Origin of the sequence: Streptococcus sanguinis, from assembly GCF_019928825.1 — a bacterium.
GTDB lineage: Bacteria > Bacillota > Bacilli > Lactobacillales > Streptococcaceae > Streptococcus > Streptococcus sanguinis_L.
On record NZ_JAHZOP010000003.1, the window covers coordinates 115,343 to 173,013 of the forward strand.

Here is a 57,671-nt window from a genome sequence, read left to right on the forward strand (position 1 = left end):
TCAGTTTATCAACCTATCGGCTAATTTTCTGATTCCCAACTTCCTGGTCATAGAAAAAGACATTTCAACCGCTCAGGCAGGCTTTGCATTACTTCCAGGAACCATGCTTGGAGCCTTCCTCTCTCCTGTCTTTGGCAAACTCTATGATAGAAATGGTCCGAAACCAACCCTTTTTACAGGAAATTCACTTCTTTTCCTTGCTGTATTCTTGCTCCTTATCTTCACAAAAGAACTCACCTTAACAGCTGTTATTGCGATTTATATTTGCTTTACCTTGGGGAGAAACATGGCCTTCAATAACACACTAGCTCTAGCCACGACTCAAGTTGATAAAGGAAAGACTGCAGATACGACTGCGCTCTTTCAGCTGGCCCAGACCTTTGCGGGCGCTATAGGTACTGCAGTCACAGCTGTCATCGCCAATCAAGCTCCCAATATGACAAAAGGAACTCAAAACGTCTTCACCCTGCTATTAGGCCTGGTTATCTTCGTATTCTTATCTTATCTACTGCTTTTTAAAAGGATTGCCGCAAAGAAACTTTGACTTTTATCCTTAAGTGATAGACATCTAAAAAATACTGACTTATACTGCTCCTCCAATTAGAAATAGTGGGAATATATTAAAAAAGCCCGTCTAGATGCAAGACTTACTCAATTAGAAGTTGCTGAAAAGTTAGGTGTGGCTCAAGCCCAGTATGCTAGGTGGGAAAACGGAGGAAGAAATCCAAAAGATGAAACAGTAGAGAAACTAGCTAAAATATTTAATACTTCTTTTGAAACATTGAAAGGACGTGATGATGGACTAGAAGAAATTGTTAGTTTATTGAGGGAGTATGAACTGACAGAAAAGGAGAAAAAAGAAATTATTAGTGTTTTAAAGCAATTTTTGATGAATAAGAAACAAGCTCATAAGAATAATCTTATGAGCTTGTTTTATAAATAACTGTGTTATTCATTCTTAAAGTGTAACATATACCATATAAGCATTCCCAGAGATACTTTGCAATAAATCTTTGCCATTTACGGAAGTATATGTGTCCGGCTCTATTCTAATACGCTTTACATTATAGAGTGCGAACCAGTGCATGTTTTCCGGTTCTTTTTCCCAGATTGACGGAACTGTATAGCCATTGGGGATTGGTTTTTTTGTTCCTTTGCTTGTATCTTCTACATCTGCAATAATTGCATAACTACCGTCTTTTACAGTAAGAATGATTTTTTTAATCATGTGTCTATATTCTTTTCTTGGTCCTCTCTCCATGGTTAAAAGGACTTTCCAATCGTGTTCCTTGGCGTGAAGGGCATAAATATTTATTCCTTCCCTAGCGCTAAGTTCCCCATCAAATCTCTCACCAAATTTGTATACAAGTCCCAATCCATTTTCATATTGTTCTATATTTAACATGATAGAACCTCCTATTGTATATTCTAGTTCCCACTACTCTTAATCTAGCGGAAATCTAGTTACAATTAGTGTACCATGCTTTTGTGCTTCTGTCAATAGATTTAAAAAATTTTTTTCTGAGAGATTGCTGACAACTTGGGAAAAAAGACTAGACATTTTTGGTAGCTTTTGGTAGCTAAACAGACAAATTGTTTTATTATTCTCACAGTGAACATAAAAAATGTTGATTTATCAGCTTTCTTTTTCATTTCAAATCAATTCTAGGAAAGACATTTTGGGGGATTTTTTGCTATACTATTTCTATATATGACAAAAGGAGTAGACTATGGAACAAAAACATCGTTCTGAATTTCCGGAAAATGAACTCTGGGACCTAACAGCCCTTTACCAAGACCAGGAGGACTTCCTGCGAGCCATTGAGAAGGCCAGAGAAGACATCCAGAAATTCGTCCGTGATTACCAAGGCAAGCTTAGCACTTTCGAAGATTTTGAACAGGCATTTGCTGAGTTAGAGCAGATTTATATCCAAATCAGCCACATCGGCAACTACGGTTTTATGCCACAGACCACTGACTTTGGCGACGAGAGCTTTGCGCAGATTGCCCAAGCAGCCATGGAGTTTGAGACGGAAGCCAATGTCGCACTCAGCTTCTTTGACGACGCCCTAGTCGGTGCAGATGAAGCTGTCTTGGAGAAACTAGGCCAAGAGCCCCATCTGACCTCAGCCATCCGCCAGGCTAAAATCAAAAAAGCCCACTATCTGGGAGCAGATGTCGAAAAAGCCTTGACCAATCTAGGTGAAGTCTTTTACAGTCCACAGGATATTTACACCAAGATGCGGGCCGGCGACTTTGCTATGGCTGACTTCGAAGTAGACGGCAAAGTTTACAAAAACAGCTTTGTCACCTATGAGAATTTCTATCAAAACCATGAAAATGCAGAAATCCGCGAAAAAGCTTTCCGCTCTTTCTCTGAAGGGCTTCGTCAGCATCAAAACACTGCTGCTGCTGCCTATCTGGCTCAGGTCAAGTCTGAAAAACTACTGGCTGACATGAAGGGCTATGACTCTGTTTTTGACTACTTGCTAGCTGAGCAAGAAGTTGATCGCTCTATGTTTGACCGGCAGATTGACTTGATTATGAGCGAATTTGCCCCAGTAGCTCAGAAATACCTCAAGCATGTCGCTAAGGTAAACGGACTTGAAAAAATGACCTTTGCCGACTGGAAACTGGACTTGGACAGCGAGCTCAATCCCGAAGTCAGTATTGATGACGCCTACGATCTGGTTATGAAGTCAGTCGAGCCACTCGGACAAGAATACTGCCAAGAAGTTGCCCGCTATAAGGAAGAACGCTGGGTCGACTTTGCGGCCAATGCTGGAAAGGATTCTGGAGGCTATGCTGCTGATCCTTATCGGGTTCACCCTTATGTCCTCATGAGCTGGACTGGACGTATGAGTGATGTCTATACTCTGATTCACGAGATTGGCCACTCCGGTCAGTTTATCTTCTCTGACAATCACCAAAGCTATTTCAACGCCCACATGTCCACCTACTATGTGGAAGCACCGTCTACCTTTAATGAGCTCCTGCTCAGTGATTATCTGGAACGCCAGTTTGATAACCCTCGCCAGAAACGCTTTGCCCTGGCTCACCGTCTGACGGATACTTACTTCCACAACTTCATTACTCACTTGCTGGAAGCTGCCTTCCAACGCAAGGTCTATACTTTGATTGAAGAAGGCGGAACCTTCGGTGCAAGCAAACTCAACGCTATCATGAAAGAAGTCTTGACAGAATTCTGGGGCGATGCCGTTGAAATCGACGACGATGCTGCCTTAACTTGGATGCGCCAAGCCCACTACTACATGGGACTCTACAGCTATACTTACTCCGCAGGCTTGGTCATCTCTACCGCTGGCTACCTACACCTGAAAAATGACGAAAATGGTGCCCGTGACTGGCTTGAGCTGCTCAAATCTGGCGGCAGCAAGACTCCGCTTGAGTCAGCTATGATTATAGGAGCAGATATTTCGACAGACAAACCGCTCCGCGATACCATCCAATTCTTGTCCGACACAGTTGATCAGATTATTGCTTACAGCGAGGAGTTGGGGGAGTAAAGAATAAACAAAATCAGCTTGAAGATTTGCTTCAAGCTGATTTTTAAATAGTTTAATAAAAATAAAGCGACCCAAAAAAACGGAGATAAAGTAAAATATAGGCACTAAAACAAGCGATAAATATAAGCCATCTTGTCCAGTACTGTGATTTAGTATAATTCTTCATTCGCAACAGCCCGATGAAAAACCAGATCAGACTCCAAAACACTAGGCCTAATATCTGAGGGGCAAAATACGAAATTAAAAGCAAAACAGGGATCAAGAAAGCTAATACTAGTATGATTCTTTTTTGCGTGATCTGCTCTCTAGGAATCATCCAGCCAACAAAAAAACACAAAACCGCTGGAGCGATGAATGGTGTCAAAACCATGAAAGCAAAGAAAAAATTCGTTAATAATTGAATAATAACCTCTACCTCGTTCCCATTATGTTTTAAACAATGCGGCTCTATAGCGCGATCCCGTTGGAAAAAATTTACCTCTACTTATTATACCTTAAAATATGTATTTTCAAACAAAAATTTTAAATTGACTCATTATTGTTATAATCGAAATAAAAAAGACCGCTCCAAACAAGAACAGTCTCATTTTAAAACAGGCCAATATAACCGTAATCTTACCTTATCCCAACTCCGCCACAATGGCTTTAATCTGCTGGGCAGTATGAACACCCGCTACCTGCTTGACGACTTGACCGTCTTTTTTAAAGAGCAAGGTCGGGATAGACATAATGCCAAAGTCGCGTGCTGTAGCTGGATTTTCATCCACATCCATCTTGACAATCTTGAGCTCCTCTTCGGAAAGTTCCTCTGAGAGCTTGTCAAGGATTGGCCCCTGCATGCGACAAGGTCCGCACCAAGTGGCCCAAAAGTCAATGAGTACTAATCCATCTTTTGTTTCTTGCTCAAATGTTGCATCTGTAATTGCTTTTACCATTATTTTTCTCCTTTATTCTTAGTCAAACTTTGTCAAATCCTGCTTCATCAGGAAAAAGAAGACGTCGCCATAAGTACCCTGGTAGTTCAAATCATGACCTTTATAAGTCAGTTTTTTAACTGGGTAATAATCTGCCACTCCAATCAAGCAGGCCTGCTGGGACTGTTCAAACTCCTGATAAGACTCAAAGGTCATCTTGCGCTCCTGCTTGACAGCATCCAAATATGTGATTTCAATCATAACTTCTCCTTTTCAAAACTACTCTTGTAATTTTTATTTTATGATTACATTGTAATCTCTTTTGTTACATCTGTCAAATAAAACGACTTGGAGAAATCAATTCACTTTTTAAGCCACTCACTGATTGCCTGACAAACAAAAAAGCCTCCCACCGGAAGACCTTTCCATAGAAATAAGAAAAAACAGGTTCAATGCCCCTTGTGCTTTTCCAATCGTTTTTGCTGTTTGAGTTCGAATTTCCTTTGCTTAGCCAGTTCTTTCTGCTGCTTGCGCTTGACTTGAGCGATTTTCTTTTGCTCTTCAAATTGCAGCTTCAGCGCTTCCTGAGACTTTGAAGACCGTGAAGCCAGCTGCTCTTTTTTAGCCTGTCTCTGCAAGCGTTTAGGACTGACCGACTTAGTCTTCTCTTTCACCCTGATGCTAGGACTAAACTGCAACCGATGATAATAACGGTTTAGAAAATCCAACAATTCCTGCGTGCTAGGTTCTGCACCAAAGGTGACTCGGCAAACTCTATAAGATTGAGCATGTTCCTGCTCGAAAAGACCGTGCCAAAATCCCTCTTCAAAATAAACTGTCAGCGTCATTGAAATCTTATCCATGACAGCACCTCCTTTAAAAATCCCTAAGAATGGACAACCAAGGAGGAAGGTTACTGACAAAAAATCGATTTTTTGCGTCTGGACTACCAACCAGAACTGTGTTTTTATCTTAGTAGCTACAGTCTAGCAATATTTTCTAAAAAATTCAAGGCTATCTGAATCTCGCTTAGATAAATGAATTGGATTTTCTTGTATGAGATCCAGAAAAATCAAAAACAAGAAATCTCTCTTCTTGTAAAATACATTCATTTCCGCTATAATACTACAAATACTGAAAGGAGAGAACTATGAAGTATATTTGGGCTTTTTTAGCAGCCTTGAGCTTAGCTGGACTGGTTCTTTTCTTCTGGCACTCCCAAACCAAATCAAATCCTACTCCTCCTAAGCCAGAAACCACACAGACAGCTTCTAGCGAGAAAATGGACAATCAACCGACTCCGACAGAAGACATCGTGTCTGAAGAATACAGCGTTTCATACGATGACAAGCAGCTCTACGGAAAGATTACTGCTCCTTCTGACTACAAGAGTAAAAAATTGCCGACTATTGTTATCGCACATGGATTGAACAACACCCTTGAGCAATATGAAATGTACAGCCAGCTGTTGGCAAAGCAAGGTTATCTGGTTTACAGCTTTGATTTCTACGGCGGTAGCCGTCAGTCGAAGAGCGGTGGACAAGATATGCTGAATATGTCGGTCAAGACCGAACTCACAGACTTGACTCAAGTCATGGAAAAGCTTCGTTCCGAGGCCTTTGTAGATAAAAGCAAAATGAGCTTATTCGGTGCCAGTCAAGGCGGCGTTGTTGCCAGTCTTTATGCTGCTGCTTATCCGGACCGCGTGCACAAACTCCTGCTCATCTTTCCAGCTTTCGTTCTTTTCGATGATGCCAAAGAGACCTATCGTGAGCTAGGGAGTCCTGACTTCGACCAACTTCCTGATAGCTTGACACACCACAATGCTACTCTGGGCAAGATTTATCTAATTGATGCCTTAGACATTGACATCCAAGCAGAACAGACCAAAATCACAGCTCCGACCCTCATTATCCATGGTACCGATGATGCAGTCGTGCCCTACCAGTATGCTGTTCAAGCGAGTCAGACCATTCCAAATGCAAAGCTGGTCACTGTAGAAGGCGGGGAGCATCGTATTGACGAAAGATTTGCTATCACTGCCGCTCCTGCCATCCAAAAATTCTTGAAAGAGTAAAGTCGCTGATAGAAAAAGTTCTTCTAAAGAAATAGAAGGACTTTTTATTTGGAAAAATTAGAAATGTTGGCTGAAGATAGAAAAAAGCCCTCATATTTAAACCCGTTGAACTAGGCTAACAAAGCATCAAAGTATTTTAGAGAAAAGATTAACAAAAAACACCCCTAAAATAAAAAGGCTTGTTTTAGCTCAGGCTAAAATCCTAGTGAAAATAAAAAATCTCCCCGAAGGGAGAAGATCTGGTTTATTTTACCTTACAGTACTAGGAACCGTAACCGAAGATAATACTTGAGTATATCTAGGTAAGGTGACGGAACAGAAAAAAGCCCTCTGGAATCAGAGAGCCAATTTGAGCTCGGGCTAAAATCCGTATGAAAAAGATGAAACTCCTTGTGTTCATCGAACACGGTGTCGTTTCCCTATTTTCATACGGATTTTTGACGCCCTTAGCATCATGATTCTTGCTGGATAAAACGTTTATAAACTAGGCGACGAGGCGAAGATTGTACTAATGGTACATCGAGGCGAAGTCAACGAAGTATAGAAACGTTTTAGACGCAAGATTAGCGACGAAGTCCAAGAGAGTTGATTAACTCACGGTAACGGTTAACGTCGTTCTTACGAAGGTAAGCCAAGAGGTTACGACGGCGACCGATTTTCTTCATCAAACCACGGTAAGTAGCGTGGTCTTTTTTGTGTTGTTTGATGTGTTCGTTGAGGTGGTTGATTTCCCAAGTAAGGACAGCAACTTGTACCTCTACTGAACCAGTGTCACCTTCGTGACGTGCGTATTGTGCAATGATTTCATTTTTTTTCTCTTTTGAGATTGCCATGATATACTCCTTTTCTTTACGCTTCATCCGAGTGGCAGGTTTGGCATGGCCTGCAACCAAGAAGAAGTTATTTGTCATTACGACATTCTTATTCTACCAAGAAGGACTACCTTTGTCAAATGATTCTGTTTCAACTCTTTTGTATGAGGAATTCAGGCTTTTTCATTTACAATTCAACCCCAAAGATTTCTAAAGAAAGTATTTCTGCCTCGGTCAGCCTCCGCCATTCTCCGAGAGCTAGTGCAGGATCCAATTGTAGGGGTCCCATCGTGAGGCGCTGAAGATCCGTGACTTCTTTTCCGCAGGCAGCCACCATGCGCTTTACCTGGTGGAACTTGCCTTCAGCTAGGGTAATTTCTACGAGAGAAGCCTCTTTTTCTTCGTCCAGCTCTAAAATCTTGAGATGAGCTGGCTGACAGGTGAAGTCTTTCAGTTCTATTCCTGCAGCAAATCGCTCTACATCTGCTTGGTTCATTAGACCTGCCACTTGAGCTCGGTAGATTTTCTCTACGTGCTTTTTGGGTGACAGCATGGCATGGGCTAACTTGCCATTATTGGTCAGAAGGAGCAGGCCGTGGGTATCAATATCCAAACGGCCGACAGGAAAAACTTCTTTCTGACGGGCAGTCTCGTCCAGCAAGTCCAGAACTGTCTTATGATGGTCATCTTCTGTAGCCGAAATAACTCCCTGCGGCTTGTTGAGAAGGTAGTAGACGAATTTTTCATAGATCAGCCTTTGGCCAGAAACAACAATGTCATCTGCTGCCTCATCAATCTGGGTCTTAGGTGATTTCTCTGCTCTGCCATTGACCAAAACCAGCCCTTTCTTTAGGAGCTGCTTAACCTGGGCGCGTGAGCCCAGACCATTTTCTGCTAAAAATTTATCCAGACGCATGGTATAACCTCCTAGATTCTTGGAGCTAGTCCGCTCTTTTCTTTGCTAAATCGTAGAACAAAGAGAGAGGTCAGGATCATAGTCAGACCCAAAACGCTGAAGATAAAGGATGGAGCGTTAGAGAATCTCCCAATGAAGCTGAGGACAAATGTAGTGGCCGTTGCTCCGATACTGCAGCCTAAAATCACGATAGAAGTGGCTTGATTGAGGAGGTGGGAGGAAATGCGCTCGGACAGGGTGTAAAAAATGGTCGTCAGACCGACACTATAGACAAAACCGGCGCTAATAGTAGCCATGCTGAGTGACAAGAGATTTGGTGAGAAGCCAATAACAATCTGTGTCAGTCCAAAAACCAGACCAGAAAGCATCAGCAATTTATCTCTAAAAAGACGGGTCAAACTAGCAAAGCTGATACCCGCTGCAATCCCAATCAACTGCATCAAGGAAAGAATCACGCCTGCAGTTTGGGCTGTCCCCATGCCAGACTTCTCTACAATCCCCGGCACCCGCACATTGATGGCAATATAAGTCAGTACAATAACCCCCGCTACAAAGGCAAAAACCAAACTCAGTTGCCAATCCTGCTGGCTTAGCTTAGGAGTCAATTCAGACTGCTCTTGCTGCTTTTCAGAGACCTTGTCATAAGGGACAAAAAGCAGATAAAGCGCTAAAACCACCAGTCCAAAGGTATAGACGAGAAAGGCAGCCTGCCAGCCGAGAGGAAGAAGTAGACTGACGCCAAAAGTCAAGAAAGCTGTCCCGACTACTTCTGCTGATCCCCTCAGTCCTAAAAGCCGAACGCGTTCCTGTCCCTTGTAGCGCTCGCTAACAATCGAGATAGCCTTGGCATTGAGCAGACCGATTCCCATCCCAAATACAAGCCGAGAGGCAAACATAAGCCAGTAAGACTGACTAAGTAGAGGAAGAAGCCCGCAAAGTGAAAAAATCAGAAGCCCACTCACAATCATCTGACGCTCTGTCAGGTATTTCTCAATGACTCTATTAAACAGCAACATCAGCATAATCCCAGCCGAAGGCAAAGAAACCAGAAGTTCTACCCAACTTTCTGGAATCCCTTTATAAAAAGCAAACATGGCCGACTGGGCACTGGAAATCGAAAAAGCCGTAGTCAGAATCAAAGAAAGCGAGAGGATACTCACCTTTTCCATCAATTTTTTCATTCTATTTTCCTTTAAAATTCACACTACCTCTATCATACAGTTTTTTGGGCCAAGACGCAATTTCTTTGTCAGGAATATTATGGGTCGCTGTTGCTCCATTCAAAAGCAGGCACCCCCAGCCAGTCAAAACCGCTCCCGCCTTTATTTCTTGCAGGTTTTATGTTATGATGAAGGATAGAAAAAGGAGAGAATCATGTCTGTGAGTGAAAAAACATCTGTTATTGAACGATTAACCAAACCAGCCCATTTAATTGATATGAAGGACATTATCCGCGAGGGCAATCCGACCCTGCGCGCTATCGCTGAGGAAGTCAGCTTCCCTCTATCAGATCAAGAAATCATTCTGGGCGAGAAGATGATGCAATTTCTCAAGCATTCCCAAGACCCAGTCATGGCAGAAAAAATGGGGCTGCGCGGCGGTGTTGGTCTAGCTGCTCCCCAGCTGGATATTTCCAAACGGCTCATCGCTGTTTTAGTTCCCAACCCTGACGACGAAGAGGGCAATCCGCCTAAGGAAGCTTATAGCCTGCAAACGCTGATGTACAATCCTAAGATTGTAGCCCATTCCGTTCAGGATGCAGCCTTAGCTGATGGTGAAGGCTGCCTATCAGTCGATCGAGAAGTACCGGGCTACGTAGTTCGTCATGCACGAGTCACCGTGGATTACTTTGACAAGGTTGGTCAAAAGCATCGTATCAAACTCAAGGGCTATAACGCCATTGTCGTTCAGCATGAAATCGACCATATCAACGGCATCATGTTCTACGACCGCATCAACGAAAAAGACCCATTCGCAGTCAAGGACGGCATGTTGGTGATTGAGTAAATAACTTATATATCATTATCAAAAATGAGGCTGGGACAAAAGTCCTAGCCTCTCAATTGTCTTTGGATTGTCGAGCAAGACGCAGTGGTTGAGTGGGCTCTACTACGCTGATTTCATCAGCTTTTACAGCCCTACTCAACTGTGCGGAGGTGGGACGACGTAATCGAATTCTAACGAATTCCCGATTTCTGTCCCACTCTCATTTTTTCTATACTAACTATCCCGTCTCCAGAAAATAGCCAAGAGGATAACTGCTCCTAGCACTGATGGAACAATAGCTGTATCAGCAAGCATTGGCCCCCAATGGCCAAAGAGAAATTGACCTATCAAGGAACCAAACCAACCCAGAAGGATTTTCCCGATACAGCCCATGCGCTCCCCACGGCTGGTAATAGCCCCGGCGATAAGGCCGATGATAAAACCGACAAACATACTACCAATCATATATTCCCCTTCTTTCTATATTTCTAACAAGGCTTCTCAAGAAGCAAGTGGAAGCTGTCATTATGAAATGCGCCATTTAGGGCAGCTCAAAATCTTAAATTGCCCAGTCTCCATTTCGGAAGATGGCTACACGGCTGCCATCTTCACGGATACCGTCAATATCCATCTGGTTAGAGCCAATCATAAAGTCCACATGGACATCCGAACGGTTGAGACCCGCTGCTTCTAACTCTTCTTCGGAGAAATTTTCTCCGCCGACCACACTGGTCGCATAGGCCGCACCGATTGCCAAGTGATTAGAAGCATTTTCATCAAAAAGTGTATTGAAGAAGGTGATACCTGACTGAGAAATCGGGCTTGGATCTGGTACCAAGGCACATTCACCTAAAGCACGCGCACCAGCATTTTCAAAGACAAGATCCTTCATAACCTGGCCACCCTTTTCAGCAGTAATGTCCACAATCTGGCCATCCTTGAAGGTCACCTTGATGCCTTCGATGATGTTGCCATTGTAGCTAAGGGGCTTAGTGCTGGTCACATAACCTTCTGCCCGGCGGAAGTCCGGTGCTGTAAAGACCTCCTCTGTCGGCATATTGGCAATAAAATATTCACCCTGAGCATTAAGACTGCCTGCTGACTCCCAGTGATGGTTCTTGGGCAAGCCCAATGTCAAGTCAGTTCCCGGCGCTGTGTAGTGCAGAGCAGTGAATTGCTCCTCATTTAAAACCTTAGCTTTTGAGCTGAGTTTTTCTTCATGGGCCTGCCAAGCGGCTACTGGATCATCTTCATAGACACGGCAGGTTTTGAAAATCTGATCCCAAAGCAAGTCTACTGCTTCCTCATCGTTGGCTGCATTTGGAAAGACCTTCTTAGCCCACTCTGTACCAGCTGCTGCTGCGACTGTCCAGCTGACTTTATTAGATTGGGTTGCGATGCGCATTGGTTTCATAGCTAGTCCCAAGGCCTTAGCAGAAGCCGAAAGCTTCTCTGGCTCGACACCATTTAAGGCACCTGGATCAGACGAGCGCACACCTAAGCGACTTGCCTTGTGTTCCAAGAGGTAGTTCATCTCAGCAATCTTGTATTCGGGCACATTGTCCAAGCGATCCATCGGTGCATGGAGGAATTTTTCACGGGTAGTAAAATCATCTGCCCATTGGATGATCACTTCATGTGCCCCCAAGGCATAGGCTTCCTTCACGATCAAGTGGGCCAATTCTCTTTGCTCCACATCGATGTTCAAAGCCAAGGTATGGCCAGGTTGCACGTTGATGCCGTTTGCAACTAACAATTTAGCGTATTTTTCTAAGTTTTCTTTAAAATTTGGTAAAACCATGTTCAATCCTTTTCTATATTTATTTTTCTTTCAAAGCAGAAAATAATCCTGCCAAAGCAATTGCACCTGACAAGAGTGCTGTCGATAGAAGAATTGTCTGATCAGCAAGCTCTAACTGATATTCAAAAACCTTTTGAGCTGGCTTGTTTTCCGCAAAAATTTTAAGTTTCATCAAATGTCCTTTCTTATTCTTCGTACTCTCCTAGATAGAGATGTTGAGCCTCTGGGCTGTTAGTGAGGATATCTACATAAGTTTCATAGTCATCAAGCAAGGGCTTTCCCAAAGAGATATCTTGTTCTGGATTTATATTTTTCCCATAAAGATAGCAAAGGTAGAGACGCTCATTGAGTGTTGGAAAGACTTCGAGTGACATGAGCTCAGCCCGATCGACCCGCTCCCAATCTTGCTCTTGGATATCTGGTAGGATATAGGCTTGGAAGAGTCCCATCAGAGGATTGTCCTCTGGTTGGCCACTTTCCTTATCCGCCTGAACCAAGGAAAGCCGATGACCAAAACCAGCTACTTGACGCTCCCGTCCCTTCACCGAAACCGTAATCGGATGCCCTCCCATATGGCTATAAATCCATTCTTTAGGCAGCCGATAATCTAAGAGAGGCTCAAGATCTTTGACAATCGTTACAGGACTAGAGCGTAGAAACTGACGAGTGACTGCTTTACAAAAGAGAATATTCTCCTCTTTCAAGGTCACTCCCTTCCAGCTATTTTCCTCCTTAAAATGGTTAAAAAATACCAGATAGGGCTCCCGCACCATTTGTGCTAAGACATAAACACCATTTCGTAGGCGAATGGAAATGACTTTCCCTGACTTCCAGGGTGTTGCTCTTTTTTTCTTTTCTATCATTAACCAACCTCAAACCGAGCGAGGATCGTTGAATCCATTAAAACAAATCATCAAAGAGACTGAGCTGGTTGTCTTCTGGCATATTGCCAAGGATTCCCATCTCGTCCATCTTTTCTACCAAGGTTGAGGAGACGCCACCACGTTTGCGTAACTCTGTTTTAGAGAGGAATTCTCCTTCTTTGCGAGCTCGCACAATCTGCTTGGCTACGTTCTCTCCCAATCCATCCATGGCGACAAATGGCGGGATAAGGGTGTCCCCTTCGATGAGAAACTCGGTCGCATGGCTCTTGTAAAGATCTAGCTTTCCGAATTTGAAGCCTCGCTCCAGCATTTCATTGACGATTTCCAGAGTTGTATAAAGGTCAATTTCTACATTGGAAGCCTCGTTGTTCTTGCGCTTTTCAGCGATTTCGCTCATCCGGCGTTTGACGGCATCAAGTCCACCACTCATAGTCTTGATGTCAAAGGCTTTGGCCCGAATGGAGAAATAAGCACAGTAGTAATAAATCGGATGATGTACCTTGAAGTAGGCCACCCGCAGGGCCATCATAACATAGGCTGCCGCATGGGCCTTGGGGAACATGTACTTGATCTTTCCACAGGATTCGATGTACCATTCTGGCACATTGTTTTCCTTCATGGCTGCGATGTAGCCATTACGCTCTTCTTCAGAAATCTTCAGCCAGAGGCCCTTCCGCACGCGCTCCATGATCGTAAAGGCCATCTTAGGATCCAAGCCCTTGTGCATGAGGTAAACCATGATGTCGTCCCGACAGCCGATAACAGTGGACAGGTCAGCAATTCCTTGCTTGATCAAGTCCTGAGCATTTCCCAGCCATACGTCCGTACCATGAGAGAGACCAGATAGCTGTAAGAGCTCGGCAAAGGTGGTTGGATGGGTCTCATCAACCATACCCCGTACAAAGTTGGTCCCAAACTCCGGAATTCCCAGCATACCAGTCGGCGTGCCGATCTGCTCCTGAGTCACACCCAGAATGTCTGTTCCAGAAAAGAGGGCCATGACACCAGCGTCATCCATAGGAATGTCATTGGGATCAATGCCAGACAGGTCCTGAAGCTTCCGAATCATGGTTGGATCATCGTGTCCCAGAACGTCAAGCTTGAGGACATTTTCATCGATATCATGGAAGTTGAAGTGGGTGGTCTGCCACTCGGCCGTCACATCATCAGCTGGATATTGGACCGGTGTAAAGTCATAAACATCCATGTAGTTAGGGATAACAACGATTCCGCCCGGGTGTTGTCCAGTCGTCCGCTTGACTCCGGCAGCTCCCTGCGCCAGACGCTCAACTTCGGCGTCCCGGTAGAACTTCCCGTAGTCGCGCTCGTAGCCCTTGACAAATCCATAAGCCGTCTTAGCTGCAACGGTACCAACGGTACCAGCCCGAAAGGCATACTCCTCACCAAAGATGTCCCGCACGTCCAAGTGGGCGCTAGGCTGATCTTCTCCCGAGAAGTTCAAATCAATATCGGGTACCTTATCTCCGTCAAATCCAAGGAAGGTCTCAAACGGAATATCTTGCCCATTTTTGCTGAGTTTGTGGCCACACTCTGGACAGTCCTTATCCGGCATATCAAAACCAGAACCATAGGAGCCGTCCGTAATGAACTCGCTGTATTGGCATTTGCCACAGACATAGTGGGGCGACAAAGGATTAACCTCGGTAATTCCAATCATGGTCGCGACAAAGCTGGATCCGACAGACCCCCGCGAACCTACCAGATAGCCCCGCTCATTGGAGCGCTGCACCAGCATCTGCGAAGCCAGATAAATCACGGCAAAACCATTACCCAAGATGGAGGTCAACTCTTTTTCGATCCGCAAGTCCACGATATCTGGCAGCGGATTGCCATAAATCTCAAAGGCTTTTTGATAGGTCAGCTCAGCAACTGTCTCCTCAGCCTTGTCAATGAAAGGCGTATAGAGGTCGCCCTTGACCACCTTGACCGGCTCAAAGGTCTCCGCCAGCTGATTTGGATTGGTGATGACCAGCTTCTTAGCCAAGTCCTCGCCCAGAAAGGCAAATTCGTCCAGCATCTCATTGGTGGTTCGGAAGTGAGCCTTAGGAAGCGGAGCCGGCTGGGCATTTTCACCGTGACCAATGGTCCGGTTAATCATGGCTCCCTGACCGAGACTCCGGACGATAATCTCACGGTAAATCTCTTCTTCCGGTTCGATATAGTGAACGTTCCCCGTCGCAAGGACAGGCTTGCCCAAGCGATCGCCGACCTCAATCAGATTGCGAATAATGGTCTGCAGTTCTTCCTGGTCTTTGATCTGCTCCTTGGCAATCAGCGGCTCATAGATAGCCGGCGGCATGACCTCGATAAAGTCATAATACTTGGCTACTTCGACAGCCGCATCCACTCCCTGAGAGACAACGGCATCATAGACTTCGCCTTCTGAACAGGCTGAGCCCAGAATCAAGCCTTCACGATGGGCATCCAGCACGGTCCGTGGAATCCGCGGGACACCTTCAAAATATTTAGTATTGGACAGACTGACTAACTTGAAAATATTCTTGAGCCCCGTCTGATTTTTCACATAAATGGTCGCATGCTTGACACGTGCCTTCTTGTAAGAATTCTCATCGACCAGATCCGTATTCAAATCCTTGAGATTGGTCACACCATGCTTCTCAGCCACATCCTTGATAAAGATAAAGAGGAGACGGCCCGTCGCTTCCGCGTCATAGTTGGCCATGTGGTGGTGCTCCAGAGCAATCTGGAAACGCTTGGTCAAAGGCCCTAGGCCATGCCGCTTGTACTCTGGATAGAGGTTGCGGGCAAATTCCAGCGTGTCAATGACTGGCTGAGTGATTTTCGGCAGGCCATGACGCTCATAGTTGACATTCATAAAACCCACGTCAAAGGCGGCATTATGGGCAACGAGGACACTGTCCTGACAAAATTCCTGAAACTCTTTCAGCACCTGCTCCAGTGGCTTGGCATTGCGGACATGCTCATCAGTAATCCCGGTCAGATCCGTCGTAAAGGCCGACAGAGGATGGCCCGGATTGATAAACTCATCAAACTCAGCGATGATATTGCCCTTGTGCATCTTGCTGGCAGCGACCTGAATCAAGTCATTGTAGACTGCTGAAAGCCCTGTCGTTTCCACGTCAAAGACTACATAGGTCGCATCGCTCAGTTCCATGTCCACTTCATTGTAGACGATGGGCACCCGGTCTTCTACAATATTAGCCTCCATACCGTAAATCAACTGAATACCAGCCTTCTTGGCAGCCTTGTAGCCATGGGGAAAGCTCTGCACATTGCCATGGTCAGTAATGGCGACAGCTTTGTGGCCCCACTTGGCGGCCGTTGCCACGATTTCCTCCACCTCAGGCAAGGCATCCATAGTAGACATATTGGTATGGGCGTGAAACTCGACCCGCTTCTGCCCCTCAGGCATCAAGTCCTTGCGCTCATAGTGGGTGACGGCCTGCACATCCTGCACATTCATCGTCAGGTCGCGGGTGAAATTGTTCATCTCCACATTTCCACGCACGCGCAGCCAGGCACCTTTCTTAATCATGTCAAACTTCTTGGCTTCTTCTTCGTTTTTCATCCATTTCTGCAAGGAGAAGCTGGAAGTGTAGTCTGTCATCTTGAAATTGAGCAAGACCCGGCCGGTCCGAGTGACCTTTTGCTCCAGATCAAAGACCATTCCCTCGAAGACCAGACGGTTTTCCTCAGTCTGAACTTCAATCATAGGGGTAATCTCTGCCTTGTCCAGCTTTGGTTTAGCCGCAGCCTTGCGAGCTTGGAAGTCATAGACTGGCTTTTCCTCTGGCGGTGGTGCCATCTGCTGCAAGGATTCCATGGCTTTTAGCGCTTCTTCATTGGCCGCCTGAACAATCTTGTCATTCTCCGCCTGGAAATTCTCCGCTTGTTGCTGGGTCAGCTCATCGCTGTGCTGAACCTGACAGGTCAGCCGAGGAAAGCCGTACTTGACCAGATGCTGGCTGAGATTGGGCAGATGATTCTTGCGAAAATGCTCCGTATCAATGGTTGAAGCTCCCTCAATCAACAGCTTGTCCCCATCCAAATGAACCCGCAAATCCTGATACAGACTCTTGAAGCCATGACTGGCACATGGGCCTTCCTCAAAGGCTAGCTGGTAATAAGCCTGCAAGAGCTCGTCCGACACCTGAGGAGCCTGACAGTGAATTTCAAAAATAGCTTGATTGCCCGTCTTAGAAAACTCTTGAGCTAAGCGCTTCTGCAATTCCCGAAAAATCTCAATGGGCAGAATATTCGCAAAAGAAAAATGAAACTCCCAGACCCGACTGACCTTGTGGACCAGAACCTTCTCGATTTCTGCATTCAAAAAGGCCTCTGAATTTCTCATTTCCAGTGGCATATCCAGCTGATTCATTAAAATTTCAAACTTGTTTGACATGATATTTCCTCGTACAGTAGTGACCCTATTTTACCATAAATCAGCACTTTTTTCGACAGAAAAAGAGTAGGGCAAAGCGCGAGTCTTACACAATTATCAAGACATTCTTCCTGGAGCTAAGTTATGATATAATAGAACAAAACATTTATCAAAAGGAGTCTTAATTGTGAAGAAAATTCTCTTAGCCTGTGCTTGTCTATTGACCCTGACCGCTTGCAGTATGCCTAATCATAATCAGCAAGAAAACAAACCTAAGCAAAATCAGAGTCAAAGCAAAGCCAAAGAAGAAAAGGTGAAGTCGAAAACTTTTTCTAATAAAATTGATGAATATTATACTAATTCAGTCAAACTTTTCTATACTAAAGACAAGATCCTATCTTTCCAGCTCATTTCCAGCCAGGCCATCCCTGAAGAAAATCAAAAAATGAGCGTCGAAGAATTAACAAAAATCTATAGAGAAGATCTTAAGAAAAGTCCCATGATTGAAGATCAAGAAAAGCTAAAAGGGCTTGAAATCCACGTTGAGATTTCCGAAGACAAGAAAAAAGCTATAGCCATTTTTGACTTTGACCTCAGCAAAATAAATCAAGAACAGCTGATTCAATCAGCAAGTGACTCTGAAAGTAGTCAGACTTTCTTCAGGAAACTTCAAGATAAACCAGAAGTTGTCTTTGATTATTTGAAGGGGCAAGGACTTAAAGAAGAATAAAAAAGCATTCTGAGTGATTTAACTTTATAGTTAATACTCAGAAGGCTTTTCTGTTTATTTTTAAATCCCAAAGGGGCAATATGCTATCTTAAGACTGCTTCTGCCAAGGCTTTTTGGATAGCGATGACGCTGCGGTCGCTGGTAAATTGAAGGACTTCTGCTGGCTCTTGAGCGCTGGAAACCCAAATTTTCAGCTCGGCATCTAAGTCGAAATGGCCGGCTGTTTCCACTGAAAAACGACTGATAGAGCGATAAGGAAAGGACTTATAAGAAGTCTTTTTGCCAGTCATTCCCTGCTTGTCGACCAAGATTAAACGCTTATCTGTAAAGACAATCAAGTCGCGAATGAGGCTAAAAGCCAGTTCTACATTCTCTGTTGTTGTCAGAATATCCTCCAATTGTCTTTCTGTTTTTTCAATATCTTTCTGAGAGGCATTGCCTAATAAACCGCCGAATAATCCCATCAATCGGTCCTCCAATCTATTTTTTCCTACTATAGCATTTTCACCTCCAATAAGCAAAAGAAAACTGCCAGATAAAACTGGCAGTTTGTTTTATTTTGTCAAAATTGACAAGGTTTCTAGCAGATTATCAGCGTGGACTTCAATGGTATCGCCAGTAGCCTTAATCTTGACTTCGACAATGCCTTCTGCAGCTTTCTTACCAACTGTCACACGGATTGGAAGACCAATCAAATCACTGTCGCTGAACTTAACACCAGCTCGCTCATTGCGATCATCCACTAAGACCTCATAACCAGCACTTAGCAAGTTAGCCTCGATTTGGTCAGTTAGAGCCACGGCTTCCTCGTCCTTGACATTGACCGGAATCAAGTGCACATCAAATGGTGCCAGCTCTTTCGGGAAGTTGATGCCCCAAGCATAGCGGAATTCACCCTTAGGAGTTTTATTGACAAAGAGACGGGCATGCTGCTCCATAACAGCAGACAGGAGACGGCTGACACCGATACCGTAACACCCCATAATCATCGGTACTGCTCGGCCATTTTCGTCCAAGACATTAGCGTTCATGCTGTCAGAATAGCGAGTTCCCAACTTAAAGATATGTCCAATCTCAATACCGCGAGCAAACTTGAGGACACCTTGGCCGTCCGGCGAAATTTCACCCTCACGAACCTCACGGATATCCACATACTCAGCGGTAAAGTCACGGCCAGGATTGACACCGGTCAAGTGGTAACCATCTTCGTTAGCACCAACCACAGCGTTAGCTAGGTCTTGCACCTTACGGTCAGCAATGATTCTCACGCCTTCTGGCAGATTGACTGGCCCTAGTGAGCCAAAACCTGCTCCCAAGAGCTGACGGACTTGATCTTCACTCGCCACATCAAAGAAATCGGCTGCCAAATGATTTTTCAGCTTGACTTCATTAAGCTGGTCATTGCCGACCAAAAGTGCTACGACAGGAGACTCGTCAGCCATGTAAACCAAGGTCTTGATTGTCTGGCTTTCATCCAGCCCAAGGAAGGCAGCAACTTCGTCAATAGTCTTGCAGTCAGGCGTTGAAACGCGGGCTACTTCTTCCTCAGTCACGACACGTCCTGCAGGCTTGTATTCATCCGTTGCCATTTCAAGGTTGGCAGCGTAGCTGGACTCACTGGAGTAGGCAATGGTATCCTCACCAGATACCATCCAGCTGGTCAATTCTGTCCGAATAGCTTCCTGAACATCCTCAGGAATCTCATCAAAGCTGGCTACAGACTTGTCCAAGACAACCCAGCGGTTCACATCCGTCCGGTCTGGCGTAATGGCCATGAATTCCTGACTGTCCTTGCCCCCCATGGCACCACCATCACCGATAATGGCTTTGAAATCTAGCTCGCTGCGGGTAAAGATTTTCTCATAGGCAGACTTGTATTCATCATAAGCTACATCCAAGCTGTCATAGTTAGCGTGGAAACTGTATGCATCTTTCATGATAAACTCACGCGTCCGTAAGAGCCCGTTACGAGGACGCTTTTCATCGCGGTATTTAGGCTGAATCTGATAGAGATTAAGTGGCAGCTGTTTATAGGATTTAACCGAATCACGGACGATAGCCGTAAAGGTTTCCTCATGGGTTGGCCCTAGGATAAAGTCTGATTTCTCCCGATTTTTCAGCTTATAGAGGTCTTCACCGTAGGTCTCATAACGGCCAGACTCGCGCCAGAGGTCTGCACTGAGCAGGGCAGGCGCCAGCATCTCCACTGCACCAATCTTGTCAAACTCTTCTCGCATGATTTTTTTGGCTTTTTCAATCACGCGATTAGCCAGTGGCAGATAAGAATAGACCCCAGCTGAAACCTGACGGACATAGCCAGCCCGCAGCATCAGAGCGTGACTGATAACTTGAGCATCGCTAGGCATCTCACGCAGGGTTGGAATTAACATTTTACTTTGTTTCATAAAAACAAAACTCCTTGACTTTCATTGAATAGTTTCTTTTTCATGGCTCTATGAGCTTTGGGCTCTTAGAAGAATAATTTCATAATATCGTTCCAGGTAACGGCAATCATCAGGATGACCATAATAGCCACTCCAGACAGAGTGATATAGGTCTCCGTTTCTCTTTTCAGAGGTTTTCTGCGGATAGCCTCTAGAATATTGAGGACAATCTTTCCGCCGTCCAAGGCTGGAATAGGAATCAGATTGAAAATACCGATATTGAGTGACAGCATGGCCAAAAGACTGAGTACTGCTGGCAAACCTTGCTCTGCAGCCTGACTGCTGAAATTGTAAATAGCGACCGGACCGCCCAGCTTATTGATATTGAAATTGAAGATGATATCTTTCAGAGCTGACAAAATGCGCACCGTAGTAGACCAAGCTGCAGTAAAACCGCCAACTACCTTGTCCCAAAAGCCTGTCTTGACCGTTGGAGATACCCCTAGCAGATAACGATTGCCTTCTTTTTTAGGCTGTACGGTAATCTCTTTCGTTTCGCTGCCGTGTTTGTAGGTAACAGACAAGGCCGGCGCTTCCTTGCTCTTGCCTGTGATTTTCGCCAGAGCACTGGTTAGATCCGCCCAGTTGCTAATCTTATAGTCATTAATCTTAAGGATTTGGTCGTTATTTTGAACCCCAGCAGCTGCTATGGCACTACCATCCATGACTTGAAAATGATTGCTGTTTTCATCGCGAACGCCACCTTGAATAAAGGCCAGCAGCATAAATACCAACACGCTCAGGATGAAGTTATTCATAGGGCCAGCAAAGTTGGTGATAAGACGACCCCAGATACTAGCATTCTGATACTGAACATCCAGCGGTGCAATCCGCACCTCAGTGCCGTCTTCTTCAACAATCGTTGCATCATGATCTACTGCATAAGTCTTGAGCTCATCAAGAACAAGACCAGTGATTTCCAGCTTTTCCTCAAAGTCAAAGCCGGTCACATTCATGGGCAGAGCTGTCTGGTCAACCTTTTTGCCAGAGAGATTGATGCGAACTACCTTCCCCTCTGCATCCAAGGTCAGACTAGCCGGTGTCCCCACCTTAATGTCAGTGGAGTCTTCCCCCCAGCCGGCCATACGCACATAGCCCCCCAAGGGTAAAATCCGAATCGTATAGGCCGTCCCGTCTTTACCAATATGGGAAAAAATCTTGGGCCCCATACCGATAGCGAACTCTCTGACCAAAATGCCGGACTTCTTCGCAAAGTAGAAGTGTCCGAACTCATGGACCACCACAATGATCCCAAAAATAATAATAAAGGTTATAAACTGCATGGACTTCTATATTTTACCTTTCCTAGAAATCTTGTTTTTGCTTTTAAATCAAAGAAGGAGCAGAAAACGGCCAAATACCGAGCTTCCCGCCCCTGCATAGCTGACACTCTTGAAAATAGGGTAGAAGCTCCTCTCAAAATTTTGAGCTCCAAATCCCAGTTCCTTCTCAGATGTGCGTTCTTTGGACAAGCTTGCCATCCCTTGCTTTCAGCCATGCACGACTGTCTTAGAACAAGCCGAAGAAATGCATCAGCGGAAAGACGAAGAGAAGGCTGTCAAAGCGATCCAAGACACCGCCGTGGCCAGGAATGAATTTACCAGAATCCTTGACCCCGAAATGACGCTTGACTGAGCTTTCAACCAAATCACCCAACTGACATGCAATACTAAAGAGCACTGCCAGAATCAAAAAGACAAAGACATTGTAAGGAGTCGCCACTTGCGGTCGAACCAACATAAAAATCCCAGTCACTAGAACGGCTGATAGAATGCCGCCCAGGCTTCCTTCAATAGTCTTATTAGGAGAAACTCTCGGCGCCAGCTTTCTTTTACCGAAACGCACCCCAACCAAATAAGCTCCACTATCAGTAGCCCAGACGATAAAGAGAGCTAGCAGGACCTTGTCAATATTCATCAAGCGGGCATCAATCAAGGCATTAAAACCAAGACCGACATAAAAACTCGCTGCAATCGGATAAGCCGCATCTTCAAAAGTATAGTTGGAACCCAGAACAGTCGAAATCAACAGAAGGAAGACGACCAAGCCATAGGCCACGACATTACCATCCACTGGCAGAAACTTCAGATAGTTCTCCAAGGGCAGGGTTAGGACAAAGGCTGCCAGCATGGCTAAGACACCTTCGATGGTCGCTGTCGGCAGACCTTTCATTTGGAGAAATTCATGCACCGCAAGCATAGCCAGCAGCCCCACAAAAATCTGAAAGATGACGCCTCCTGTCAATACCAGAGGAATAAAAATAGCAAGAGCGATTCCCCCAAAGATTAGACGTTTTTGTAAATTTTTACTCATACTCTTTTACTTTCTCCCTTAAACACCGCCAAAGCGTCGATTCCGACGGCTGTATTCTGCAATTGCAGCCTTCAAAGCCTTCTCATCAAAGTCAGGCCAGAGAATGTCCGTGAAATACAGCTCACTGTAGGCTGACTGCCAAGGCAGAAAATTGCTGAGGCGCAGCTCTCCACTGGTCCGAATCACCAGATCCGGATCGCGCAGCATCTTGGGCAAGTTGCTGGTATAGAGGTAGTTGCCAATGACTTCCTCAGTAATGTCGCCGGGACTGAGTTTGGCATCCAGAACATCCTGAGCAATCAGTTTAACCGCCTGATTAATCTCATATCGGCCACCGTAGTTCAGGGCAAAATTGAGAATCAAACCTGTATTGAGCTTGGTTAGGCTTTCGGCCTTTTCCAAAGCTTCAAATGTCGCCTTAGGAAGCTTAGCCGTATCACCAATCATCTGGATTTTAACATTGTTCTTGTGCAACTCCGGCACATAGCGGTCGTAAAATTCAACCGGCAGATTCATGATAAAGGAAACTTCCTTTTCCGGCCGAGACCAATTTTCCGTTGAGAAGGCATAGACAGTCAAGACCTGAACACCCATTTCCTTGGCAGCAATCGTCACCTTTTGCAGGGTTTCCATGCCAGCTTTATGACCGAACACGCGCGGCTGCATCCTTTTTTTGGCCCAGCGGCCGTTACCGTCCATAATGACAGCAATGTGTTTAGGAACATTCAGCGGTGCGTTCAGCTTTTCTTTTTTCTTAAAACTAAACATACTTTTTATCCTATTTAAAGTTTTGTCAGTTCATTATATCATAAATCCTTGGAATGTGGGCAATTCATCCGCTTTTTCAAGCCTGAGAGCATAAAATAAAGACAGAATGTCAACCAGAGAATCCAAACTCACCCAGCCTGTCCAAACTGCGAGGCAGATAAAGTTGCAATCAAACACCTCCTAGCTACATGAACCAAAACAAAAAAACAGCCCGCAAGCTGTTTATTTCTTTACTCTTCAATCGCTGATTCTTCCTCAGGAACGTCAACGCTTCCTTCACCACCAGCAACAGCAGGAATCCCCTCAGTTAATGGCAGTACGGTCTTAATTGCTGTCAGTTCAAAGGTCAGGTAAACACCGTCCACATCCAGAACAACTGTTTTCTTGTCTGTGTCTACTTCATCTATCGTTCCATACAAACCGCCGATGGTAATAACTTCATAGCCCTTTTGCAGCTTGTTAAGACTTTCCATACGCTGCTGAGCCTGTTTCTTTTGAGCACGCATTTGGAAATAGGTCATCCCTACCAGTACAACCGCAAATACAATAAGCATAATTGGATTCATATCTTTTCTCCTTCGAATATCATATATGAACTACTATAGCAGATTTCCCTTATTTTTACAAGACGATTCTGACTTTTCAGGCAAAGTCCGTCTCAAGTCGGATGAAGCATAATTAGCCTAACCATATTTTTTAAAAAGCAAAAATCAGGATGAGCAACACCCTGATTTTATGTCTTTTTATTTAAGATTTTTAACAACTTCTGCTACATGTTCAATTGTAAAGCCGTATTCTTCCAGCACCTTACCTGCTGGAGCAGATGCACCAAACTGGTCGATTCCGATAACTGCACCGTCCAGACCGACATACTTGTACCAAGGCTGGCTAGCTGCCATCTCGATCGCTACACGGCGACGAACTGCATTTGGCAGAATTTCTTCTTTGTAGGCTGCATCTTGAGCATCAAAAAGCTCTGTTGACGGCACACTAACCACACGGATTTTAGCGCCATCTGCTGCAAGTGCTTTAGCAGCTGCAACAGCCAAATTAACCTCAGAACCAGAAGCCAGCAAGATGGTATCGAAATCTGCTCCTGTTTCGTAAACCACATAAGCACCTTTAGCTACCTTGTCAAAGTTTGTGCCTTCTTCGACTGTCAGATTTTGACGGGTCAAGACCAGAGCAGTCGGAGTGGATTGACTCTTAAGAGCCAGGTACCAAGCTGCCTGAGTTTCACGCGCATCTGCTGGGCGGAAAACAGTCAGGTTTGGAATAGCACGCAGACCAGCCAGATGCTCAATCGGTTCGTGAGTTGGACCGTCTTCACCAACTGCAATAGAATCATGCGTGAAAACATAAGTCACTGGTAAGCCTTGAAGGGCAGACAAACGGACAGCTGCCTTGACATAGTCTGAGAAGACGAAGAAGGTACCACCGTAAACGCGAAGACCACCATGAAGCGCCATACCGTTAAGAATTGTTCCCATAGCAAACTCGCGCACACCAAATTGGATGTTGCGGTTGAGACGGTGGACGTCGTCCTGCAGGCCATCTTCCTTGATATAGGTCATATTGGAATGAGCCAAGTCAGCAGAACCGCCGAGGAAAGTCGGAAGGACCTTAGCTGCCGCATTGAGGGCATCCTGACTAGAATTACGGGTCGCTTGAGAGAAGCCATTTTCAAGTACTGGGAAGTCTTCTGGTTTGATTTCTACTGGATCCTGACCAGCAATGATAGCTGTTACTTCAGCTGCTAATTCTGGATGGGCTTGCTTGTAGTCCTCTACTAGCTGCTTCCATGCATTATAAGCTGCTGCACCGCGCTCCGCTACATTTGTACGGTAGTCTGCATAGACTTCCTCAGGAATCTCAAATGGCGCATACTCCCAACCCAAGGCTTTACGAGTAGCTGCCGCTTCTTCTGCTCCCAGAGGCGCACCGTGCACTGCATTCGTTCCTTGCTTGTTTGGAGAACCGTAACCGATAACCGTCTTGACTTCAATCAAAGATGGTTTGCCGGAAGCTTTAGCTTCATTGATGGCTGCATCAATCGCTGCAAGGTCTGTTCCATCTTCTACCAAGGCAGTATGCCAACCATATGCTTCATAGCGGGCACGAACATCTTCTGTAAAGGAATCCTTAGTCTCTCCATCTAGGTTGATATCATTTGAATCATAGAGAACAACCAGCTTGTCCAGCTTTTGCAGCCCAGCATAAGAAGCAGCTTCAGCTGAAACCCCCTCCATCAAATCACCATCACCACAGATGACATAAGTGTAATGGTCGAAAATTGGATAGCCTTCACGATTATACTTAGCAGCTAAGAAACGTTCTGCCTGAGCAAATCCAGTAGCTGTAGAAATACCCTGTCCCAGTGGACCAGTAGTGGCATCGACACCAGCTGTGTGGCCAAACTCTGGGTGACCTGGTGTCTTAGAACCCCATTGGCGGAAGTTTTTGATTTCCTCCATGCTGACATCTTTAAAGCCAGACAGATGAAGCAAGGCATAAAGCAGCATAGAGCCATGTCCTGCAGATAGGACGAAGCGATCGCGGTTAATCCAGTTTGGCTCTTCTGGATTGATACGCAATTGTTTAGTAAACAAGTCATAAGCCATCGGTGCAGCACCCATGACTACGCCAGGGTGACCTGACTTAGACTTTTCAATCGCGTCAATCCCTAAAAAGCGAATGGCATTAACTGATAATTGTGACATTGGATTCTCCTTATTTTTACTAAAATCTGTCCTGACATCAGAACAGGATAAACAATGGTCGTAGAAACGATAAAAATTGTCTCATATCTATTATAAGAAAATTATCCCTATATCGCAAGATAGGGATAATCTCATCGGATACTTTCTGAAGCCTTTATCCATTTGAACTTTTGCTTCATCAAGTAGAAAAACATTTTATAATCAATGAAAATCTAAGGGTAAGGGCAAACTTGAAAGCTAGCCAAGGACTGAATTTGAAAACAGCATGGCAGGGCTGACAAGGTTTAAAGATTTTCAAAGAATATTAAAGGAGGGCTTTAAATTGAATATTGGACTCTTGCTCGAAACAGTCATCAAAGCCACGAGGATGGTGGTATTCGATTCTATCTTTGTCCAGAGGATAGGTATACTTGCCGCCCACTTCCCAGATGAATGGATGGAACTGATATTGAAGGCGCTCTTTGCGCATCTTCCACAAGGCTAAAATCTCATCCGTTGAAGCCATAAAGTTGGACCAGATATCATAGTGAACTGGGATGATGACCTTGGCCTGCAGGTTTTCAGCCATACGCAGTAAGTCGATAGACGTCATCTTGTCCTGAATACCGACAGGATTGTCACCATAGTTATTGATAGCTACATCAATCTGGAAGTCCTTACCGTGCTTGGCAAAGTAGTTAGAGAAGTGAGAGTCTGCACCGTGATAGATGGTTCCGCCTGGTGTTTCAAAGACATAGTTAACTGCCTTGCGTGCCATTTCTTCATCGGTCACAGCCAGTCCCGCCAGTTCCCCATCTTGAGCTTCAGCACCTTCGACTGGCAGAGTCACCAGACAGGTACGGTCAAATGATTCAACAGCTGTCACCTTGATGTCCTTAAACTCAAAGCTTTCACCTGGCTTGATTACCATGATGCGTTCTTCAGGCACACCCCATTTTTTCCAAATTTCGCCACACTCATAAGGTCCGACAAACTTAACATGGTCCAAGTTAGGATTGTTGACAATAGCCGCTGCGGTATTGATGTCAATGTGATCGCTATGGAAATGAGAAACTAAATAATAATCTAGTTCATTGATAGCAAAAGGATCGATAACCATCGGCTGCACGCGCAGATTGGGCTGCAGCTTGCGGACACCAGCCATATTGGCCATCTGATGGCCTCTGACCATATCTTTAACCTTCTTGGTTGATTTTCCTCGGTTAGACCACAGATCCATGACGACATTGGCACCGCCCGGCGTCTTAATCCAGACACCGCAGTTGCCCAGCCACCACATGGCAAAATTGCCTTCTGGCACTACTTCTTCTTCAATTTCTTCATTGAGCCAAGTGCCCCATTCTGGAAAAGTTGACAAAATCCAAGATTCTCTGGTAATGTCTTTCACGTTTGGCATAGTCCATTCCTCCTCAAAAATTGATTGATTTCTATGCTTCTAGTATAGTCCGCCTCAAGGGATAAAAAAAGACCAAATAAAACACAGGTCTGTGTTCAAGATTGGACTTTATTTTTTGATAAAAACACCCGCGAGTTTGGACTTGCGGGTGTGGTTTAATTTGTGACTTTCAGTCTGTCTCGCTCCGCTAGGTGCGAGACAAATAAACCACCCGCTATGCGGGTGCGCCTCGAAGGTTATACCAAAAAAACTCCAAACGCGATACAATAAAGGTGTTCAAGCCCATTGTGAAGCGAAAGGAGAAAAATATGGTGCAAAAGGCACATAGTTTATCACACACAAAGTGGATGTGTAAATATCACATTGTGTTTACACCTAAGTATAGACGAAAAGTCATCTATAATCAATATCGAAACAGTTTGGGTGAAATATTCCACCGATTATGTAGTTATAAAGGTGTTGAAATTATCGAGGGTCACTTAATGCCAGATCATGTACATATGTTGGTAAGTATTCCACCGAGGATAAGTGTTTCTAGTTTTATGGGGTATTTAAAAGGTAAAAGTGCTCTCATGATGTTTGATAAGCACGCCAATCTAAAATATAAGTTTGGGAACCGACATTTTTGGGCGGAAGGCTATTACGTGAGTACAGTAGGACTTAATGAAGCCACAATTAAGAAATATATCCAAGAGCAGGAAAAGCATGATATAGCGTTGGATAAATTGAGTGTAAAAGAATATGAGGATCCCTTTAGGGATAGTGGTAAGTAATGCAAACACCTCTTTGAGAGGTTTGTGACAAGTCAAGAGCAATGAGGCTTGAACAAAGTGAAAGCCAGCGTCTTTAGGCGCTGGCTGGTGATGTGGGCTTATAGCCCTAGGACAAACCACCCGTTAGACGGGTGGTTATGATTGAGAATATTCAAATAGATGAAACTCCAAATCTCACTCCAATGATTAGCTGTATTCCAAAAAATATGGAAAGTCAAAGGGTAGTAAATGGACTTGGTGTAGCGAAAAATAAAATCTATCACAGCACCAGCCATTGCATAAAAGAAAAAATCAATCCAAGACCAAGGAAAGCCTATAATGTGAAAAATACCAAAGGCTGCTGCCGAAACAAGAACATCCAAGAAATATTGGGAATTCCTGAAATAACTGGTCATAATAGCTCCACGAAAAACCAACTCCTCACGAACAGGGCTCAAAATAGACATCACGAACAAGTGACTGCCTCATACAAATGTGCTAGGATGCGCATATCTAATATCATCTAAGCCTTGTTGATTTGTCGTAACGTAATTAGGAAACCATTGCCAATACTGCTCGTTAAAATACTGAAGGAAATAATAAAGTCCCACTGTTACTAGAATATAAGACAGTTTTATTTTAGAAAATTTAAAGATAGATTTATCACCCCAGCGCCAAATAGCAAAAATTGAACAGACAATCGTAATTAGCAAAGCAGACAAATAAATCGTCATTTCCAAATCGCTGTAGACTTTTACTTTCCTACCGTTTAAAAAAACTTCAACCCACACGGTTGTTAACATTTTTACTAGAAAAAGTAAAATAATTGGATAGATATATTGGATGATTTTTCTTTTCATATGCAAAATAAAATAACAGATTTTTCAGAAAATTAAAACACAAGTCCTCGAAATGTACATTTTTGTCCTTGAACTGGTAAAATCAGGCTAATTTCCAGTCAAAATCTGCTTTTCGACCAGGTTTTCGATTTGGTACTGGAGTTCCTTGGCTTCTTCGCTATTGGCAAGATAATGCGCCAAGAGCCGCTCTAGCTCACTTCTGAAATCGCTGTGCTGACTGGCTGTCAGGCGATACTTGATAAAGCGGTTGAGCTTGACCACGTCTTCATAGTCAAAAATAGGATTGACCTGCACCAGCGGAAATCTACTGCTAAGCCCGTCGCTGGTCACAATCAGCAAATCCACTTCCAACAGGTCTTCCACGCTCTTAAATTGCTCACTGGTAAAGACCGCGCGGATATAGTCATGCGGAAAATAATACTGGCACTGCTTGAGCAAGAGGCGCTGGACTGCCACCCCCTCATCGCAGACAATATAAATCTGCTTGACCTCCTTGGGCCTCGTCGCCTGCGGCTTCAAAGCACCACCTAGGTGCATAGCCAAGTAGGCAATCTCGTCTCGCGTCAGCGAAATGAGCCAGGCCTCCTCCAAAATCCCCACGCTCTGCTCGGTATAGTGATAAAGCTCAGGATACTTTTGCAGAATGTGCCGCGTCAGCGGATTTTTGGACAAAATGCCGTAAGTCTTGCGGAACAAAAGCGCCTTACAGTGGGTCATGAGATTGCGAATCAGGTCGTCACGATTTTCCAGCTCATAGGGAGAATGCGCTTCAAAATCCCAGATGAAATTGTCAATGGCCAGCTGCAAATCCGCGAAATCTTCACTAGTTGCATGTAAATCCTGGTCTTTTCGATAAGAAAGCAACAAAACCGCAATCCAAGACAGCTCAATCTCATCCAAATGCAAGCCCAATTTTTCGTCCAGCAAAGTCTGAAGCTTCTTAGCCGTGCTGTATTCCACGCGCTTACGAATAAGAGAAAACTCGCGGTACAAATCGTCCCTCTCCTGCTCGCTCAAGGTCATATTACGGTAGGACAGCAGCAGATAAGGCAGAACCTTGAGCATAAACTCGATTTCATAGCGATTGATTTTCTTGCCCAAGTCCTGCTCGATAAAATGCACCTGCTGGTTGAGAAAAATTTGTAATTCCTCGGACAGCAGCACATCTTCCTGCACAAACTGCTTGATTTTACTTCCCAAAATCCGCATAAAACCGCTATTGCCCTCAGAAAAAATCGTGGTCAACAGAGCGTGAACGTACTGGACTTTATTGAGCGGGTGGCATTTGAGAACATAGCCCTGCGACTTGGTTGTAATGAGACTAACCTGATACTGCTCGACCGTCAGCTGGCTACGAATGGTGTTGAGGTCGTTGAGCACTGTATTACGCGACACCTCGGTCAAATCCATGAGCTTTTCAATCGTCACGCGCTCTTTCAAGACGCAGATAAAGAGAATCATCAGCTGCATGCGCTCTTCCATACTCATGACATAGCTGTGAGCATCCACGCTTTCAAGCAAGGCTTCACAAGCCTCTCGTTGTTCCGCTGTCAAAACCAGTCCGACCCGCGGCTGGCTGACAATCTTGTCCACTCCTTGAGGCAAAGCGTCGTTTATTTTTTCTAAATGATAATAAATTTTGCGGCGCGATTGCCCTGTGGCACGAGAAATCGCCATAATTGTTTCAGGCTCTGTCAACTGCAAAAGATAGTTGAGCAAGACAGAGCTGCTTTTATCTAAATAAATCATTTGCTTTTCTTTCCTTTAAACTTCCTTTCTAGTATATCAGAACCGCTTACAAAATTGAAAGATGAAGGATTTTTCAGCTACTTGGAAAGTCTTGTTTCCCACTCCCTTGCATGTTATAATAAAAGAAAAAAGGAGCTCTCCATGAATCTTGAAGAACAACAGCAGCATATTCTTTCGGGTGCCATGTACAATGACTTGACTCCCGAGTTGGTCGAAGCACGCGAAAAAACGGTCTTTCTGACCAACCGCTACAATGCCAGTTTTGGACAGCCTGCTAGCGAGCGGCAGGCTATTTTAAAAGAAGTGCTTAAATCCGTCGGAAAAAATGCCCATTTTGAGCCGACTTTTCGTTGTGAGTTCGGCTACAATATCAGCATCGGGGACAATTTTTATGCAAATTTTGACTGTGTTATGCTGGACGGCAGCGGTATTGAGATTGGTGACAATGTCCTTTTTGGACCGCGCGTCGGACTCTACACGTCCAATCATGCTCTGGATGCTTGGGAGCGTAGTCAGGGGGCTTGCTATGCCAAGCCGATTAAGATTGGCGACAATGTCTGGCTAGGTGCTGGCGTTCATGTCAATCAAGGTGTGACGATTGGAGACAATAGTGTCATTGGCTCAGGGAGCGTCGTGACCAAGGACATCCCAGCTAATGTTGTGGCGGCTGGCCTTCCTTGCCGCGTCATTCGACCAATCACTGACCAAGACAAAAGCAATTATCAACCATAAAACTGAGGTAGGTGAACCTACCTCAGTTTTATTTTTCCAGCAGCCGCGCGATGTCTGCTTCTAAGTTTTCCAAGGAAGTCGGATATTCTAGGGCAAGATAGCGCACATGGCTAAAGCGCTTCATGAGGCTAGGAGCATCCAACTCACCCTCAAATAAACTAGCAATCTCCACTTGACCATTTACATGACGGTAATTTTTGCAGTGGAGGTAATCGGTAACTTCTGCCAAGCTAGCAAAAGCCTGCTCTATATCTTCTCCCAGCCAAGCCCAGTTGCCAAGGTCAAAGACGAAAGCAATAGGCAGGTCTGCTGCGCTGACCTTGTTCATCATCAAACGGCAATTCTTGATACTGGCATAAAGAGAGTCTTGGTTATTTTCCAGCTTAAGTCCGACAGATGATTGAAAACTAGGCGCCAACTCTGCCAAAGAAGCCACCGAAATCTGACCGGCATCGCCCGTGTTTAATTTGACAAAGGGAGCGCCCAAGAGCTCCGCTTCCTGCCGCAAAGTCTTAAGTTTCGGATTGACCCTATCTCCTATGACAAAATCCTCATTGACACTGTAAAAGAGCGACAGCCCTAGCTGGTTGGCTTTTTTTCTGATGTTTTTTAACTCTACATCAATATCCCCTAAAAACTCTCGCCGAATTTCAACCCTTGAAAGTCCTAGCTCTTTGACGCTTTCTAGCAAATCTTCTTGCTTGACTCCCCTGTCTAATTCTTCCTTAAAAGCAATCGTGTTGATAATCAATTCTTCTCGCTTTATTTTCATCCTAACCCTCTATTCTAATGTCATCCGTAGCTGACAAAGCTCTGCCCAAGCAGGCTCCATGGCTGCAAGCAAACTTTGGTAAACGCGATATTTCCTTTGGTAAAGCTCATGTTCCTTAGCCTGAGGCTCAAAGCGCTCCTTGACCCGAACCATTTTTTCGACAGCTTCTTCTAGGCTCAAATCATCCACCGCTTGCAAGCAAGCAATGGCGCCGCCCAGACCCCCCAATTCTGGCGCTTCAACCGTCTCTACTGGGATATTTAAAATATCAGCGAACATCTGCATCCAAGCTGGCGAATTTGTCGCACCGCCTGACAAGCGCAAAGCGCGCGGTCTTTGCTCAACCGTCGCTAGCAAATCATCGATATGCTGCTTGTGCGCATAGACAATCCCCTCATAAACCGCCCGAATCATCTCTGACTTGCTGGACTGGGTTGTCAGACCAAAGAAACAAGCCTCAGCAGCTCTGCCGATATTGTTGCCATAAAGAAAAGGGAAAAAGAGAATCTTGCTGTAAGAAGCGTCCGTCTCCTGCAAAAACACTTCCAGTACATCGTAAATAGAGGAATTTGAATCCTTGAGATGTTGGATTTCCTCCATCATCAGCATTTTTATCATAGCATCCAAATTGCCCGCCGAAGTTGGGCTGCCTGCTTCTATCAAAAAATCGCGATTGGGAAAATAAGAGTGCATCAAGCCGCTATCTTGGCTGACTGCCGTCTTGCTGGGATAAGTATTGATATTCCAAGTGCCTGAAATCACGCTAAAAGTGCTGGCGTCTAAGACGCCAGAGCCGATTGCGCAAGCATCAATATCAAAGAGCCCACCAACCACAGGCGTTCCTGCAAGAAGTCCCGTTGCTGCGGCAGCTTCTTGGGTCAAGCCACCAACAAGCTCTGCATAGTCCACTTGGGGCGCCAAAAGCTCGTACATTTCTTCAATACCAAAGAAAGCCGTAATTCTTTTGTCGTAAGTGCCCGTCTGGAAGTTAATCCAGTGATTGCCCGAAGCATCTCCTATCTCTTGCTGAATACGCCCAGTCAGCTTGAAGCGGACATAGTCCTTGGCCGACAGAATTGCCCCAATATTCTGGTAAATCTCTGGTTCATACTCTTTGAACCAGCGAAGCAAAACGGGATTTTGCACGGCAGCAACATGCTGGTGCGTCAAGTCCCAGATTTCGTCTAGCCGCTCCTCAAATTCTTGAGCCAGCTCGACCGCTCGCTCATCTGTAGACAAGATACCGCGCGTAAATTCCTGACCGTTTTTGTCCAGCAGATAGAGGCCTTTCCCATGACCAATACAGGCAAGAGCGCTGATGTCTTCTGCCTTAAGCTGGGCATTTTTGACAGCTTGCCTCATAGCCTGACGAATCCCCTGCCAGGTCTCTTTCAAATCCACTTCGCGATAGCCTGCTTTTTCCTCAATCTTCTTGGTACTAAAAGCAGACTGCCCTAATTGTCGCCCTTCTTCATCAAATACGATTGCCTTGGTATTGGTGCCCCCATAATCGATACTTAAAAAATATTTCATTTTTCTCCTCCGATTTCAAGTATAAAAGAAGCTGAGATTGCCTCACAGCTTCTTTATGAACAAGCACATGCGGCTTTAGTACAAGCCTAATTCCTTAGTCGCTGCATCAACCGCTTCACGGTTTGCTTGAACAGCCGACGGCTTAAAGTAAACGCGCTCTGCATTATTGTAGAGGACATCTTCTAGCTCTTCTGGCGTGAAAATATCCACGTGCTCCAGCCAAGTTGCCAACTCTTCATAAGTGTTAAAAGTAGCTGACCAAGGCGAATCTGTGCCCCAGATGATGCGCTTCGCTCCCAGCACTTCCTTAGCAATCCGGACATTCTTTTCAGATTTAGGGAATGGGAAAGTATCTGGACGGTCAATATCTTGGATAGCAGAAATATCTGTGTAGATGTTTGGTAAATCTTTCCACATGCTGAGTTCCGCCCGCAGACGATTTGGTGTATCTGCATGCGGGAATGACAAATGGCAGACAACAAAGTCAAGGCTTGGGTGCAAACGAGCAAGATTGGCAATAGCATCCGGCTGGTGGCTGATTTGGTCAAAGTTGCCATAGTCCACAGTGATAACGAAGCCTGGATAATCCAGCAAGTAGCTCAAAATCAAGCTGACATGCGGGTCGCTGTCCAAGCGGAAAGGCGTCTTTTGTCCACGATAGCCGTGGATACCACCACCTTGGCTGATTTCAAATTTGAGTGCTCTAAAGCCCAGCTCTTCTACATGACGGCGAACAATCTGCATGGCATTTTCAGCAAATGGATCCACCGAAAATGCGCCTGTAAAGCGGTCTGGGTAGCGCTTAATCGCCAGATGAGTATAGTAGTTTTGATAGCCATTCAAGTGTCCTTGCAAAATCACCGCTTTCTCAATATCATTGGCATCCATGTACTTCAAGAAAGCCTCTGCTGTAAAGTCCTTGTCGCCATAGCCGTCTGGAATGAGCTTAATCAATTCGCCGTCGTCCCAAATGGCATAGCCATTGCCCAGAGCATTCAGTCTGCCCTTGCCGTTAAAACCAGCAATGGTATTTAAAATATGTGCATGTCCGTCAATTTTCTTCATGATACAGTCCTCCAAATTCAAATCTGTCATTCATTAGTCTTCGCTAATCATAATCTTTTCTTTACTTCCTTCAAAGCCACTATTTTTATCTGCCATTTTCCGCAAATAAGCGTAGATAGACTCGCGTTTTGTCCGTAGGAAGAAAAGAGACACTAGGTAAACAGCAATCGTCACGCCAATCCAAAGCGGATTGCCCGAAATCCAAGCAAAGAAGACGAGAGCCGTCAAAGGGTGAGCCAAAAGATTGAAACTCATAATCAAGACCACTCCTGCTGGCAAGACCGCTCCATATTGCTGCACAGCTTCCGTATAAATTGGACCGAGGGCGCTGGCCGCATAAAGTCCCAGTGAAAACCAAACGATTCCGTTTAGGATCGCCTTGAGAATATTTCCTTTTGATACGGCAATCATGGCTTCAATCATAAAGGGAATAGCAATCAAGTCAACGACTGGAAGCGCGCGGTTGCCCGGCAAAATCAAGGAAATCAAGACCATGATTGGCACCAGAATGAGCCCCGCAATGATAGTGGCAGGTTCACCAAAACCAACTCCGTCATCCACTGCGATAAACCAGCGTTTCTTGTCTGCCAGTCCGTCTTCTTCTTCGCTTTCTTTTTTCTTGTTCTTTTCGACCGCTTCAGCCAGAGGTCCGAAAGCGCTTGCAAAGACGCCTGTAATCAAGGGGAAAATGGTCATAACGGCTGCAAGTGACATGGCAAAACCTAGAATGCCACCCCAGACTTCCAAACTCGCCAGATTTTTCAAGCTACCGAGAATCCCGATAATCATCCCCAGCAAGAAACCGAGAGTCATGGGTTCTCCGAAAATTCCCAGCTTGGTTTTCAGCGATTCTGGATTGAGTTTGACCTTGTTAATACCGATAAGGTTCCACAGCGGATCCAATACTAAGGCTGGAATCAAGGTTTCGATATTGTGAATAGAGTTGATTGTTGCATTTTTGACTCCGTAGTATTCTGACCAGCGCTCTGCTACCACTTCTGACATAATCAGTGAGTAAAGAAGGACAAAGACCATGAAAGCAAAGGAGAGGATAAAGTTTCCTGTTGCCGCATAAGCCATGGTTCCCCAAATCATGTAACCGAAGTTATTCCAGAGATTGGACGGTACAAAGACCCGCGTAATCCCAAAAAGGAAAAGAAGCAACTCAATCAGCAGACCAAAAACGAAGAAGGACAGACCGATTGAAGAAGAGAAGGCAGTCAGAGAACCCGTTTGCCAACCGATGTCAACGATAGGCAAATTGAGCCCTGCCGTGTCAACCATTTGCTGGATGTACTTGGTTACCAGCGGTGTAAAAGCAGAGATGACCCAGCCAAATCCTGTCAAACCAACCCCCGCGCGCAGGGCACTGAAAAAAGCGCGCTTGGGACTGACTTTCAAGAACAGACTAACAATAAAAATCATTACTGGCACAACGATTGTTGCACCAAAAACATCGAAAAATTTTTGTAAGGCTTCTAGCATAGTTTTACCCTTTTTCCTTTATTTTATTTGTTTACGACATTGACAGGGTTCCCTTCGAAGAAGGAAAGAATATTCGCTGCGGCTTCTGCTGCCAAGGTACGGCGACCTTCAATCGTTCCCGTTCCTGCATGCGGCGCCCTGATAACATTGTCCAAAGCGCGAAGCTCTTCAGAAACTTCTGGCTCAAACTCAAAGACATCCAAACCAGCTCCCGCTATCTCTCCAGTTTTAAGCGCTTCAATCAAGTCTTCTTCAGACACAATCGGACCACGCGCTGCATTGATTAGATAGCTTCTGTTCTTCATTTTCTTGAACACTTCTTTGTTAAATTTGTGGTGAGTGGACGGTAGAGACGGAGCATGAATGGTAATGACATCAGCCTTCTCAACCAAATCATCAAATTCCACATAGCTAACGCCCAATTCTTTTTCCCTCTCCTCTGGCAATCGATAGAGGTCGTGATAGAGCACTTTCATCCCAAAAGCCTTGGCGAAGCCAGCCACAGTTGAACCAATACGCCCCATACCGTAGATACCAAGCGTTGCGCCCTCAAGTGTCAGCCCTTGATAGCGTCTTTCGCTCGGGTCAATCCAGTTTCCTGTACGGACAATCTTGTCATAGAAGGCTAAACGTTTGGTAGCGGCTAAGAGAAGGGCAAAAGTCATTTCAGCTGTCGGTACCCGCACAGCTTGCGGCGAATTGGAGACCACAATCCCTTTTTGTTTGGCGTATTCGATGTCCACATGGTCAAAACCAACCGCATTAAGAGAGATGATTTGCAAGTTTTTCCCCGCATCGATCATTTCCTTGTCCCCTTTTTGCCCCATTAAGAGCCAAGCGTCGTACTCAGGCAAGTGTTCCAGCACATAGTCGCGTGAAAACGGCTCCCCGTCTGAGTAGGTCACATCGTACTTTTCCATTAGCTTGACCAAGCCTTCCTTAGGCACAATTCCCGTCACAAGAACTTTCTTCTTAGGCATTCTTTTCCTCCTTTTGTAGTTCGTAAAGAGCAACTGTATTTTTCCCATTATTCGCCGAAAAGATATAGGATTTTCCAGCTTTTTCAAAAGCCAAACAGTTGCTAGAAGCAACTTCTGGAGCAATCATGTGTTCCAGAAAACGTCCATTTTCATAGGTAAAAGCAAGCAAGTGCTTCTTCCCTGAGCGCCAGCCAAAGACAAAGGTTGGCTGACCGAGTAAAGTCCCCGACCAGATAGCGTGCCCAAAAGGCGTCGCTTCTGGATAGGCAAATAATTCCTCCTTAAAATCTTCTGACAAAATTCGCAAGCTATCGCCATGGAAAGCCTGGATAATCATATTTTCCAGACGACCGTCACCGTCCATGTCCAACTGCACAATATCGCTCGTTTCTTCATCAAAGAGCTGGGTCAAAGTCCAGTCAGACGCACCCTGCGGATAGTCCAAACGATAAATCCCTTCCACCGCTGTGATAAGCGAGTAATGCTCCGCGTGAACAGGATAGTAACCGTGATTTTTCTTGAGCCGAAGTTGCAATTCTTCTACATTTGTCAGCTGCCTTACCTGTTTATCAAAATGACCGACAAAAATTTTCCCGTCATCCGACCAGTCCTCGACAAACTGCTTGGAATTGGCAATCGTACAACCGATAAAAAGAATAGCTCCACGCTCATTGTCAACTAAATCAAAGCGATGCAGATAAGGAAAAGCCCCCACTTCCGTGATTGTCCACTTGCCCTTGCCCTCGAACTGTCCGTGAACAATCCGGCAATCCTTGGCATCAAAACCGGGATAAAAGCGCTGGGTTGCCAAGAAATCCAGCGTCCCTGGCACTTGGATAATGGACATGGTGCCACCAACCTCGCTCCAAACCACCGTCCTTGCGAAATCGCGATTGACATCATAGGCCAAGCAGGCATTTTCGGTCTCCGAAGCCACCAAAAGATAGTCGTTAGCGCTATCGGTCAACCTTGCAACGGCATAGCAGGCATCCAAGGGGTCGCTTAATATTGTTTTACTATTCACTAGGTCTCCTTTCTAGACGAGCAATCAACCTTTCACTGCGAAATTATTTTCAAACTCTGGGCGAAGCGGTTAACTTATTTTCAAAAAATAAAAGTGAACTACGTTTCCCTTATAAAATAATGCTTTAATTTATGGTTAACCGTTTCACCTTTCTACTGTTATAGTATACACTATTCTCTTTAGAATTGCAAGCGGTTTCAAAAAATATTTTAAAAAAAGTATCCACTCGCGCGAATACTTCATTTCTAAAAAGAGCTTCTAAGAACTGTAAAGCTAGGAACGACAAGGAGTTGAGCAGGTTCCGCCGCTAGCTCTCCTCTTAATTTTTTGATTAGATGTTCTGCTGCCACTTGACCAATTTTATAAGAATCTTGGCGAATACAGGACACATTCGGATTTAAAACCTCCATCCATTCCAAATCCTCGTAGGAACCCAGACCAAAATCACGGGGATAGCTGTAGTCGGTCTTGTTCAAGATTTTCATAAAATCAAGCAGGGCTGGGCCGTTCATGGTGAAAAAAGCGATTTTTTCTTGCCTTTGCTCAATCAACTGAAGAATTTTTTGAGCTGTCCCGTCTTGTCCCAAAACCAAAAGTTTCTCTGGGTCAGCCGAAACCTCTTCTTTAAAGCCCTGATAACGCATTTCCCGCGTCGAAATCCCCTCAATCGGAAAGGTGACAAAGTAAATGTCTTCATAGCCTGCCTTCTTCATTTCTGCCAGAAAAGCCTTGGTCGAGTTACGATTATTAGATACAACCGTGTCCAGCGTCACTTCTCTCGATTGCCTGTCCACTAGAACCGTCCGCTTCTTACTCAGCTTTTGAATCAGGAGCGAATTGGCATCCACCGTATCGAGAATAATCCCTGAGACATTCTGCTGCTGAAGCCGCTCGATATTTTCCTGCTCAATCAGCTGGTCATTGTCCGAATTGGTAAAGTTAACCGTGTAGCCGTATTTCTTGCAAGTGTCATGAATCCCTTTGATAACTGAGGAAATGAAGGGGTTGGTGATATCCGCAATCACAACGCCAATCGTCTTGGTGTCTCTGGTCACCAAACTCTGCGCCATTTTGTTGGGTTGATAGCCCGTTTCTTCAATGGCCAGCCGGATTTTCTCCCTCGTCTCCAAAGACATTTTCCGCATATTTCCATTTAAGTAATAGGAAATCGTCGCCTTGGACACCCCAACCAAGCTAGCAATATCATTGATTGTTACTTTTTTTGTCATTTTGTTCTTTCTAACTCATCAAATTGCATTTATTATACCACTTTAAAAATCAAGATGCCACTTAAAACCAACACAAAAAAGCAATCCCTGGGACTGCTCTTTGTTTTTTTAATGACTAGCGCCTTTTTGCCCATAGTAAGCGTTCGGTCCGTGTTTGCGGAGGTAGTGCTTGTCCATGAGGTATTTTGGTGCTTCTTTGACATCGGGTTTGATTTGCTCGGTGAAGCGCGCCATTTTGGCAACTTCTTCCAAGACAACGCTGTGGTAAACCGCAGCTTCTGGCGTCTTGCCCCAAGTAAAGGGACCGTGGTTGCGCACAGTGACACCTGGCACTGCCATGGGGTCAATGTCGCGCTCGCGGAAGGTTTCAATAATCACGGTGCCTGTTTCTTTTTCGTAGGCCGTGTTGATTTCGCTTTCTGTCAATGAACGTGCCGCTGGAATGGGACCGTAGAAATAATCCGCATGCGTCGTTCCGTAAAATGGAATATCGCGCCCAGCCTGTGCCCAGCCAACCGCTTCCGTTGAGTGCGTGTGAACAACGCCACCGACTTTTGGGAAAGCCTTGTAGAGCTCCACGTGGGTAGCCAAGTCAGATGACGGATTGAGGTCGCCTTCAACGATATTGCCATCCAAGTCGACCACAACCATATTTTCCGGACTGAGCTTATCGTAGTCCACACCGCTCGGTTTGATGACAATCAAGCCCGCTTCGCGGTCCACCGCAGAGACATTTCCCCAAGTAAACTTAACCAAGCCATGTTTTGGTAGGTCACAATTAGCCTTGTAAACGCGCTCTCTTAATTCTGGTAACAGCATTAGTTTAACCCCGCTTTCTCAATGAGTGGATAAAGGAAATCTTGGGCTTCTTTGATAGCCGCCTTGGTTTCCTCTACCGTTGGACAATTTTCAGACCACATTTCAATCAAAAATGGCCCTTGATAATTGGTTTCTTTTAAAATTCTGAAAGTATCTTCCCAGTTGACACAACCTTGACCAAAAGGCACATCGCGGAATTGCCCCTTGGACTGCTCGGTCACGGCATAGGTATCTTTCAAATGCAGGGCTGCAATAGCTTGATGCCCCAGCAGAAACTCACTGTAAAGGTCATTGTGCCAGGCAGAGACATTGCCTGTATCCGGATAGACAAAGAGATAAGGCGAATTGATTTCTTTCGCGACAGCCAGATATTTCTCAATGCTGTTGATAAAAGGATCATCCATAATCTCAATCGCCAGCATGACCTGAGTCTGCTCCGCCCAATCACAAGCCTGGCGGAGATTTTTCAGGAAACGAGCACGAGTTTCAGGAGATTTCTCCTCATAATAAACATCGTAGCCTGCTAGCTGAATGACCCGTACTCCCAAGTCCTGAGCTAGCTCGATACACTGCTTCATAGTTTCCAGTGACTTAGCTTCCAGCTCTGGATCATTGGAGCCCAGCGGGTAGCGGCGATGGCCGCTAAAGCATATGGTCGGAATGCGGACGCTGCTTTCATAAATGGCCTTTACTAACTCCAGCCTCTGCTCCTTAGACCAGGAAAGGCGAGCTAGACGTTCGTCCGACTCATCCACCGACATTTCGACAAAGTCAAAGCCTAGTTCTTTGGCAAAAGCTAAACGCTCAGGCCAGGAAAAATGCTTGGGTGTCGCCTTTTCATAAATTCCAATTGGACGTGCCATGGCCTACCCCCAAATTCGCTTGATTTCATCTTTAAAGGCCCGCGCAGCAGCAGCTGGATCTTCAGCTTCAGTAATACCGCGTCCAGCAATGAAGGTGAAGACATCAACTCCTTCAAAGAGTTTGAGCGTATCAATATTCAGACCACCTGTCACTGATACACGGAAGCCCATTTCAATCAGTTTCTTGACCTTATTAAGATCCTTTTCTCCCCAAGTTTCCCCAGCCAAAAGAGCGTCGCGGGATTGATGGTAAATAGCCTGGGAAATACCTGCATCCAGCCAAGTCTGAGCTTGTTCATAGGTCCAGTCTCCGTAAAGTTCAACCTGAATTTCCCCACGTTGGCCGCGCTCTTCCTGGATAGCTTTCAAGGCTGCCTTCATGGTTGGAATGGTGGCTGAGCAAATACAGGTCATCCAGTCTGCACCACGTACTGCATTGTTTTTAGCTACGGTTCCGCCAGCATCCGCACACTTGGTATCAGCCACGATGATTTTCTCTGGAAAGAGACTGCGGAGCACTTCAACAAGCTCGCTTCCCACCTGCAAGAGACAGACCGTTCCTGCCTCAATGACATCTACTTCATGGCCGACAGAAACAGCCGCCTTGATGGCTCCCTGCAAATCTGAATGGTCCAATGCTACCTGTAAATTTGGAATCTGTTTTGACATCTTTTTACCTCTCTTCTTAGTTTCAATCATATCCTAGTCTCTCTGAGCATCCATCAGGAATCCAGATCCAAGCCCTGCAAGTAAGGACTGTCCTTTGATTCCTCTATCAGAGCCAGCACTTCTTCGTCACTCTTGCAAGTCTTAATCCGCTCAATGGAATTTTCCAGCTCAAAAAGTGCAATAATCTGCGGAATGGCTACGCTGGTATGAATCTTGGAGCTGGTAGCCGCCAAAGAAAGCAGAACACTGACCTCCTTACCATCTGAAAAAGTGACTGGTTCTGTCAGTGTAATCAGGGAGAAGGCGTCGCGATTAACCCCTGCTTCTGGTCTGGCATGAGGCATCGCCATGCCCGGCATGAGAATGTAATAGGGTCCATATTCTTCTGTCGACTCGACGATGGCATCGTAGTACTGAGGCTGAACAGCTCCGCTCTCAATCAAGGGCTCTACTGATAGCTTGACTGCTTCCTGCCAAGTCTCGGCTGAAAGACCCAAACGAATAGACTTGTTGTCTGTCAATGCTTGTTTTAAATTCATTTCTCTTCCTTTCATTGGATACAAGGGGCATCTTCAATACCTTCCAAAATTTTAGCCCCTGCTCAATCTCACAATAGATAATATAGGAAGGTGGGGCAGCCTAACCACCCCACCCTAACTGAGAACCCATCTTCATAGATAGAAATTCTTACAATACCTGACTTAATTTTTCAGTGATTTCCTTATCATCCATCAGGTTGTCCAAGCCGATTAATTTTCCATTGGTTCGGCCTTCCAATTCATTGATTAAATGCAGAGAAGCAATGACAATATCGTAGCCCGAAGCTAAACTTTTAGCTTCTCCGACACTGCAAGAATTGACCGTAAAGTCTGTTTGTCCCAAATTACGAAGTGCATTTTCCACTTTCATTTTAATCACCATAGATGATCCCATGCCATTTCCGCATGCTGTTAATACTTTAACCATTTTAGTTTCCTCCGAAATCTTATTTTATATTAATCTTCTGCCTGTACCTGACCTTGATAGTAGGCTTCCTTATCCTTCGCTCTAGCGAATTGCAGCTGAGGAATGAGTAAGAAGAAGAAGCAAACCAGAGCGTAACCGATAATACCCAGATATTTGAAGATGTAGCCAAAGCCTAACCATGGAATTTCAAAATCGATATTACCGTGATATCCGCCGTAAGAAGCCAAGCCTAGCAGAGCCACACAGAGAGCACCAAGGGCTACCTGCAGCACACCTGAAATAAATGATAGGACAAGGGCTGCTTTCCAACCACCACGCTTGTCGGCATAGACTGCAATCGCTGCATTGTCAAAGAAGACAGGAACGAAACCAGTGATAATCAGGATTGGATTTTTGAAAACAATCAATAGTACAATGGTAATCAGTTGACCAACCAAACCAAAGGCAAAGCCGGAAAGAACGGCATTTGGTGAGCCAAATCCATAAGACGCTGCCACATCCACCGCTGGGAAGGAACCTGGCAAGAGCTTGCTTGAAATACCTTGAAAGGCATTAGTCAGCTCAGATACGAACATGCGCACCCCTTGCATGAGGATGAAGAGATAGACTGAGAAGGTAAAGGCTGTCTGAATGATATACATATAGAAGTCTTGCTTGGCAGGGTCAAATGGTGTACCAGTTGTGATAACTTCTTTGTTGGCCATAACATCTGGTCCCAAGACTAAGAGGATAGCACCGAAGAAGACTAGCATCAAAGTTGCAGAAGCAACGACAGTATCATGGAAGATAGACAGGAACTTAGGCAGCTTCAGATTGTCCAGATTTTCTTCTTTTTTACCAAAGAAAGGCGCAACCTTATCAACGAACCAGATGGCAAATTGCTGCTGGTGACCGATGGCGAAACCACCACCTCCAGTCAAACGCTGAGTAGCTTCGACAGTCATATTGGAACTGACAGCCCAGTAGAGACCACAGATGAGGCCGATAGCCAAGGTTCCCCAGCTATTGCGCAGCTGCGGTACCAGCAAGAGCACCATCAGTGATACAGTAGCAGCCTGCTGAACCATGATGTGACCAGTGATGAAGAGAGTCCGAATCTTAGTGACCTTACGGAAAGCTACTAGTAGGATGTTGAAGCCAAACCCAATCAAGAGAGCTGTTGTAGCTGTTCCGACAAAGTTTGGGAATTCTTCCGCAATCTTTGTATTCGCCGCTGTCAATCCAAAGTAAGGATCAATGACTGCAGCCCCAATTTTGAACTTAAAGTTCAGGGCTGCCAGAATTGGTCGGAAAGTATTCACCAGACCGGCTGCTCCGGCATTAAGAATCAAATAGCCGACCGTTGCTTTAATGAAGCCGGCAAACACATCGTGGGCAGGTTTCTTAAGCAGTGCATAACCGATTAGCACCAAAAGGCCGACGAAGAAAGCTGGATTTTGCAGAATGTTCTGCGAGAACCAATTTAGAATATTAAGAAGGATATTCATGGTAACTCCCCTTTATTTTTTATTTTTCTTATTCTTATAGATTTATTATAAATCGTGAAAGCGGTAACAAAAAGACCAAGAATTACACAGGCGACTGTTCACTCTTGGACTGTCAAAAAAATCTGCCCCTAAGGACAGAAAAAAGTAAGAAAGTGAGCATGGCTGCTCCTAAATTCGACGGCACCTATGGCTCGTCTCATTAAGTTTTTGAGGAACGTAGTTTTCGCTAACGTTCAAACTGCATCTTCGCCTCTAAGCCCTGCTCGACTCTGCGAGCCGGCAATCGCTAAGAAATTAGCGGAACGTAGACTTCGCTTGCGCTCAGTCTGCATCAATGCCTCTAAATTCGACTGCGTCCACGGCTTGTCTCATTAAGTTTTTGCGGAACGTAGTTTTCGCTTACGCTCAAACTGCATCTATGCCTCTAAGCTCTGCTCGACTCTGCGAGCCGGCAATCGCTAAGAAATTAGCAGAACCTAGACTTCGCTTCCGCTCAGTCTGCATCTATGCCTCTAAATTCGACTGCGCCTCTGGCTTGTCTCATTAAGTTTTTGCGGAACGTAGTTTTCGCTTACGCTCAAACTGCATCAATGCCTCTAAGCTCTGCTTGACTCTGCGAGCCGGCAATCGCTAAGAAATTAGCGGAACGTAGACTTCGCTTGCGCTCAGTCTGCATCAATGCCTCTAAATTCGACTGCGCCCACGGCTTGTCTCATTAAGAGGCATAGAAAAACCCAGCTATCCAATGGTTAGCTGGGTTAGGGTTGAGCTACATCATAGTTTTAGACTATCCTGCGGCCTTTTGATGAATGGTGATGCCGTATTTTTCATGGTTTTCTTCATACCAATTAATTAAGGCCATCGCAGTTTGATAAGTAATGTTCTTAATTTTGCTGGTCCCTTTAGTTAAGGTCAGGATACTCATCTTGCTGATGTTTGCATCCGTCGCAATTCGATAACTAGTTAAGGTTCCATTAACTAACAACTGAACAACAGCCTCGACTTTCCTATAGTCGGGCATGGTTGTAATATCCAACTTTTTCATAATTAAATCCTCTCCTAAAATTTAATTTACTAATCCATTATACACTTTTTTCTGACATTTACATATATAAAAACTTGAAAATGTACAAAAAAATTAGAACATAACTCATTGAAATGTCAACTTTTTCCATTTTTACAGACTTTTGATAGCCTTTTACCTCTATTAAATAGAAAAATAAATCAACATTATCATCTTTTGTTACTCTGTTAGCTCGCCTTTCCATACTCCTGTTTTTTCTCCATTTTCGTATAGCTAGACTAACTGTTAAATAAAGAATAGTCGGAATCATCACCACTGAAAGCGAGAAGAGGAAAGCCTGATTTTTTTCTACCGAGACAAAGCCTAGTAATCGTAAAGGATTTATAACCGCATCTTCCATAGTATGCATAATTACCAGCGGCCAGACAGACTTAGTAAGTCTAAAAATCTCTGTGTACATGACCGTCCAGCATACAACAATTATCATCCCGCCCGATAAGGAGGAATGTAAGACTTCCAACCGGCAAGGTATTTTGGATTTCTCTCTCAGACAGAAACTCCATAATGTAAGGCAGATGCCAAATCCACCAGATAAATCCAACAAGTAGATATAGTTTTAAGTCAGATAATTTTAATTTGATTAATTGATTGGTAAGATATGCCCTCCAAACGGATTCTTCAAAAATATTTTTTATGAATTGAGCCCCTATCTGTGTGAGCAAGATTCCAAGATAGACCATGAGCTCAACCTTCACATCTGTCACTCTGATGCCTTGTGCCACCAGTCCCAAGAATCTCACTATCATCGTAACAAGAAGGTAGACTAAAAAACTAACAAGGTATAACGTTTTATTATTTTTAAAATTAATGGAAAAACCTGCCTCTTTACAGCCGTCTCCGCCAAGGCTTCGAAGAAAGATGGTACAGATTAACGGAGTTAGCAGCCAAATCAGCATCCCTAAAGAGCCGCTTCCTATCTCTGTTCCGATACTTTCGTAAGGAGCCTGGCCGGTTACTTTATCAACAACATAACCAGTCCAGCCACACAGGGTGCTGAGAATGGCAAAGATAATGACATTGTGCTTAATTGTTGTTACTGTTTCATAGCAGTCTGCTTTCGTCAAAAATTATTCATCTCTCTTATTTTAAATCCTTCTGCATAAAGTTGATCCCCTGATAGGCTAATATACTGGCTTTATAAAGTTGCCATTTGCTGTCTTCCTCCAAATTGTCTAAATTTTTCCTTGAAAATCCTACAGCATGCGAGCTTAATCTCTTGTTTCAGAAAAGCTAGGTTGCTAGCTTGATTCTAGCCATCGACTGCTTCGGCAATATCAAAATTTTGTTTCATTTTACCGATACCTTCTAAGCAAGTCTGGCTTTTCTTCAGCATCAGGTTTCAATGTTTTTCTTTTTATATACCTAATAGAAACATTTCTTTTAAGTGATATCAAGGAGAATTTAGTTGATATTTTGGGATAAATACTAATTTATTTTCAGAAAGGATAGTTATTTGGAATTACTACTTAACAAAAAAGACCTGCCTTCATCTAAGAAGGAGGTCTTTGAAAAGTTAGTTGACTTAGTAAGTTTTATTCTGCCTGCTTGTCTTCTTCAGATGCGGAAGAACCCTTTTCCTTGATAACCAAGACACCATCTTCTAAATCAGCCGTCAAGTGCTTAGCATCTAGATTATCCAAGTGAAAGTCAGTTACCTTGTCACGAATTTGCTGCTCGATGACACGGCGGAGCGGACGAACACCCATGACTTGGTCATAACCAGCGTCGCGCAGGAATTCCTTAGCTGCATCAGATACAGCCAGATCAATTTCTTTCTTGCTCAAGGTTTGATTTACTTCGTTCAGCATGAGATTAACAATCTCCATCAAATCTTCTTTCTTGAGATGAGAGAACTCAATAACTGCATTGAAACGATTGAGGAACTCTGGACGGAAATAAGCTTTGAGTCGATCCATCAGATCAGGCTTTTCTGCATCCTCTTCCAAGCCTGCTTCATAGCCAAAGCCGGCATTGGAAGTCGCAATGATGACCGTGTTCTTGAAGTTGACTGTATTCCCTTGACCATCTGTCAAACGACCGTCATCCAGAACTTGAAGGAGAAGGGTAATCACTTGTGGATCCGCCTTTTCAATCTCATCCAAGAGAATGATAGAGTAAGGATTGCGGCGCACACGCTCGGTTAAGGTGTTGTTGTTGTCATCATAGCCAACATAGCCGGCAGTAGTACCAATCAGCTTGGAAACAGCAGTCCGGTCGGAGTATTCTGACATATCCAGACGGATGATGGCTTCCTTGGTACCAAACATATCCAAAGCCAGTTGCTTAGCCAGCTCAGTCTTTCCGACACCTGTCGGACCAACGAAGAGGAAGCTGCCGATTGGGCGGTTGCCTTCATCAAATCCTGCACGGTTACGGCGGATAGCTCTAGCCACGGCTTCTACAGCCTTGTCTTGGCCAATCACTTTAGCTTTGAGACGGTCATTCATGCCCTTGAGGCGCTCAATGTCGCTAGCACCCATTTGAGATACCGGCACACCTGTCATCCGTTCAACAGACTCTGCTACATCGTTGACCGTAGCTGTCACCTTCATATCCTCAGTGTGATTTTGAATTTTCTTTTCTAGCTCTTCAATGCGAGTCTTAGCATTCAGAGCTGCTTCATAATCTTCTTTCTCAACAGCCGCTTCCTGTTTGTCTTTCTGTTCAGCAATCTCATTTTCAACCGCATGAACATCAGTCACTGGATGCTGGGCTGCCAAGTGCGCAGCAGTCACATCGACCAGGTCAATAGCCTTGTCTGGCAGGCTCCGTTGTGGAATATACTGAACAGAGTAATCCACAGCCGCTTTCAGCACTTCATCCGGCAGGATGACATTGTGGTGCTTTTCGTACAAGTCCCGAATACCTCGAAGGATCTGATAGGTATCTTCGGCAGACGGTGCATTGACCTTGACTTCATTGAAACGGCGAGCCAGAGCTGCATTTTTGAGAATGGTGTTACGATACTCATCCTGAGTGGTAGCCCCGATGACGGTCAACTCCCCACGAGAAAGTGCTGGTTTGAGAATATCCGCCATGCCCTTAGAGCCACTATCTCCACCGATAGATCCTGCTCCTAGGATTTGATGGATTTCATCAAAGAAGAGGATAATGTTGCCGGCTTCCTTGACTTCATTGACTAAGTTTTGGATATTTTCTTCAAAGCTACCACGATATTGAGTACCAGCTTCCAGACCGGAAATATCAACAGAAATAACTTCCTTATTCTTGATAGCCGCTGGCACATCACCGTTAACGATAGCCTGAGCCAATCCTTCTACGACAGCTGTCTTACCAACTCCGGCATCTCCGACCAGAACCGGATTATTCTTAGTCCGGCGAGAAAGGATTTCAGCAGTTTCTTGGATTTCCTTATTGCGCCCAATGACTGGATCTAACTTGCCATCACGCGCTTCCTGAGTCAGATTGCGACCCAGCTTAGCTAGGATACCATCTTGCTTAGGTCCATGAGCAGCAGTTTGGCCAGTCTGCTCACCTGTTCCTTGACCAGGGAGTTTGCCAGTAGCCCGGTACTGAGCAAACTCTTCCGGTGTGACCTCTCTACCATTAATCAAGTAGCGCCGGTGTTCGCTGTTGTAGCCACCCATGCGCCCCATGAGTTGGTTGAAAAGGTCGTCCATATTGTTAAAATTGTTGTAGTTGTTGTTCATAGCATTACCTCGCTTTTTTCATATTTTGTTTTACATAATTTTTGATTTTACCAAAGTTTCAGATAAGAAATCTCTTCCTTATCCACTATAAATTTTGATTTGGGAGATCTTCTGCAATCTATTATTTTACATAACTTATTCTCTTTTCAAAAATCAAGACTGATTCAGTCTCTATTTTTATGAGTGATTTGATCTCTTTCAGAAGAAGATAATTTTACATAATTTTTAACCCTCCCAAAAATAATCGCCTTCCGGCTATATTCACATCTTCTGATTAAATTTACGTAAACTTTTTTGTTTACAGTTGTAATTTTATCATGACAGAATTTATTTGTCAATAGATTTTACATAATTTTTTAAAATAAATTTACAAATGTAATCGAGAAAGTCGTTGAGGACCTTTTCATTCCTATAAAGACGCCTTTTTATAATAAAAATCTGGACACAATCCAGATTTTTAAATCATATACTCTACACTATAGCTGGCATCGGACAGAATGCGGGACAGAAACTGTTGGGTCCGCTCTTCCTTTGGACTGCTGAAGAATTCCTGAGGAGGGTTTTCTTCGACGATATGACCTCCGTCCATAAAGATGACATGGTTGGCCACATCACGGGCAAAGCTCATCTCGTGGGTCACAACGACCATGGTCACTCCCTCCTGAGCTAGCTGCTTCATGACACTAAGAACTTCGCCGACCAGTTCCGGATCTAGAGCCGAAGTTGGTTCATCCAGCAGAATGACATCTGGCTTAACAGCAATGGCACGCGCAATCCCAATCCGCTGCTGCTGGCCGCCTGATAGCTGAGAAGGATAGTAGTCTTTGTAGGCCAAGAGGCCTACGCGCTTCAAGGACTCTTCCGCAATCTTAAGCGCTTCTTCCCTCGGTATCTTACGAGCTATCACTAAGCCTTCTAAGATATTTTCAAGGGCAGTTTTATTGGCAAAGAGATTATAATGCTGGAAGACAAAGGCCGTCTTTCTACGAATTTCCAAAATCTCTTTTTTGCTGAGTTTAGCTAAATCATAGTCCTTACCAGACAGAGTCAGCTGGCCGTCATCCGCTTTTTCTAAGTGATTCAGACAGCGCAGAAATGTTGTTTTCCCAGAGCCTGAGGGTCCCAGAATAACCACAACGTCACCTTGATTGACCTTGAGACTGACATCTGCCAGCACCTGGTGCTCTCCAAATCGTTTGGAGATATGTTTTACTTCTAACATGATCTTTCCTTCCTAAGCAAGAGCGTAGCGTTTTTCCAAGCCCCTAAAAATCCACTGAATCAAGCCGCAAATAATGAGATAAATAACAAAAATCACCAGATAAGACTCTGAATACTGGTAAGAATGGGAGGCCTCTATCTTAGCCAAGGCTGTGATATCCTTGACCGTCATGACAAATACCAGCGAGGTTCCCTTGACTAGATTGATAACCAGATTGGCCAGATTGGGCAGGGCAGAACGCAATGCCTGAGGAAAAACAATCCTCCGATAGGCTTGAAAATTCGTTAAACCAATCGCCTGCGCCGCTTCCAACTGTCCTTTATCCACTGTCAAAATGGCAGAGCGCAGAATTTCCGACAAACTGCCTGTCGTCATCAGGCTATAGATGATGAAAGCATAGTAAAGCGGATTGAACTTAAAGACGTCTACCTGACTGCCCAGACTTTTGAAAATTTGATTCAGTAAGCTAGGAAAAAGACTGTAGAAAAAGAGAATGAGCAAAATGGGCGGCGTCGCCCGAATGAAGGCCAGATAAACCACCGAAAAGGTCCGCACACCTCGAACTTTATAAATCTGTCCCAGAGCTAGAAGCAGAGCCGGAATAAAGCTGAGCAGAATAGCCACCACCATAATGATCAGGGTTACTGGAATGCCTTTCAGAGTAACCAGAAAGGTATTTACAATATAATTCAAATCCATGCTTTACCTCTCCTTGACAGTCAGACTTTTTTCCAGAAGCTGGGAAGCCAGCGAAACCACTAGGGCAATCCCCCAGTAAATCAAGGCCACCGCTGTATAGGTTTCTAGGGAATAATTGCCCAGATTCCGGCTGATGAGATTTTGCCCTGCTCCCATGACATCAACTGCCCCAATCGTATAAGCCAGCGCAGCATCCCGCATGAGATTAAGAAGGGCGGTAGTCAGATTGGGCAGGGCGATGCGAAAAGCCTGCGGCAGGACAATACGCAGAAAAGTCTGCGCCGGTGTCAAGCCAATACTGAGACCTGCCTCGGTCTGTCCCTTGGGAACAGCAAGATAAGCTGCCTTGAAGACTTCCGCAATCATAGCCGCAAAGAGCAGAATCATGGTGATGATGACAAACACAGTTCGCGACCAATTATTGATATCCAGCCCCAGCCACCATTCTAAGAACTCTGGAATGCCATAAAAAACCAAGAAAAGCAAGACGATAGGCGGTGTACATCTAAGGATAAATATATATCCTCTAGCCAGACCAGCGAAAGACTGCTCCTCAGCAATCTGAGCCCAAGCCAACAGACCACCCAGCAAGGAGCCAATCAAAGCTGTCACAAACATAATCCATAAAGTGGTCGGCAGAGCCTGCAGCAGACTAGGCAGCAGGCCAAAGACACGGGACAAGTCATACGAGACCATAAGTTTCTTCTCCTTCGACAGTGATTAGATAGAATAAGCTTCTCTTGGACGGGCGCTTTCAGATTGGAATAGCCTTGCTCTCGCCTGGCTATCCTCTTTGAAAATTCCTTCAAACAGCAGCAAGGTCAGCTTAGAAGCCACCAACTCTATTTTCAGCCAGCTTCTCAGTCAGCCTTTTGATTTTCCATAATCAGCAGACAGCAGCAACTAATCCTTGTCCACATAAGAGAAGACATCTTCTCCGAAATACTTTTCAGATAGTTTGGCCAAGGTTCCATCTTTTTCCAGTTCCTTAATAGCCTTCTCATATGCCTTGGCAAATTCTTCATTTTTTTCGTTTTTATGAAGCAGTGGATAGGTCGGAATCCCCTTGTAAGGGAACCAAGTCAGTTGATCCGCATACTGGTGGTAAGAACCTTCCTTGTCCGTCACAGCTTTTTCAAATGACAGCTTGATGTCAAAGAAAGCATCGTAGCGTCCTTCCAGAACCCAAGCATAAGCATCAGCCACCTTGAAGGACTCTGCTGCAGTCAAATCAATAGGAGCTCCGCTATGCTTTTTGTTATACTCTTCGATAACGGCCCATTGAGCATTCTGCGGAGAGATTGGTACCAGCTTGCCCTTTTCCTTGGCAAAGTCATCAATGGTCTTGTATTTTTCAGCGTCTTCCTTGCGAATAGTGAAACCGATAATGCTAGCGCCGATTGGGCTTTTTGGAATGATGAACTTCTTCGCCCGCTCTTCGGTGTACCAGGCTCCCTTGGTTCCGATGTCATATTTCCCAGATTCCAGACCGACTAAAAGATCCTCATCACTAGTACCAGTATATTCAAACTGATAGTCTGGCAGCTTTTCATCAATGGCCTTGAGAACAGCAACCTCATAGCCATCTGACTCGCCCTTTTCATCCACAAAGTCATAAGGAACATAGTTCTGTGTATGTGCCACTTTCAAAGTCGTGACCTTGCCGCTGCCTGATGCAGAGCTGCTCGTCTTGCTAGATGAAGCACCTGTCAAAGTCCGGCCCAAGTAAGTCGCAGCTACAATAGCAATCACTGCTGCTCCACCAATAATCCATTTTTTCTTGCTCATTCTTTCGTCTCCTTCTTATGTTAAGCTTGCTGCTTGGCGAACCCACTGAATCCGCTCTGCTTCAATATCGCTTGGAATAGTACAGTCAGCCCCGATAATCAAAGCTTCCTTGCCAGCTCCTGCTATCAGCCGCTTGGTCTCATCTTGAATAGCCGCTTGACTGCCCGTGTAGAGCAGGCCGTCCTTGCCATTTTCAAAGCCACCGAGGACAGTCCGACCGCCAAATAATTTTCGTCCCTCCGCTAGGCTGATACCTTCTGGCCCCACTGCCCAGTTGATGACCTGAGCTGGATAATCTGTGAAAAGATGAACATCATTTCGCGCGCCTTCGTAACCGCAAATGTGCAGGATATTCACTCCGCCAGCCGCGTTGGCTGCTTCCAGCACCGCCAATTCACTAGGTGCAATAAAAGCCTTATAGTCTTCAGGCGACACCCGTGCATCCTGAATGCTCTGAACGCTGAGGTAGATTCCATCCGCACCAGCTTCCTTGATAATCCGCTCCGTCAGAGCTGCAATATCTTGAGCAATCACATCCAGCACCCGCTTCGTGAGCACTGCATTCTCTGCCAGGAAATCTGCAATGATATCATCCCCTCCGGCAACCTTGCCGACCAACCATTTGAAGTAGGTCACTGGCGCAAAAATATTGTAAATAGCGACCAAGTCCTCTGTAAAGCCAGCTCTAATCTTCTGAACCAGCTCCACCTGCTCACTAATCCAAGGATGGTCAGCACCTAGCGGCTCAATATCTTCCAAGTCTTTGATAGATTGGACTTTTTTCAAGCGATCATTAGGATAAGCAAAATAACCATCACTCATCAGCTTGATAAAGTCTGGCTCGACTTCTGCCAGAAAAGCTTGATGACCAGCCAGATTTTTATCAATAATGGCCCGATTTCCAAAACCAGCCAGCCACTCCTCTTCGCTGGTAAAATGATGCCAGAAACCAACTGGCACTCGATCAACAGGCTCTCCTCTGAAAGCCTTCAGTACTAATTCTCTTTTTGAAGTCATCTTCTCTCCTTTTTTATTGTTCCTATCTAGCCAATGAGTTGTTTTTTAGCTTGCTCATTGAGCTGAGTCAACCTTTTAGTAAAAATTCTAATCTGACAAGAGCAGGGCAGCGATATCATTGGGCTGCATCAAGCTAGTTGACTGCTCAGGCAGTTTCTTGAGCACCTGCAAATTATCTTCTTTTTTGTCTGAAGACTGATGAGCATAAATCTGACTGATGCTCAGAAAGGTTCCTATTATCAAGAATATCAGAGCAAGAGCAGCAAGCTTTTTTTGATACCTATTCATCTATCTTCCTCCTTGAAAGAGTTGAAAATTACCCTTTATGGCTTTAGCAAGTCCGTCAGAATTGACTAGCTGCCTGACGGATCCAGTCCAGTCTTTCTATTTCGAAATCATCTGGTACTGTGCAGTCGGCCCCTAGAATCACTCCCTGGTTGCCAGCTGCAGCCAGCAGCCGCTTGGTCTCAGCCTCTAATTCTGCACGACTGCCCGTATTTAGAAGAGCTGCTCTGCCATTTTCAAAGCCGCCCAGGACAGTCTGACCGCCAAAGAGCCTGCGCCCTTCCGCTAAGCTGACTCCCTCATGATGGGTTGCCCAGTTAAAGACTTGAGCTGGATAGTCTTTGAACAGCTCCAAATCATTGCTGGCCCCTTCAAAGCCGCAGATGTGGAGAATATTCTGACCGCCAGCCGCATTGGCCGCTTCCAGGACCTTAACCGTACTAGGCTCAATATAACGACGATAACTGGCCCCATCGACCCGACCGTCTTGGATTTGCTGGGTACTGAGATAAATCCCCTCAATGCCCGCTTCCTCAATGATCCGCCTAGTCAAAATAGCAATATCACCGGCAATGACATCTAAAATATGTCTTGTCAGCTCGGAATCCTCTGCCAGAAAATCTGCAATTTCTCTATCTCCTCGCGACCCTTCCCGGCGGAACCAGCGCTTGAGATAGGAGACCGGCGCAAAAATATTGTAGAAGGAAGCGAGGTTCTCCGGATAGCTTTCTTTCACAGCCTTCACCATCTCAATCTGCTGCTCAATCCAAGGATGTTCCTCACCGATAGACTGAATAGCAGACAAGTCCCGAATGGACTCAACATAATCCGAATAAAGCGTGCTGGGATACTTAAAGAAGCCATCGCTCATAATCTTGACAAAGTCTGGCCGTGCAGCTCGAACATAAGCAGTATGCCCCTCAACACTTTTATTGAAAATCACTGGATTGTCCAGGCCTAGCATCTTTTCCTCTTGGCTTACAAAGTGAAACCAGAATCCAACAGGCACTCGGTCAACTTCTTCACCCCGAAAAGCTCTCAGCACTAATTCTTTCTTGCTGACCATTACTTCCTCCTTCTTTGAATTTGTAATATATCTTACCATCCTCTCCTTCTCCTGGGAAATATATTTTCCCTATCAGCCTGATTAAAAATATTTATCAAAGCAAAATAAAAAAGCTAGACTAAGCTAGCTTTTTCAAGGCTTTTCAGACTCTGCTGAATAACCTTATTTTTCGTACCCTTTTTAGATAAGGACCATATATATTTTCTATAGACGAGATAGGTAAATTTTATAGGTAAACCCTGCTGCGCTTATTCTACAGTGACAGACTTAGCCAGATTTCGAGGCTTATCTACATCCAGACCACGGTGCAAGGTTGCAAAGTAAGCAATGAGCTGTGTCGGTACTACCATAGAAATTGGTGACAGGTATGGATGAACCTGACTGAGTACGATATCGTCACCTTCTTTGGCTACATTCTCCTCAGCAATAGTCAGCACCTTGGCACCCCGAGCTAAGACTTCTGAAATATTGCCTCGTGTATGACTAGCCAAGATTTCATCAGAAAGCAGGGCCAAGACTGGTGTCCCGTCTTCAATCAGAGAGATCGTACCGTGTTTGAGCTCACCAGCCGCGAAACCTTCACACTGGATATAAGAAATTTCTTTGAGTTTTAGGCTGGCTTCCATCGCCACATAGTAGTCTTGACCACGGCCGATATAGAATGCATTGCGGGTCGTTTCCAGAAGGCCACGGACCTTATTGTCAATCAACTCCTTTTCTGACAAAGTGGACTCAATAGACTGCGCAACTAAGGACAGCTCGTGAACCAAATCAAAGGCTGTCGCTTTCTCAGAAGCATTGGCATCACCAACAGCTTTAGCCAAGAAAGCCAAGGTTGCGATTTGAGCTGTATAGGCCTTAGTAGAGGCAACCGCAATCTCAGGACCTGCATGCAGCAGCATGGTATGATTGGCTTCCCGAGAAAGCGTAGAACCCGGAACATTGGTCACGGTCAAACTTGGAATGCCCATCTGATTCGCCTTGACTAGGACCTGACGGCTGTCAGCTGTTTCGCCAGATTGGCTGATAAAGATAAAGAGAGGCTTCTTGCTAAGGAGCGGCATAGCATAGCCCCACTCAGAGGCAATGCCCAGCTCAACAGGTGTATCCGTCAGCTCTTCCAGCATACGCTTAGAAGCATAGCCAGCATGGTAAGAAGTTCCAGCTGCAAGGATATAGAGACGGTCAGCTTCCTGAACAGCCTTGACAATATCCGCATCTACTGATACTTGCCCCTTATCATCTGTATAAGCGCTGATTAGCTTACGCATCACAGTTGGCTGCTCGTCGATTTCCTTGAGCATATAGTATGGATAAGTTCCCTTACCGATATCGGACAAGTCAAGCTCAGCTGTATAGCTTTCACGCTCCAGAGTATTCCCGTCATAATCCTGCACTTCCACACTGTCTTTACGGACAATAACCAGCTCTTGGTCATGAATTTCCATAAACTGATTCGTCTCACGAATCATGGCCATGGCATCTGAACAGACCATATTATAGCCATCACCCAGTCCAACTAGAAGAGGTGATTTATTTTTAGCAACATAGATAACATCTGCATCTTGTGAGTCCACCAAAGCAAAGGCATAAGAACCACGGATGATGTGGAGAGCTTTTTTAAAGGCTTCTAAAACAGACAAGCCTTCTTCTTCAGCGAATTTGCCAATCAGATGCACAGCAATCTCTGTATCTGTCTGCCCCTTGAAGTCATGACCAGCTAGATAATTGTTCTTAATATCAAGGTAGTTCTCAATCACACCGTTGTGAACCAAGACAAAACGGCCGGTCTGTGAAGTATGAGGATGGGCATTGTTTTCACTTGGTTTCCCATGAGTAGCCCAACGAGTATGTCCGATACCAGTAGTCCCAGCAACATCGATGCCAATTTTAGCATGTAGGTCAGCGATACGACCGACTGACTTGACCAGACTAGAAGTTTTCCCTGTTGTTACAAAAATTCCAGCTGAGTCATAACCACGGTATTCCAGCTTTTCCAAGCCCTGCATCAAAATATCTGTTGCGTTGCGATTTCCGACAACTCCGACAATTCCACACATAACGTTACTTCTGATTTCTAGCCTTAGAAACCAGCCCTTCTTATTAAAAATTGGTATAGTATACTTGAAGTTAAATAACTTCAACAAAGATAGTATACACACTGTTTTTTAGTTTGTCAAGT

56 protein-coding genes (1 of these 56 cut by a window edge) are annotated in these 57,671 nt (G+C 44.9%); 8 read left to right on the plus strand and 48 right to left on the minus strand.

Annotated elements, in window-relative coordinates; translation table 11 throughout:
• On the plus strand, positions 1–544 hold the 3' portion of the coding sequence (locus tag K1J09_RS06655; protein ID WP_223323588.1) for an MFS transporter. The gene continues 818 nt to the left of window position 1, outside the view; only the last 544 of its 1,362 coding nucleotides appear in the window; its start codon lies off the left edge, out of view; its stop codon occupies positions 542–544.
• A 75-nt stretch (positions 545–619) separates the two neighbouring features.
• Complete coding sequence (locus tag K1J09_RS06660; protein ID WP_223315064.1) at positions 620–943, plus strand: helix-turn-helix domain-containing protein; 324 nt, start codon at positions 620–622, stop codon at positions 941–943.
• A 15-nt stretch (positions 944–958) separates the two neighbouring features.
• Here K1J09_RS06660 and K1J09_RS06665 read toward each other — a convergent pair whose 3' ends face one another.
• Positions 959–1,405: a hypothetical protein gene (locus K1J09_RS06665; protein WP_223323591.1), complete on the minus strand. Its 447-nt coding sequence runs from the start codon at positions 1,403–1,405 to the stop codon at positions 959–961.
• A 325-nt stretch (positions 1,406–1,730) separates the two neighbouring features.
• Here K1J09_RS06665 and pepF point away from each other — a divergent pair, with 325 nt between their 5' ends.
• Positions 1,731–3,527 carry an oligoendopeptidase F gene (pepF, locus tag K1J09_RS06670; protein ID WP_223315004.1) on the plus strand — a complete coding sequence of 599 codons (1,797 nt, stop codon included), beginning with the start codon at positions 1,731–1,733 and terminating at the stop codon, positions 3,525–3,527.
• A gap of 52 nt (positions 3,528–3,579) precedes the next feature.
• Here pepF and K1J09_RS06675 read toward each other — a convergent pair whose 3' ends face one another.
• The 4 genes from K1J09_RS06675 to K1J09_RS06690 all read right to left on the minus strand — a co-directional run bounded on the left by K1J09_RS06675 (position 3,580) and on the right by K1J09_RS06690 (position 5,304).
• Positions 3,580–3,897, minus strand: a complete 318-nt coding sequence (locus K1J09_RS06675; RefSeq protein WP_223323593.1) for a hypothetical protein — start codon at positions 3,895–3,897, stop codon at positions 3,580–3,582.
• A gap of 250 nt (positions 3,898–4,147) precedes the next feature.
• The gene (gene trxA / locus K1J09_RS06680) at positions 4,148–4,462 is read right to left on the minus strand and encodes a thioredoxin (protein ID WP_223323594.1); all 315 of its coding nucleotides are present in this window, start codon (positions 4,460–4,462) and stop codon (positions 4,148–4,150) included.
• Between the two features lie 18 nt (positions 4,463–4,480).
• Positions 4,481–4,702: a DUF4649 family protein gene (locus K1J09_RS06685; protein WP_002899027.1), complete on the minus strand. Its 222-nt coding sequence runs from the start codon at positions 4,700–4,702 to the stop codon at positions 4,481–4,483.
• A gap of 188 nt (positions 4,703–4,890) precedes the next feature.
• Complete coding sequence (locus K1J09_RS06690) at positions 4,891–5,304, minus strand: YjdF family protein (RefSeq protein WP_048773960.1); 414 nt, start codon at positions 5,302–5,304, stop codon at positions 4,891–4,893.
• Between the two features lie 287 nt (positions 5,305–5,591).
• On the opposite strand from K1J09_RS06690, the gene K1J09_RS06695 reads away from it, so the two are divergent.
• Positions 5,592–6,518: an alpha/beta hydrolase family protein gene (locus K1J09_RS06695; RefSeq protein ID WP_002914057.1), complete on the plus strand. Its 927-nt coding sequence runs from the start codon at positions 5,592–5,594 to the stop codon at positions 6,516–6,518.
• 563 nt (positions 6,519–7,081) lie between these two features.
• Here K1J09_RS06695 and rpsO read toward each other — a convergent pair.
• The 3 genes from rpsO to K1J09_RS06710 form a co-directional block, all read right to left on the minus strand.
• Complete coding sequence (rpsO, locus tag K1J09_RS06700; RefSeq protein ID WP_001018251.1) at positions 7,082–7,351, minus strand: 30S ribosomal protein S15; 270 nt, start codon at positions 7,349–7,351, stop codon at positions 7,082–7,084.
• A gap of 166 nt (positions 7,352–7,517) precedes the next feature.
• The gene (locus K1J09_RS06705) at positions 7,518–8,246 is read right to left on the minus strand and encodes a pseudouridine synthase (RefSeq protein WP_223323596.1); all 729 of its coding nucleotides are present in this window, start codon (positions 8,244–8,246) and stop codon (positions 7,518–7,520) included.
• Positions 8,247–8,257: 11 nt separating this feature from the next.
• Complete coding sequence (locus K1J09_RS06710; RefSeq protein WP_223323598.1) at positions 8,258–9,427, minus strand: MFS transporter; 1,170 nt, start codon at positions 9,425–9,427, stop codon at positions 8,258–8,260.
• Positions 9,428–9,620: 193 nt separating this feature from the next.
• Here K1J09_RS06710 and def point away from each other — a divergent pair, with 193 nt between their 5' ends.
• Complete coding sequence (gene def, locus K1J09_RS06715) at positions 9,621–10,253, plus strand: peptide deformylase (protein ID WP_223323600.1); 633 nt, start codon at positions 9,621–9,623, stop codon at positions 10,251–10,253.
• 213 nt (positions 10,254–10,466) lie between these two features.
• On the opposite strand, the gene K1J09_RS06720 is transcribed toward def, so the two are convergent.
• From K1J09_RS06720 to K1J09_RS06740, 5 genes are all read right to left on the minus strand, one after another.
• A complete protein-coding gene (locus K1J09_RS06720; RefSeq protein WP_002893807.1) occupies positions 10,467–10,697 on the minus strand; it encodes a GlsB/YeaQ/YmgE family stress response membrane protein in 231 nt (76 codons plus the stop codon).
• Positions 10,698–10,791: 94 nt separating this feature from the next.
• Positions 10,792–12,033, minus strand: coding sequence for an aminopeptidase (locus K1J09_RS06725; RefSeq protein ID WP_223323602.1), 1,242 nt, complete (start codon positions 12,031–12,033; stop codon positions 10,792–10,794).
• Positions 12,034–12,052: 19 nt separating this feature from the next.
• A complete protein-coding gene (locus K1J09_RS06730) occupies positions 12,053–12,205 on the minus strand; it encodes a hypothetical protein (protein ID WP_223323604.1) in 153 nt (50 codons plus the stop codon).
• A gap of 13 nt (positions 12,206–12,218) precedes the next feature.
• Entirely contained in the window at positions 12,219–12,896 is a 678-nt protein-coding gene (locus tag K1J09_RS06735; protein WP_223323606.1) for a hypothetical protein, read from the minus strand.
• Between the two features lie 37 nt (positions 12,897–12,933).
• Positions 12,934–17,322, minus strand: coding sequence for a PolC-type DNA polymerase III (locus tag K1J09_RS06740; protein ID WP_223323607.1), 4,389 nt, complete (start codon positions 17,320–17,322; stop codon positions 12,934–12,936).
• A gap of 166 nt (positions 17,323–17,488) precedes the next feature.
• On the opposite strand from K1J09_RS06740, the gene K1J09_RS06745 reads away from it, so the two are divergent.
• Positions 17,489–18,031 carry a DUF1307 domain-containing protein gene (locus tag K1J09_RS06745; protein ID WP_223323610.1) on the plus strand — a complete coding sequence of 181 codons (543 nt, stop codon included), beginning with the start codon at positions 17,489–17,491 and terminating at the stop codon, positions 18,029–18,031.
• Positions 18,032–18,114: 83 nt separating this feature from the next.
• Here the strand turns inward: K1J09_RS06745 and K1J09_RS06750 are convergent, their stop codons facing one another.
• From K1J09_RS06750 to ulaG, 8 genes are all read right to left on the minus strand, one after another.
• On the minus strand, positions 18,115–18,495 hold the full coding sequence (locus K1J09_RS06750; protein ID WP_032916189.1) for a PH domain-containing protein: 381 nt from the start codon (positions 18,493–18,495) through the stop codon (positions 18,115–18,117).
• Positions 18,496–18,585: 90 nt separating this feature from the next.
• On the minus strand, positions 18,586–20,436 hold the full coding sequence (locus K1J09_RS06755; RefSeq protein ID WP_124766067.1) for a proline--tRNA ligase: 1,851 nt from the start codon (positions 20,434–20,436) through the stop codon (positions 18,586–18,588).
• Between the two features lie 65 nt (positions 20,437–20,501).
• Positions 20,502–21,758 carry an RIP metalloprotease RseP gene (gene rseP / locus K1J09_RS06760; protein WP_223323611.1) on the minus strand — a complete coding sequence of 419 codons (1,257 nt, stop codon included), beginning with the start codon at positions 21,756–21,758 and terminating at the stop codon, positions 20,502–20,504.
• Between the two features lie 226 nt (positions 21,759–21,984).
• Entirely contained in the window at positions 21,985–22,788 is an 804-nt protein-coding gene (locus K1J09_RS06765; protein WP_223323613.1) for a phosphatidate cytidylyltransferase, read from the minus strand.
• A gap of 18 nt (positions 22,789–22,806) precedes the next feature.
• Positions 22,807–23,556 carry an isoprenyl transferase gene (locus tag K1J09_RS06770; protein WP_002902229.1) on the minus strand — a complete coding sequence of 250 codons (750 nt, stop codon included), beginning with the start codon at positions 23,554–23,556 and terminating at the stop codon, positions 22,807–22,809.
• A gap of 230 nt (positions 23,557–23,786) precedes the next feature.
• Positions 23,787–24,122 (minus strand): preprotein translocase subunit YajC, encoded by a 336-nt coding sequence (yajC, locus tag K1J09_RS06775; protein WP_060976179.1) that lies wholly within the window; start codon positions 24,120–24,122, stop codon positions 23,787–23,789.
• Between the two features lie 177 nt (positions 24,123–24,299).
• Entirely contained in the window at positions 24,300–26,276 is a 1,977-nt protein-coding gene (gene tkt / locus K1J09_RS06780; RefSeq protein ID WP_223323615.1) for a transketolase, read from the minus strand.
• A gap of 304 nt (positions 26,277–26,580) precedes the next feature.
• A complete protein-coding gene (ulaG, locus tag K1J09_RS06785) occupies positions 26,581–27,672 on the minus strand; it encodes an L-ascorbate 6-phosphate lactonase (RefSeq protein ID WP_223323617.1) in 1,092 nt (363 codons plus the stop codon).
• A 308-nt stretch (positions 27,673–27,980) separates the two neighbouring features.
• On the opposite strand from ulaG, the gene tnpA reads away from it, so the two are divergent.
• Positions 27,981–28,445 carry an IS200/IS605 family transposase gene (tnpA, locus tag K1J09_RS06790; RefSeq protein ID WP_125407605.1) on the plus strand — a complete coding sequence of 155 codons (465 nt, stop codon included), beginning with the start codon at positions 27,981–27,983 and terminating at the stop codon, positions 28,443–28,445.
• 98 nt (positions 28,446–28,543) lie between these two features.
• Here tnpA and K1J09_RS06795 read toward each other — a convergent pair whose 3' ends face one another.
• Together K1J09_RS06795 and K1J09_RS06800 are read right to left on the minus strand one after the other, a co-directional pair.
• Entirely contained in the window at positions 28,544–28,891 is a 348-nt protein-coding gene (locus K1J09_RS06795; RefSeq protein WP_223323794.1) for a CPBP family intramembrane glutamic endopeptidase, read from the minus strand.
• 480 nt (positions 28,892–29,371) lie between these two features.
• Positions 29,372–31,033: a BglG family transcription antiterminator gene (locus K1J09_RS06800; RefSeq protein ID WP_223323619.1), complete on the minus strand. Its 1,662-nt coding sequence runs from the start codon at positions 31,031–31,033 to the stop codon at positions 29,372–29,374.
• Between the two features lie 141 nt (positions 31,034–31,174).
• Between K1J09_RS06800 and K1J09_RS06805 the strand changes: the two genes are divergently transcribed.
• Positions 31,175–31,765 (plus strand): sugar O-acetyltransferase, encoded by a 591-nt coding sequence (locus K1J09_RS06805; RefSeq protein WP_223323621.1) that lies wholly within the window; start codon positions 31,175–31,177, stop codon positions 31,763–31,765.
• A gap of 28 nt (positions 31,766–31,793) precedes the next feature.
• On the opposite strand, the gene K1J09_RS06810 is transcribed toward K1J09_RS06805, so the two are convergent.
• The 25 genes from K1J09_RS06810 to glmS all read right to left on the minus strand — a co-directional run bounded on the left by K1J09_RS06810 (position 31,794) and on the right by glmS (position 57,549).
• On the minus strand, positions 31,794–32,537 hold the full coding sequence (locus K1J09_RS06810) for a sugar phosphate isomerase/epimerase family protein (RefSeq protein WP_223323624.1): 744 nt from the start codon (positions 32,535–32,537) through the stop codon (positions 31,794–31,796).
• Between the two features lie 9 nt (positions 32,538–32,546).
• Positions 32,547–34,070, minus strand: a complete 1,524-nt coding sequence (locus tag K1J09_RS06815; protein ID WP_223323626.1) for an FGGY-family carbohydrate kinase — start codon at positions 34,068–34,070, stop codon at positions 32,547–32,549.
• A 75-nt stretch (positions 34,071–34,145) separates the two neighbouring features.
• Positions 34,146–35,135 carry an amidohydrolase family protein gene (locus tag K1J09_RS06820; protein ID WP_032907832.1) on the minus strand — a complete coding sequence of 330 codons (990 nt, stop codon included), beginning with the start codon at positions 35,133–35,135 and terminating at the stop codon, positions 34,146–34,148.
• Positions 35,136–35,168: 33 nt separating this feature from the next.
• Complete coding sequence (locus K1J09_RS06825; protein WP_011837544.1) at positions 35,169–36,620, minus strand: PTS galactitol transporter subunit IIC; 1,452 nt, start codon at positions 36,618–36,620, stop codon at positions 35,169–35,171.
• A gap of 23 nt (positions 36,621–36,643) precedes the next feature.
• The gene (locus K1J09_RS06830) at positions 36,644–37,600 is read right to left on the minus strand and encodes a 2-hydroxyacid dehydrogenase family protein (protein ID WP_223323628.1); all 957 of its coding nucleotides are present in this window, start codon (positions 37,598–37,600) and stop codon (positions 36,644–36,646) included.
• Positions 37,593–38,624 (minus strand): hypothetical protein, encoded by a 1,032-nt coding sequence (locus K1J09_RS06835; protein WP_223323630.1) that lies wholly within the window; start codon positions 38,622–38,624, stop codon positions 37,593–37,595. Before K1J09_RS06835 ends, K1J09_RS06830 begins: the two co-directional genes overlap by 8 nt.
• Before the next feature lie 245 nt (positions 38,625–38,869).
• The gene (locus K1J09_RS06840) at positions 38,870–39,853 is read right to left on the minus strand and encodes a LacI family DNA-binding transcriptional regulator (protein ID WP_004193510.1); all 984 of its coding nucleotides are present in this window, start codon (positions 39,851–39,853) and stop codon (positions 38,870–38,872) included.
• 108 nt (positions 39,854–39,961) lie between these two features.
• Positions 39,962–40,672 carry an L-ribulose-5-phosphate 4-epimerase gene (locus tag K1J09_RS06845; protein ID WP_004193512.1) on the minus strand — a complete coding sequence of 237 codons (711 nt, stop codon included), beginning with the start codon at positions 40,670–40,672 and terminating at the stop codon, positions 39,962–39,964.
• On the minus strand, positions 40,672–41,535 hold the full coding sequence (locus K1J09_RS06850; RefSeq protein ID WP_223323632.1) for an L-ribulose-5-phosphate 3-epimerase: 864 nt from the start codon (positions 41,533–41,535) through the stop codon (positions 40,672–40,674). Before K1J09_RS06850 ends, K1J09_RS06845 begins: the two co-directional genes overlap by 1 nt.
• 3 nt (positions 41,536–41,538) lie before the next feature.
• Positions 41,539–42,204, minus strand: coding sequence for a 3-keto-L-gulonate-6-phosphate decarboxylase UlaD (locus K1J09_RS06855; protein ID WP_011837547.1), 666 nt, complete (start codon positions 42,202–42,204; stop codon positions 41,539–41,541).
• A gap of 53 nt (positions 42,205–42,257) precedes the next feature.
• Positions 42,258–42,743, minus strand: coding sequence for a PTS sugar transporter subunit IIA (locus K1J09_RS06860; RefSeq protein ID WP_023916969.1), 486 nt, complete (start codon positions 42,741–42,743; stop codon positions 42,258–42,260).
• Between the two features lie 148 nt (positions 42,744–42,891).
• The gene (locus K1J09_RS06865; RefSeq protein WP_002899074.1) at positions 42,892–43,170 is read right to left on the minus strand and encodes a PTS sugar transporter subunit IIB; all 279 of its coding nucleotides are present in this window, start codon (positions 43,168–43,170) and stop codon (positions 42,892–42,894) included.
• A 29-nt stretch (positions 43,171–43,199) separates the two neighbouring features.
• On the minus strand, positions 43,200–44,657 hold the full coding sequence (locus K1J09_RS06870) for a PTS ascorbate transporter subunit IIC (protein ID WP_002899076.1): 1,458 nt from the start codon (positions 44,655–44,657) through the stop codon (positions 43,200–43,202).
• 787 nt (positions 44,658–45,444) lie between these two features.
• Positions 45,445–45,702, minus strand: a complete 258-nt coding sequence (locus K1J09_RS06875) for a hypothetical protein (protein WP_002893837.1) — start codon at positions 45,700–45,702, stop codon at positions 45,445–45,447.
• 58 nt (positions 45,703–45,760) lie between these two features.
• Positions 45,761–46,081, minus strand: coding sequence for a hypothetical protein (locus tag K1J09_RS06880; RefSeq protein ID WP_223323636.1), 321 nt, complete (start codon positions 46,079–46,081; stop codon positions 45,761–45,763).
• 40 nt (positions 46,082–46,121) lie between these two features.
• Positions 46,122–46,805, minus strand: a complete 684-nt coding sequence (locus tag K1J09_RS06885) for a CPBP family glutamic-type intramembrane protease (RefSeq protein ID WP_002920292.1) — start codon at positions 46,803–46,805, stop codon at positions 46,122–46,124.
• Between the two features lie 468 nt (positions 46,806–47,273).
• On the minus strand, positions 47,274–49,412 hold the full coding sequence (locus K1J09_RS06890; protein ID WP_223323637.1) for an ATP-dependent Clp protease ATP-binding subunit: 2,139 nt from the start codon (positions 49,410–49,412) through the stop codon (positions 47,274–47,276).
• A 457-nt stretch (positions 49,413–49,869) separates the two neighbouring features.
• The gene (locus K1J09_RS06895) at positions 49,870–50,634 is read right to left on the minus strand and encodes an amino acid ABC transporter ATP-binding protein (RefSeq protein WP_223323639.1); all 765 of its coding nucleotides are present in this window, start codon (positions 50,632–50,634) and stop codon (positions 49,870–49,872) included.
• Between the two features lie 12 nt (positions 50,635–50,646).
• The gene (locus K1J09_RS06900; protein WP_002893845.1) at positions 50,647–51,333 is read right to left on the minus strand and encodes an amino acid ABC transporter permease; all 687 of its coding nucleotides are present in this window, start codon (positions 51,331–51,333) and stop codon (positions 50,647–50,649) included.
• 3 nt (positions 51,334–51,336) lie between these two features.
• Positions 51,337–52,029, minus strand: a complete 693-nt coding sequence (locus K1J09_RS06905; RefSeq protein ID WP_002905414.1) for an amino acid ABC transporter permease — start codon at positions 52,027–52,029, stop codon at positions 51,337–51,339.
• A 207-nt stretch (positions 52,030–52,236) separates the two neighbouring features.
• Complete coding sequence (locus K1J09_RS06910; protein ID WP_002893848.1) at positions 52,237–53,121, minus strand: transporter substrate-binding domain-containing protein; 885 nt, start codon at positions 53,119–53,121, stop codon at positions 52,237–52,239.
• A 15-nt stretch (positions 53,122–53,136) separates the two neighbouring features.
• Positions 53,137–54,138: a uroporphyrinogen decarboxylase family protein gene (locus K1J09_RS06915; RefSeq protein ID WP_223323641.1), complete on the minus strand. Its 1,002-nt coding sequence runs from the start codon at positions 54,136–54,138 to the stop codon at positions 53,137–53,139.
• 87 nt (positions 54,139–54,225) lie between these two features.
• Complete coding sequence (locus K1J09_RS06920) at positions 54,226–54,426, minus strand: hypothetical protein (RefSeq protein ID WP_223323642.1); 201 nt, start codon at positions 54,424–54,426, stop codon at positions 54,226–54,228.
• A gap of 55 nt (positions 54,427–54,481) precedes the next feature.
• Positions 54,482–55,528: a uroporphyrinogen decarboxylase family protein gene (locus K1J09_RS06925; protein WP_125331560.1), complete on the minus strand. Its 1,047-nt coding sequence runs from the start codon at positions 55,526–55,528 to the stop codon at positions 54,482–54,484.
• Between the two features lie 209 nt (positions 55,529–55,737).
• Positions 55,738–57,549, minus strand: a complete 1,812-nt coding sequence (gene glmS / locus K1J09_RS06930; RefSeq protein WP_223323644.1) for a glutamine--fructose-6-phosphate transaminase (isomerizing) — start codon at positions 57,547–57,549, stop codon at positions 55,738–55,740.
• Between the last annotated feature and the right edge of the window lie 122 nt (positions 57,550–57,671).

What these genes read in the sequence shown, in the direction of transcription:
- K1J09_RS06925 (WP_125331560.1), bottom strand. Translation starts at nt 55,528, where the DNA reads ATGGTAAGATATATTACAAATTCAAAGAAGGAGGAAGTAATGGTCAGC.
- def (WP_223323600.1), top strand. Translation starts at nt 9,621, where the DNA reads ATGTCTGTGAGTGAAAAAACATCTGTTATTGAACGATTAACCAAACCA.
- K1J09_RS06755 (WP_124766067.1), bottom strand. Translation starts at nt 20,436, where the DNA reads ATGAAACAAAGTAAAATGTTAATTCCAACCCTGCGTGAGATGCCTAGC.
- K1J09_RS06795 (WP_223323794.1), bottom strand. Translation starts at nt 28,891, where the DNA reads ATGTCTATTTTGAGCCCTGTTCGTGAGGAGTTGGTTTTTCGTGGAGCT.
- rpsO (WP_001018251.1), bottom strand. Translation starts at nt 7,351, where the DNA reads ATGGCAATCTCAAAAGAGAAAAAAAATGAAATCATTGCACAATACGCA.
- K1J09_RS06910 (WP_002893848.1), bottom strand. Translation starts at nt 53,121, where the DNA reads ATGAGCAAGAAAAAATGGATTATTGGTGGAGCAGCAGTGATTGCTATT.
- K1J09_RS06735 (WP_223323606.1), bottom strand. Translation starts at nt 12,896, where the DNA reads ATGATAGAAAAGAAAAAAAGAGCAACACCCTGGAAGTCAGGGAAAGTC.
- K1J09_RS06720 (WP_002893807.1), bottom strand. Translation starts at nt 10,697, where the DNA reads ATGATTGGTAGTATGTTTGTCGGTTTTATCATCGGCCTTATCGCCGGG.
- K1J09_RS06830 (WP_223323628.1), bottom strand. Translation starts at nt 37,600, where the DNA reads ATGCCTAAGAAGAAAGTTCTTGTGACGGGAATTGTGCCTAAGGAAGGC.
- ulaG (WP_223323617.1), bottom strand. Translation starts at nt 27,672, where the DNA reads ATGCCAAACGTGAAAGACATTACCAGAGAATCTTGGATTTTGTCAACT.
- K1J09_RS06665 (WP_223323591.1), bottom strand. Translation starts at nt 1,405, where the DNA reads ATGTTAAATATAGAACAATATGAAAATGGATTGGGACTTGTATACAAA.
- tnpA (WP_125407605.1), top strand. Translation starts at nt 27,981, where the DNA reads ATGGTGCAAAAGGCACATAGTTTATCACACACAAAGTGGATGTGTAAA.
- K1J09_RS06765 (WP_223323613.1), bottom strand. Translation starts at nt 22,788, where the DNA reads ATGAGTAAAAATTTACAAAAACGTCTAATCTTTGGGGGAATCGCTCTT.
- pepF (WP_223315004.1), top strand. Translation starts at nt 1,731, where the DNA reads ATGGAACAAAAACATCGTTCTGAATTTCCGGAAAATGAACTCTGGGAC.
- K1J09_RS06825 (WP_011837544.1), bottom strand. Translation starts at nt 36,620, where the DNA reads ATGCTAGAAGCCTTACAAAAATTTTTCGATGTTTTTGGTGCAACAATC.
- K1J09_RS06685 (WP_002899027.1), bottom strand. Translation starts at nt 4,702, where the DNA reads ATGATTGAAATCACATATTTGGATGCTGTCAAGCAGGAGCGCAAGATG.
- glmS (WP_223323644.1), bottom strand. Translation starts at nt 57,549, where the DNA reads ATGTGTGGAATTGTCGGAGTTGTCGGAAATCGCAACGCAACAGATATT.
- K1J09_RS06750 (WP_032916189.1), bottom strand. Translation starts at nt 18,495, where the DNA reads ATGGGATTATTCGGCGGTTTATTAGGCAATGCCTCTCAGAAAGATATT.
- K1J09_RS06880 (WP_223323636.1), bottom strand. Translation starts at nt 46,081, where the DNA reads ATGGAAGATGCGGTTATAAATCCTTTACGATTACTAGGCTTTGTCTCG.
- K1J09_RS06705 (WP_223323596.1), bottom strand. Translation starts at nt 8,246, where the DNA reads ATGCGTCTGGATAAATTTTTAGCAGAAAATGGTCTGGGCTCACGCGCC.
- K1J09_RS06890 (WP_223323637.1), bottom strand. Translation starts at nt 49,412, where the DNA reads ATGAACAACAACTACAACAATTTTAACAATATGGACGACCTTTTCAAC.
- K1J09_RS06850 (WP_223323632.1), bottom strand. Translation starts at nt 41,535, where the DNA reads ATGGCACGTCCAATTGGAATTTATGAAAAGGCGACACCCAAGCATTTT.
- K1J09_RS06820 (WP_032907832.1), bottom strand. Translation starts at nt 35,135, where the DNA reads ATGAAGAAAATTGACGGACATGCACATATTTTAAATACCATTGCTGGT.
- K1J09_RS06905 (WP_002905414.1), bottom strand. Translation starts at nt 52,029, where the DNA reads ATGGTCTCGTATGACTTGTCCCGTGTCTTTGGCCTGCTGCCTAGTCTG.
- K1J09_RS06800 (WP_223323619.1), bottom strand. Translation starts at nt 31,033, where the DNA reads ATGATTTATTTAGATAAAAGCAGCTCTGTCTTGCTCAACTATCTTTTG.
- rseP (WP_223323611.1), bottom strand. Translation starts at nt 21,758, where the DNA reads ATGCAGTTTATAACCTTTATTATTATTTTTGGGATCATTGTGGTGGTC.
- K1J09_RS06870 (WP_002899076.1), bottom strand. Translation starts at nt 44,657, where the DNA reads ATGAATATCCTTCTTAATATTCTAAATTGGTTCTCGCAGAACATTCTG.
- K1J09_RS06815 (WP_223323626.1), bottom strand. Translation starts at nt 34,070, where the DNA reads ATGAAATATTTTTTAAGTATCGATTATGGGGGCACCAATACCAAGGCA.
- K1J09_RS06810 (WP_223323624.1), bottom strand. Translation starts at nt 32,537, where the DNA reads ATGAAAATAAAGCGAGAAGAATTGATTATCAACACGATTGCTTTTAAG.
- K1J09_RS06900 (WP_002893845.1), bottom strand. Translation starts at nt 51,333, where the DNA reads ATGGATTTGAATTATATTGTAAATACCTTTCTGGTTACTCTGAAAGGC.
- K1J09_RS06770 (WP_002902229.1), bottom strand. Translation starts at nt 23,556, where the DNA reads ATGTTTAGTTTTAAGAAAAAAGAAAAGCTGAACGCACCGCTGAATGTT.
- K1J09_RS06840 (WP_004193510.1), bottom strand. Translation starts at nt 39,853, where the DNA reads ATGACAAAAAAAGTAACAATCAATGATATTGCTAGCTTGGTTGGGGTG.
- K1J09_RS06710 (WP_223323598.1), bottom strand. Translation starts at nt 9,427, where the DNA reads ATGAAAAAATTGATGGAAAAGGTGAGTATCCTCTCGCTTTCTTTGATT.
- K1J09_RS06895 (WP_223323639.1), bottom strand. Translation starts at nt 50,634, where the DNA reads ATGTTAGAAGTAAAACATATCTCCAAACGATTTGGAGAGCACCAGGTG.
- K1J09_RS06695 (WP_002914057.1), top strand. Translation starts at nt 5,592, where the DNA reads ATGAAGTATATTTGGGCTTTTTTAGCAGCCTTGAGCTTAGCTGGACTG.
- K1J09_RS06690 (WP_048773960.1), bottom strand. Translation starts at nt 5,304, where the DNA reads ATGGATAAGATTTCAATGACGCTGACAGTTTATTTTGAAGAGGGATTT.
- K1J09_RS06740 (WP_223323607.1), bottom strand. Translation starts at nt 17,322, where the DNA reads ATGTCAAACAAGTTTGAAATTTTAATGAATCAGCTGGATATGCCACTG.
- K1J09_RS06675 (WP_223323593.1), bottom strand. Translation starts at nt 3,897, where the DNA reads ATGGTTTTGACACCATTCATCGCTCCAGCGGTTTTGTGTTTTTTTGTT.
- K1J09_RS06920 (WP_223323642.1), bottom strand. Translation starts at nt 54,426, where the DNA reads ATGAATAGGTATCAAAAAAAGCTTGCTGCTCTTGCTCTGATATTCTTG.
- K1J09_RS06915 (WP_223323641.1), bottom strand. Translation starts at nt 54,138, where the DNA reads ATGACTTCAAAAAGAGAATTAGTACTGAAGGCTTTCAGAGGAGAGCCT.
- K1J09_RS06865 (WP_002899074.1), bottom strand. Translation starts at nt 43,170, where the DNA reads ATGGTTAAAGTATTAACAGCATGCGGAAATGGCATGGGATCATCTATG.
- yajC (WP_060976179.1), bottom strand. Translation starts at nt 24,122, where the DNA reads ATGAATCCAATTATGCTTATTGTATTTGCGGTTGTACTGGTAGGGATG.
- K1J09_RS06725 (WP_223323602.1), bottom strand. Translation starts at nt 12,033, where the DNA reads ATGGTTTTACCAAATTTTAAAGAAAACTTAGAAAAATACGCTAAATTG.
- K1J09_RS06845 (WP_004193512.1), bottom strand. Translation starts at nt 40,672, where the DNA reads ATGCTGTTACCAGAATTAAGAGAGCGCGTTTACAAGGCTAATTGTGAC.
- K1J09_RS06875 (WP_002893837.1), bottom strand. Translation starts at nt 45,702, where the DNA reads ATGAAAAAGTTGGATATTACAACCATGCCCGACTATAGGAAAGTCGAG.
- K1J09_RS06805 (WP_223323621.1), top strand. Translation starts at nt 31,175, where the DNA reads ATGAATCTTGAAGAACAACAGCAGCATATTCTTTCGGGTGCCATGTAC.
- trxA (WP_223323594.1), bottom strand. Translation starts at nt 4,462, where the DNA reads ATGGTAAAAGCAATTACAGATGCAACATTTGAGCAAGAAACAAAAGAT.
- K1J09_RS06730 (WP_223323604.1), bottom strand. Translation starts at nt 12,205, where the DNA reads ATGAAACTTAAAATTTTTGCGGAAAACAAGCCAGCTCAAAAGGTTTTT.
- tkt (WP_223323615.1), bottom strand. Translation starts at nt 26,276, where the DNA reads ATGTCACAATTATCAGTTAATGCCATTCGCTTTTTAGGGATTGACGCG.
- K1J09_RS06860 (WP_023916969.1), bottom strand. Translation starts at nt 42,743, where the DNA reads ATGAATTTAAAACAAGCATTGACAGACAACAAGTCTATTCGTTTGGGT.
- K1J09_RS06855 (WP_011837547.1), bottom strand. Translation starts at nt 42,204, where the DNA reads ATGTCAAAACAGATTCCAAATTTACAGGTAGCATTGGACCATTCAGAT.